Source organism: Polaromonas sp. (assembly GCF_013817205.1).
In the GTDB taxonomy this organism is placed as follows: Bacteria; Pseudomonadota; Gammaproteobacteria; order Burkholderiales; family Burkholderiaceae_C; genus Polaromonas.
Genome location: NZ_JACDDD010000013.1, coordinates 1 through 54,469 on the forward strand (window position 1 = coordinate 1; position 54,469 = coordinate 54,469).

The 54,469-nt window shown below is 61.5% G+C and carries 53 protein-coding genes, 2 tRNA genes and 1 pseudogene; 19 read left to right on the plus strand and 37 right to left on the minus strand.

What is annotated here, in order from left to right; genetic code table 11:
- Positions 1-61: 61 nt before the first annotated feature.
- From H0W47_RS04810 to H0W47_RS04825, 4 genes are all read right to left on the minus strand, one after another.
- Positions 62-202, minus strand: a complete 141-nt coding sequence (locus H0W47_RS04810; RefSeq protein ID WP_296921404.1) for a hypothetical protein — start codon at positions 200-202, stop codon at positions 62-64.
- Between the two features lie 147 nt (positions 203-349).
- Positions 350-646, minus strand: a complete 297-nt coding sequence (locus H0W47_RS04815; protein WP_296921406.1) for a hypothetical protein — start codon at positions 644-646, stop codon at positions 350-352.
- A 154-nt stretch (positions 647-800) separates the two neighbouring features.
- Complete coding sequence (locus tag H0W47_RS04820; protein WP_296921408.1) at positions 801-1,034, minus strand: hypothetical protein; 234 nt, start codon at positions 1,032-1,034, stop codon at positions 801-803.
- A 124-nt stretch (positions 1,035-1,158) separates the two neighbouring features.
- On the minus strand, positions 1,159-2,064 hold the full coding sequence (locus tag H0W47_RS04825) for a CoA transferase (protein WP_296921410.1): 906 nt from the start codon (positions 2,062-2,064) through the stop codon (positions 1,159-1,161).
- 202 nt (positions 2,065-2,266) lie between these two features.
- On the opposite strand from H0W47_RS04825, the gene H0W47_RS04830 reads away from it, so the two are divergent.
- The gene (locus H0W47_RS04830; protein WP_296921412.1) at positions 2,267-2,836 is read left to right on the plus strand and encodes a DUF2975 domain-containing protein; all 570 of its coding nucleotides are present in this window, start codon (positions 2,267-2,269) and stop codon (positions 2,834-2,836) included.
- A gap of 19 nt (positions 2,837-2,855) precedes the next feature.
- Positions 2,856-3,077 (plus strand): helix-turn-helix transcriptional regulator, encoded by a 222-nt coding sequence (locus tag H0W47_RS04835; RefSeq protein ID WP_296921414.1) that lies wholly within the window; start codon positions 2,856-2,858, stop codon positions 3,075-3,077.
- A 13-nt stretch (positions 3,078-3,090) separates the two neighbouring features.
- Here the strand turns inward: H0W47_RS04835 and pobA are convergent, their stop codons facing one another.
- Positions 3,091-4,275, minus strand: coding sequence for a 4-hydroxybenzoate 3-monooxygenase (gene pobA / locus H0W47_RS04840; RefSeq protein WP_296921415.1), 1,185 nt, complete (start codon positions 4,273-4,275; stop codon positions 3,091-3,093).
- A 123-nt stretch (positions 4,276-4,398) separates the two neighbouring features.
- Here pobA and H0W47_RS04845 point away from each other — a divergent pair, with 123 nt between their 5' ends.
- Complete coding sequence (locus H0W47_RS04845) at positions 4,399-5,238, plus strand: IclR family transcriptional regulator C-terminal domain-containing protein (protein ID WP_296921417.1); 840 nt, start codon at positions 4,399-4,401, stop codon at positions 5,236-5,238.
- Positions 5,239-5,243: 5 nt separating this feature from the next.
- Here H0W47_RS04845 and H0W47_RS04850 read toward each other — a convergent pair whose 3' ends face one another.
- The 13 genes from H0W47_RS04850 to H0W47_RS04910 form a co-directional block, all read right to left on the minus strand.
- Positions 5,244-5,987 carry an amino acid ABC transporter ATP-binding protein gene (locus H0W47_RS04850; protein WP_296921419.1) on the minus strand — a complete coding sequence of 248 codons (744 nt, stop codon included), beginning with the start codon at positions 5,985-5,987 and terminating at the stop codon, positions 5,244-5,246.
- A gap of 38 nt (positions 5,988-6,025) precedes the next feature.
- Positions 6,026-7,132 (minus strand): amino acid ABC transporter permease, encoded by a 1,107-nt coding sequence (locus tag H0W47_RS04855; RefSeq protein WP_296921422.1) that lies wholly within the window; start codon positions 7,130-7,132, stop codon positions 6,026-6,028.
- 16 nt (positions 7,133-7,148) lie between these two features.
- Positions 7,149-8,324, minus strand: coding sequence for an ABC transporter permease subunit (locus H0W47_RS04860; protein ID WP_296921424.1), 1,176 nt, complete (start codon positions 8,322-8,324; stop codon positions 7,149-7,151).
- Positions 8,325-8,493: 169 nt separating this feature from the next.
- Positions 8,494-9,528 carry an amino acid ABC transporter substrate-binding protein gene (locus H0W47_RS04865; protein ID WP_296921426.1) on the minus strand — a complete coding sequence of 345 codons (1,035 nt, stop codon included), beginning with the start codon at positions 9,526-9,528 and terminating at the stop codon, positions 8,494-8,496.
- A gap of 277 nt (positions 9,529-9,805) precedes the next feature.
- Positions 9,806-13,192 carry a PAS domain-containing protein gene (locus H0W47_RS04870; protein ID WP_296921429.1) on the minus strand — a complete coding sequence of 1,129 codons (3,387 nt, stop codon included), beginning with the start codon at positions 13,190-13,192 and terminating at the stop codon, positions 9,806-9,808.
- A gap of 145 nt (positions 13,193-13,337) precedes the next feature.
- The gene (locus H0W47_RS04875; RefSeq protein ID WP_296921431.1) at positions 13,338-14,051 is read right to left on the minus strand and encodes an ABC transporter ATP-binding protein; all 714 of its coding nucleotides are present in this window, start codon (positions 14,049-14,051) and stop codon (positions 13,338-13,340) included.
- Positions 14,051-14,800 carry an ABC transporter ATP-binding protein gene (locus tag H0W47_RS04880; RefSeq protein ID WP_296921434.1) on the minus strand — a complete coding sequence of 250 codons (750 nt, stop codon included), beginning with the start codon at positions 14,798-14,800 and terminating at the stop codon, positions 14,051-14,053. The genes H0W47_RS04875 and H0W47_RS04880 overlap by 1 nt, the downstream gene beginning before the upstream one ends.
- On the minus strand, positions 14,793-15,809 hold the full coding sequence (locus H0W47_RS04885) for a branched-chain amino acid ABC transporter permease (protein WP_296921436.1): 1,017 nt from the start codon (positions 15,807-15,809) through the stop codon (positions 14,793-14,795). The genes H0W47_RS04880 and H0W47_RS04885 overlap by 8 nt, the downstream gene beginning before the upstream one ends.
- A 142-nt stretch (positions 15,810-15,951) precedes the next feature.
- A complete protein-coding gene (locus tag H0W47_RS04890) occupies positions 15,952-16,815 on the minus strand; it encodes a branched-chain amino acid ABC transporter permease (RefSeq protein WP_296921439.1) in 864 nt (287 codons plus the stop codon).
- 4 nt (positions 16,816-16,819) lie between these two features.
- A complete protein-coding gene (locus H0W47_RS04895) occupies positions 16,820-17,446 on the minus strand; it encodes a LysE family translocator (RefSeq protein ID WP_296921441.1) in 627 nt (208 codons plus the stop codon).
- Positions 17,447-17,613: 167 nt separating this feature from the next.
- A complete protein-coding gene (locus tag H0W47_RS04900) occupies positions 17,614-18,810 on the minus strand; it encodes an ABC transporter substrate-binding protein (RefSeq protein WP_296921443.1) in 1,197 nt (398 codons plus the stop codon).
- 166 nt (positions 18,811-18,976) lie between these two features.
- The gene (locus tag H0W47_RS04905) at positions 18,977-20,554 is read right to left on the minus strand and encodes a benzoate-CoA ligase family protein (RefSeq protein WP_296921446.1); all 1,578 of its coding nucleotides are present in this window, start codon (positions 20,552-20,554) and stop codon (positions 18,977-18,979) included.
- Between the two features lie 80 nt (positions 20,555-20,634).
- Positions 20,635-21,126, minus strand: coding sequence for a flavodoxin domain-containing protein (locus H0W47_RS04910; protein WP_296921448.1), 492 nt, complete (start codon positions 21,124-21,126; stop codon positions 20,635-20,637).
- A 115-nt stretch (positions 21,127-21,241) separates the two neighbouring features.
- Between H0W47_RS04910 and H0W47_RS04915 the strand changes: the two genes are divergently transcribed.
- The 3 genes from H0W47_RS04915 (at position 21,242) to boxB (ending at position 25,412) form a co-directional block, all read left to right on the plus strand.
- A complete protein-coding gene (locus H0W47_RS04915; protein ID WP_296921450.1) occupies positions 21,242-22,126 on the plus strand; it encodes a helix-turn-helix transcriptional regulator in 885 nt (294 codons plus the stop codon).
- A 132-nt stretch (positions 22,127-22,258) separates the two neighbouring features.
- Positions 22,259-23,971 carry a 2,3-epoxybenzoyl-CoA dihydrolase gene (gene boxC / locus H0W47_RS04920; RefSeq protein ID WP_296921452.1) on the plus strand — a complete coding sequence of 571 codons (1,713 nt, stop codon included), beginning with the start codon at positions 22,259-22,261 and terminating at the stop codon, positions 23,969-23,971.
- A gap of 4 nt (positions 23,972-23,975) precedes the next feature.
- Positions 23,976-25,412, plus strand: a complete 1,437-nt coding sequence (boxB, locus tag H0W47_RS04925; RefSeq protein ID WP_296921454.1) for a benzoyl-CoA 2,3-epoxidase subunit BoxB — start codon at positions 23,976-23,978, stop codon at positions 25,410-25,412.
- 59 nt (positions 25,413-25,471) lie between these two features.
- On the opposite strand, the gene H0W47_RS04930 is transcribed toward boxB, so the two are convergent.
- From H0W47_RS04930 to H0W47_RS04940, 3 genes are all read right to left on the minus strand, one after another.
- Positions 25,472-25,548: transfer RNA gene (locus H0W47_RS04930), tRNA-Arg, on the minus strand.
- Between the two features lie 72 nt (positions 25,549-25,620).
- Positions 25,621-25,697: transfer RNA gene (locus tag H0W47_RS04935), tRNA-Pro, on the minus strand.
- Between the two features lie 102 nt (positions 25,698-25,799).
- Positions 25,800-26,924: a HAMP domain-containing sensor histidine kinase gene (locus H0W47_RS04940; RefSeq protein WP_296921457.1), complete on the minus strand. Its 1,125-nt coding sequence runs from the start codon at positions 26,922-26,924 to the stop codon at positions 25,800-25,802.
- A 170-nt stretch (positions 26,925-27,094) separates the two neighbouring features.
- Here H0W47_RS04940 and H0W47_RS04945 point away from each other — a divergent pair, with 170 nt between their 5' ends.
- Positions 27,095-27,796 (plus strand): hypothetical protein, encoded by a 702-nt coding sequence (locus tag H0W47_RS04945; RefSeq protein WP_296921459.1) that lies wholly within the window; start codon positions 27,095-27,097, stop codon positions 27,794-27,796.
- Positions 27,797-27,886: 90 nt separating this feature from the next.
- On the opposite strand, the gene H0W47_RS04950 is transcribed toward H0W47_RS04945, so the two are convergent.
- The 5 genes from H0W47_RS04950 to H0W47_RS04970 all read right to left on the minus strand — a co-directional run bounded on the left by H0W47_RS04950 (position 27,887) and on the right by H0W47_RS04970 (position 33,424).
- A complete protein-coding gene (locus tag H0W47_RS04950) occupies positions 27,887-29,146 on the minus strand; it encodes an acyl-CoA dehydrogenase family protein (RefSeq protein WP_296921461.1) in 1,260 nt (419 codons plus the stop codon).
- Between the two features lie 28 nt (positions 29,147-29,174).
- Positions 29,175-30,281: a phosphotransferase gene (locus H0W47_RS04955; protein WP_296921463.1), complete on the minus strand. Its 1,107-nt coding sequence runs from the start codon at positions 30,279-30,281 to the stop codon at positions 29,175-29,177.
- A 2-nt stretch (positions 30,282-30,283) separates the two neighbouring features.
- Positions 30,284-31,009 carry a Crp/Fnr family transcriptional regulator gene (locus H0W47_RS04960; RefSeq protein WP_296921466.1) on the minus strand — a complete coding sequence of 242 codons (726 nt, stop codon included), beginning with the start codon at positions 31,007-31,009 and terminating at the stop codon, positions 30,284-30,286.
- Positions 31,010-31,122: 113 nt separating this feature from the next.
- A complete protein-coding gene (locus tag H0W47_RS04965; RefSeq protein ID WP_296921468.1) occupies positions 31,123-31,902 on the minus strand; it encodes an oxepin-CoA hydrolase, alternative type in 780 nt (259 codons plus the stop codon).
- Between the two features lies 1 nt (position 31,903).
- Positions 31,904-33,424 (minus strand): 3-hydroxyacyl-CoA dehydrogenase, encoded by a 1,521-nt coding sequence (locus tag H0W47_RS04970; protein ID WP_296921471.1) that lies wholly within the window; start codon positions 33,422-33,424, stop codon positions 31,904-31,906.
- A gap of 181 nt (positions 33,425-33,605) precedes the next feature.
- Between H0W47_RS04970 and H0W47_RS04975 the strand changes: the two genes are divergently transcribed.
- Both H0W47_RS04975 and H0W47_RS04980 read left to right on the plus strand, forming a co-directional pair.
- Positions 33,606-35,183 carry a hypothetical protein gene (locus H0W47_RS04975; protein ID WP_296921473.1) on the plus strand — a complete coding sequence of 526 codons (1,578 nt, stop codon included), beginning with the start codon at positions 33,606-33,608 and terminating at the stop codon, positions 35,181-35,183.
- A gap of 202 nt (positions 35,184-35,385) precedes the next feature.
- Complete coding sequence (locus H0W47_RS04980; RefSeq protein ID WP_296921475.1) at positions 35,386-35,793, plus strand: hypothetical protein; 408 nt, start codon at positions 35,386-35,388, stop codon at positions 35,791-35,793.
- Between the two features lie 90 nt (positions 35,794-35,883).
- Here H0W47_RS04980 and H0W47_RS04985 read toward each other — a convergent pair whose 3' ends face one another.
- From H0W47_RS04985 to lexA, 3 genes are all read right to left on the minus strand, one after another.
- On the minus strand, positions 35,884-36,891 hold the full coding sequence (locus H0W47_RS04985; RefSeq protein ID WP_296921477.1) for a D-2-hydroxyacid dehydrogenase family protein: 1,008 nt from the start codon (positions 36,889-36,891) through the stop codon (positions 35,884-35,886).
- 187 nt (positions 36,892-37,078) lie between these two features.
- On the minus strand, positions 37,079-37,471 hold the full coding sequence (locus H0W47_RS04990) for a hypothetical protein (protein ID WP_296921479.1): 393 nt from the start codon (positions 37,469-37,471) through the stop codon (positions 37,079-37,081).
- 156 nt (positions 37,472-37,627) lie between these two features.
- Entirely contained in the window at positions 37,628-38,317 is a 690-nt protein-coding gene (lexA, locus tag H0W47_RS04995) for a transcriptional repressor LexA (RefSeq protein ID WP_296921481.1), read from the minus strand.
- A gap of 110 nt (positions 38,318-38,427) precedes the next feature.
- Here lexA and H0W47_RS05000 point away from each other — a divergent pair, with 110 nt between their 5' ends.
- From H0W47_RS05000 to H0W47_RS05010, 3 genes and pseudogenes are all read left to right on the plus strand, one after another.
- Positions 38,428-39,387 (plus strand): asparaginase, encoded by a 960-nt coding sequence (locus H0W47_RS05000; RefSeq protein ID WP_296921518.1) that lies wholly within the window; start codon positions 38,428-38,430, stop codon positions 39,385-39,387.
- A 1-nt stretch (position 39,388) separates the two neighbouring features.
- A pseudogene (locus H0W47_RS05005) lies at positions 39,389-39,810 on the plus strand (hypothetical protein).
- 23 nt (positions 39,811-39,833) lie between these two features.
- Complete coding sequence (locus H0W47_RS05010; protein WP_296921484.1) at positions 39,834-40,313, plus strand: DUF6152 family protein; 480 nt, start codon at positions 39,834-39,836, stop codon at positions 40,311-40,313.
- Between the two features lie 62 nt (positions 40,314-40,375).
- On the opposite strand, the gene adk is transcribed toward H0W47_RS05010, so the two are convergent.
- From adk to H0W47_RS05040, 6 genes are all read right to left on the minus strand, one after another.
- Entirely contained in the window at positions 40,376-41,032 is a 657-nt protein-coding gene (gene adk, locus H0W47_RS05015) for an adenylate kinase (RefSeq protein ID WP_296921486.1), read from the minus strand.
- Between the two features lie 109 nt (positions 41,033-41,141).
- Positions 41,142-41,900 (minus strand): 3-deoxy-manno-octulosonate cytidylyltransferase, encoded by a 759-nt coding sequence (gene kdsB, locus H0W47_RS05020; RefSeq protein ID WP_296921488.1) that lies wholly within the window; start codon positions 41,898-41,900, stop codon positions 41,142-41,144.
- 10 nt (positions 41,901-41,910) lie between these two features.
- Positions 41,911-42,093, minus strand: coding sequence for a Trm112 family protein (locus H0W47_RS05025; RefSeq protein ID WP_296921490.1), 183 nt, complete (start codon positions 42,091-42,093; stop codon positions 41,911-41,913).
- The gene (lpxK, locus tag H0W47_RS05030) at positions 42,074-43,114 is read right to left on the minus strand and encodes a tetraacyldisaccharide 4'-kinase (protein WP_296921492.1); all 1,041 of its coding nucleotides are present in this window, start codon (positions 43,112-43,114) and stop codon (positions 42,074-42,076) included. The genes H0W47_RS05025 and lpxK overlap by 20 nt, the downstream gene beginning before the upstream one ends.
- A gap of 2 nt (positions 43,115-43,116) precedes the next feature.
- Entirely contained in the window at positions 43,117-43,545 is a 429-nt protein-coding gene (locus H0W47_RS05035; protein ID WP_296921494.1) for a biopolymer transporter ExbD, read from the minus strand.
- 106 nt (positions 43,546-43,651) lie between these two features.
- Positions 43,652-44,281 carry a MotA/TolQ/ExbB proton channel family protein gene (locus H0W47_RS05040; protein ID WP_296921496.1) on the minus strand — a complete coding sequence of 210 codons (630 nt, stop codon included), beginning with the start codon at positions 44,279-44,281 and terminating at the stop codon, positions 43,652-43,654.
- A 415-nt stretch (positions 44,282-44,696) separates the two neighbouring features.
- On the opposite strand from H0W47_RS05040, the gene xseA reads away from it, so the two are divergent.
- The 3 genes from xseA to H0W47_RS05055 all read left to right on the plus strand — a co-directional run bounded on the left by xseA (position 44,697) and on the right by H0W47_RS05055 (position 49,048).
- On the plus strand, positions 44,697-45,926 hold the full coding sequence (gene xseA, locus H0W47_RS05045; protein ID WP_296921498.1) for an exodeoxyribonuclease VII large subunit: 1,230 nt from the start codon (positions 44,697-44,699) through the stop codon (positions 45,924-45,926).
- Between the two features lie 70 nt (positions 45,927-45,996).
- Positions 45,997-46,578 (plus strand): Fe-Mn family superoxide dismutase, encoded by a 582-nt coding sequence (locus tag H0W47_RS05050; protein ID WP_296921500.1) that lies wholly within the window; start codon positions 45,997-45,999, stop codon positions 46,576-46,578.
- Positions 46,579-46,810: 232 nt separating this feature from the next.
- Positions 46,811-49,048 (plus strand): NADP-dependent isocitrate dehydrogenase, encoded by a 2,238-nt coding sequence (locus tag H0W47_RS05055; RefSeq protein WP_296921502.1) that lies wholly within the window; start codon positions 46,811-46,813, stop codon positions 49,046-49,048.
- A gap of 111 nt (positions 49,049-49,159) precedes the next feature.
- Here H0W47_RS05055 and H0W47_RS05060 read toward each other — a convergent pair whose 3' ends face one another.
- Positions 49,160-49,642 carry a DUF192 domain-containing protein gene (locus tag H0W47_RS05060; protein WP_296921504.1) on the minus strand — a complete coding sequence of 161 codons (483 nt, stop codon included), beginning with the start codon at positions 49,640-49,642 and terminating at the stop codon, positions 49,160-49,162.
- Positions 49,643-49,730: 88 nt separating this feature from the next.
- A complete protein-coding gene (locus H0W47_RS05065; protein ID WP_296921507.1) occupies positions 49,731-50,123 on the minus strand; it encodes a hypothetical protein in 393 nt (130 codons plus the stop codon).
- A 202-nt stretch (positions 50,124-50,325) separates the two neighbouring features.
- Between H0W47_RS05065 and icd the strand changes: the two genes are divergently transcribed.
- The 4 genes from icd (at position 50,326) to H0W47_RS05085 (ending at position 54,321) form a co-directional block, all read left to right on the plus strand.
- Positions 50,326-51,579, plus strand: coding sequence for an NADP-dependent isocitrate dehydrogenase (icd, locus tag H0W47_RS05070; RefSeq protein WP_296921509.1), 1,254 nt, complete (start codon positions 50,326-50,328; stop codon positions 51,577-51,579).
- Positions 51,580-51,750: 171 nt separating this feature from the next.
- Positions 51,751-53,019: a tyrosine-type recombinase/integrase gene (locus H0W47_RS05075; protein ID WP_296921511.1), complete on the plus strand. Its 1,269-nt coding sequence runs from the start codon at positions 51,751-51,753 to the stop codon at positions 53,017-53,019.
- A gap of 215 nt (positions 53,020-53,234) precedes the next feature.
- Positions 53,235-53,639, plus strand: a complete 405-nt coding sequence (locus H0W47_RS05080; RefSeq protein ID WP_296921513.1) for a hypothetical protein — start codon at positions 53,235-53,237, stop codon at positions 53,637-53,639.
- Between the two features lie 319 nt (positions 53,640-53,958).
- Positions 53,959-54,321, plus strand: coding sequence for a hypothetical protein (locus H0W47_RS05085; protein ID WP_296921516.1), 363 nt, complete (start codon positions 53,959-53,961; stop codon positions 54,319-54,321).
- Positions 54,322-54,469: the final 148 nt, after the last annotated feature.

Sequence of the window (54,469 nt, forward strand, 5' to 3'; positions counted from 1 at the left end):
GCCCTATCGGATATATACCTCCGGCAGAAGCTGAGGCAAACTACTACCGGCAACTCGCCAGTCAAGCCTCCACGGTGGAGGCATGACTTAAACCAAACAGCCTCCATGAAACCCGGGGCGATTCATCCGTTTCAAAGTTGAATGTAATCGTGCCACCGCTGTGCGCGATTTCAGAAAATTCCGGCATATTGGAGAGAGTCATTATTCAATGTTATGACAGTTGATTGCACAGCAATGAGGATGAGCCTCAGACTGCAAGGGAGCTGCTTGAGGCGAAAGATTGAAGCCAAATCGGCATCCAGTCCTTACAGGACGGGCACAGGCAGCTATTAAAAATATAGCAACCGATTCAAAGCTGCTGTTTGAGGCGCGTCAGTGCTTCCCGGTCGATACGGTCCTTGTCGCGGTAGTCGGTCTTGGTTTTGAGCAAGCCTTCAATATCCAGTGTCCGAATGGACACGCCATCGATCACCAGCGTTCGAACATGGTCCTGCAGGCTTTCATAGGTCTGCCCGTTGGCGGCGAAGAGCAGATCGATCAGCACCGCGTCGGCGACGCGGATATTTTCCGGCTCGTCTGCGGGGGGCGCAAACCACTGAACGTCAAGCTCTTTGCTGGATGGCAGGAAGGCGAGTGCCTTGATCACGCGCCTGCCATTCTCGAGTGAGGAGGGCAGGAGGATGTCGATATCTTCCGTGCTGCGGTTGAAGCCGTTGAGGCGAACCGCATGCCCGCCGACCAGAAGGTAGTCACGCCTTCGGCATGAAAGCGGCGCAACAGGTCGAGCAGGTCGTCGGGGTTCATGGCTGGACTGGGGGAGTGTTGACCAACGGGCTGTTCAAGAGCCGTGCCTGCGCCAACTGCCGTGCGTCATCGATTTCGTTGAACACACGGTGGGGCGCCCGCAGCACACCACGCGGCACAGGTATGCGCGCGGCGGCAAGCATCTGGTCCAGCGCCCGGCCGCGATGCCAGGCCTCCACGGGGTCCAGAATGAATTCGCTGCGGTTTTGTGTGCCTACGACTCGGGTCATGCCTGATATCTTAGTTCAGCATGCGCGGATTGAGGCGTCTGTTCGAACGGAGCGCTTCAAAGGATCCGCGCGAAAGTTTTGAAGCCAAATCGGCTTCTAGCCCTTATCCGACGGGCGCAAGCAGCTATTGATTCGATAGCGTGTGCAGCGGAATGTCTTTCTCTTGCGCCAGCTTGTCGAGTTGCTCACGGGTCTGAGTCAGCATGAAGGCGGCCACCGCTTGATGGGTCGCAGAAGCGAACATGGTGGTCATGTCCTTCATCTGCACGCCGGCGGCTTCGCACAGGGCTGCTGCAAAGTGTGGCTCCAGCGCAGCCACTGCCGCACGCCCGTCCTTGCAGGCGTAGACGCGGTAGCCGGCATGCGCGCCACCGACTGAACCGGTGGGCTGCGTCAGGCCCCATTGGCGCGGCAGACCGAGGTAACTCGCCGCTTCGGACAGCGCGACTTCCAGAAACACGCCCTGCGGATGCGGCTCGCCAGTGCCTGCATAGGGTTCACGCTGGCGCAACGCGGCCTGCAGCACTGCCTCGCTGGCCATCAGCGAGCCGCTCATGTCGGCATACAGCGTGGGTGGCAGGTCCATCCCGGTAAGCAGGTCGTTGTGGGCCATGTAGGTGAGATCGTGGCCGGGCTCTTCGCCCAGAGCGCCGGGCGCACCGACGATGGCGACATGCGAGAGCGCCGGGTAAAGCGAGTGGATTTTCTTCCAGCCGAGGTCGAGTTTCTCGATGGCCGAGGGGCGAAACGAGGTGAGCAGTACATCGGTCTTTTCAAGCTCGCGGTGCAGCATCTTCTGGCCGGCTTCGCTTTTCAGGTCGGCAGTCAGCACCTTCACGCCCTCATGCAGCTGCGCATAGGCCGGCTTGTTGTACAGGCCCATGGGATCGCCGGCGGGCGGCTCCAGCTTGACGCAGGTGGCGCCCATCTGCCGGCAACGCATCAGCGCGGCCGGGCCGGGCAGATTGAGCGCCAGGCTCAGGATACGCGTGCCCTGCAGCGGCTGGAAAGAGGGGGGAGTGGATGGCATGGGGGAAGTCTCCTGCGTTCGGCGGGCGGGGGCGCTACGCCGTTTCGAGGCTGACCTTACCAGACTCGCCGGCGCCGTTGTGCCGCCAGGTTTGGCACTGCGCTAAGGTGAAATCAGAAACTAATTTATGTTTTACAGTAACTAATTATTGTTTTGCAGAAATTATGCGGCATACTGGCCCCCTTAACTCAGGGGGTACCCCATGAAATCCACATTGACTGCCGCCACGCTGTCGGGGCCGGAAGTGCAGCGCCTGAACAGTGCTTTTGCCTTGGCCTGTGCCCTGCTGGCCGTGGCGTTGCCGCTGGCCGTGATGTACCAGCTGATGACCACGCCGACCGAGGGTTTGCTGCTGCGCGCCGGCGTCAGCCTGTCGGCGGTGCAGGTCGCGATGCTGAATGTAGAGATGTGGCAGCGCGTGCTGGCGGTGGGCTTGGGGCTGTTGCCGGTGTGCTGCGCGTCTTACGGCCTGGTCTGCGCCATGCGCTGCTTTTCGGGGTTTTCGCAGGGCGAATATTTGAGCCTGCGCACAGTGCGTTACCTGCGCGGTTTTGCCGCCGGTTTTTTTGCATCGGTGGTCGCGGGCTTTTTTGTGGCCATGGCCATCAGCTTGGTGCTGACCCTGGGTGCGCCTGCCGGGCAGCGCGCACTGGCCGTGGGCCTGGGCAGCAACGAGTTGATCACACTGCTGTTCGCCGGCATGGTCTGGCAGATTGCCGCCGTGATGTCGCGTGCCGTGGCGCTGGCCGAAGAAAACGCGCAGTTCGTTTAGCCAGTCAGTCAGCTCTCTCGTGTCCATCGTTGTCAAACTCGATGTGATGCTGTCGGAACGCAAGGCCAGGTCCAAGGATCTTGCGGCCTACGTCGGCATCACCGAAGCGAACCTGTCGCTGCTCAAGCAGGGCAAGGTCAAGGGCGTGCGTTTCGACACCCTGATGAAGATCTGCGAGTTTCTCGACTGCCAGCCAGGGGATTTGCTGGTCTATCAGGGCGAGGGCGATATCCAGCGTTGAGCCCGCGCCCTCCTCAATCGCCGAAATCGAGAGGCAGGCCGACGTAGTTTTCGGCGACGGAGCGCGCCCCGGCTTCCGAATTGACGATGTAGTCAAGCTCGGCATCCTGCAGCTTCTGGCCGATGGGGCCGTTTTCGGGGAAGTGATGCATCAGGCTGGTGAACCACCACGAAAAACGCTCAGCCCGCCAGATGCGGCGCAGGCAGCGCCCGGAGTAGCTGTCGATGCCTGCTTCGCTCTTGTCGGCGTAGAACTCGATCAATGCGCCAGACAGGTATTTCACGTCGCTGGCGGCGAGGTTCAGTCCTTTGGCGCCGGTGGGCGGAACGATGTGCGCGGCATCCCCGGCCAGGAACATGCGGCCAAAACGCATGGGCTCGGCAACAAAACTGCGCAGCGGGGCGATGCTTTTCTCGATGGACGGGCCGGTGACCAATTTCTCGCGGCCACCCGCGTCCAGCCGCAGGCGCAGCTCGTTCCAGAAGGCATCGTCCGACCAGGCTTCGACCTTGTCGGTCAGGGGCACTTGCAGGTAATAACGGCTGCGCGTGCTGCTGCGCTGCGAGCACAGCGCAAAGCCGCGTGTGCTGTTGACGTAAATGAGTTCATGGTGCACCGGCGGGGTTTCAGCGAGCACGCCCAGCCAGCCGAAGGGGTAGACCTTTTCGTACTCGGTGATGGCGCCCTCAGGTACGCTGGCGCGGCACACCCCATGAAAACCGTCGCAGCCGGCGATGAATTCGCATTCGATCTCATGCGTCTGGCCGTCTTTTTCGTAAGTCACACGCGGCCTCTTCGTGTTGAAGTCGTGCACGGACACGTTGCCGGCTTCGTAGATGGTGACCAGGCCTGCCGCCTGACGCGCATCCATCAGGTCGCGGGTAACTTCGGTCTGGCCGTAGACCATGACGTTTTTGCCGCCGGTCAGGCGATTCATGTCAATGCGGTGGCGCTCGCCCTTGAACAACATGTCGAAGCCGCCGTGCACCATGCCCTCCTTGTGCATGCGCTGGCCGACACCCACCTCGTCCAGCAGGTCTGTGGTGACCTGTTCCAGCACGCCGGCGCGAATCCGGCCGAGCACGTAGTCGCCGCTCTGGCGTTCAATGATTACGGCGTCTATACCGGCCTTGTGCAGCAACTGGCCGAGCAGCAGGCCGGAGGGGCCTGCACCGATGATGGCTACCTGGGTACGCATGTTTGTCTCCACTTGTCGGTCAATCCGCTAGCGTAGATGGAGCGCACTGCCCTGACCATACGCTGCGACGGGCCGGATGGCCCCTTTGCACGATCAACGGGAAGCTTGTGCGATGATCGCGCAATGAGCACTGTTTCCACCCCGCCCAGCCGGACCGCAGGCGAACTGCTGGGCAAGCGGCCGATTGCGAAGGCCGACCTGATAGAAGGCATGGCCAAAGGCATGGCCGTGCTGGAGAGTTTTGACTTTCAGCGCCAGCGACTCAATGCAACGCTGGCAGCAGAGCGTGCCGGCATCACGCGGGCTGCGGCGCGGCGCCATTTGCTCACCTTGGCGCACCTGGGTTATCTGGAAACCGATGGGGGGTACTTCTGGCTCGCAGCGAAGGTGTTGCGGTTTTCGGGCAGCTACCTGGCCTCGGCCCGCTTGCCGCGCGCCGTCCAGCCGACCTTGAACCGGCTCGCTGCCCAGACTCAGGAGTCGTTTTCAGCGGCGGTCCTCGATGGGGATGAAATCGTGATTGTCGGGCGCAGTGGCTACGAATGGAAAAGTGGGGCAGACAACGCAGCGCGGGTGTTGGCTTACGGTTTGCATCTGGGTGCAAGGCTGCCTGCTCACGCCACCTCTACCGGGCGCGTTTTGCTGGCGGGGAAAACAAAAACGGAATTAACGCAGTGGCTCAAGGGCCGGGCGCTGGCGCGACTGACCACACACACCACGACTGACCTTAAACAATTTCGCGCGTTGGTCGATCAGGTTCGCGCAGATGATTGTTGTCTGGCCGGTGAAGAACATGAGTTGGGTGTGCATGCCCTGGCGGTGCCTCTGCGCAACATGCAAGGGGAAACAGTCGCCTCGCTCAACGTCGTGGCTTCACCGCAGCGCGTGTCGGTGCAGACGATGCAGAGAGATTTTCTGCCTTTGCTGCTAGATGCAGCGCGGGAACTGCGTCAGCTACTGTAAGCGGGTCAGTGCCCCAGGATTTTGGAGAGGAAGTCCCGGCTGCGCTCATTTTGCGGGTTGTTGAAAAAGTCGTGCGGATTGTTTCGCTCGACGATCTGGCCCTGGTCCATGAAGATCACGCAATTGGCAACCGCTTTGGCAAAACCCATTTCGTGTGTCACGCACACCATGGTGATGCCCTGTTCGGCCAATTCGATCATCACATCGAGCACCTCTTTGATCATCTCGGGGTCAAGAGCCGAGGTGGGCTCGTCAAACAACATGATCTTGGGCGTCAGGCACAGCGCGCGCGCAATCGCCACGCGCTGCTGCTGCCCCCCCGAAAGCTGCAGCGGGTACTTGCCGGCCTGCTCGGCAATGCGCACGCGCTCCAGCTGCTGCATGGCCTTTTCTTCGGCTTCTTTTTTGGGCAGCTTGCCCACCCACATCGGCGAGAGCGTGAGATTTTCCAGCACGGTCAGGTGTGGAAACAGGTTGAATTGCTGGAACACCATGCCCACTTTCTTGCGCACTTCGTCAATCGCCTTGACGTCGTCCGCCAGTTCAACGCCGTCCACCACCAGACGGCCTTGCTGATGCTCTTCGAGTCGGTTGATGCAGCGTATGAGCGTGGATTTGCCGGAGCCCGACGGACCGCAAATCACGATGCGCTCGCCGCGCGCCACTTGCAGGTCGATATCGCGCAACACATGGAAGTTGTTGCCGTACCACTTGTTGACTTTGTCAAAGGTAATGATGGGTTCAGACATGGGAAGGGCGGTTGGGGTTGGCAGACGTTTGAAGACGGCTAGCGCAGCTTGCTGACAGTGACCTGTTTCTCGACCCATTGGCTGTAACGCGACATCGAGAAGCAGAAGACAAAATAAATCAGCGCAATGAAGAGGTAGCCTTGCAGCTTGTACGGTTTCCAGTCAGCGTCCGCGTTGATAGCCATGTCCAGCGCGCCGGTGAGGTCGTACAAGCTCACGATGCTTACTAGCGACGTGTCTTTGAAGATGGAGATAAAACTGTTGACGATGCTGGGCACCACCATGGCCAGGGCCTGCGGCAGCACGATCTTGCGCTGGGTTTGCCAGTACGACAGGCCCAATGTGGCCGCTGCCTCCATCTGGCCCTTGGGAATGGCCTGCAGGCCGCCGCGTATGACTTCTGCGAGGTAGGCGGCGGCAAACAAAGTGATGCCCACCAGCACACGAATCAGCACGTCGATGGTCAAGCCCTGTGGCATGAACAGCGGGAACATGAACGAGGCCATGAACAACACCGAGATCAGCGGCACGCCGCGAATCAGCTCCACATAAATGGTGCAAAAAACCCGGATCGCCGGCAGATTGGAGCGCCGACCAAGAGCTACCACCAACGCAATCGGAAACGCCATGACGATCGACAGGGTTGACAACAGGATGGTCAGCGGCAGGCCGCCCCATCGGTCGGTCTCCACTTTGGCCAGGCCCAGCGTGTCGCCATACATCAGGACAAAAAACACCACCAGCACTACCGCCCACAGTCCGGCCAGCCAAGGCTTCCAGAACGGGCGCATGCAGCTGGCTACCAGCATGACCAGCATCAGCAGCGTGGCCACCAACGGGCGCCACTGCTGCTCGAACGGGTAGCGGCCAAAAATAATGAGCCGGTATTTTTCCGCCACTACGCCCCAACAAGCACCGAAGCCTTCGGCAGCGCGGCAAGCCTTGAGGTCAGGCGCCCAGACCGCGCTGAACAGGGCCCAGTTGAGAAACTGCGGCACAAACCACAGCAAGAGGCCGCCCAGGATGATGGTTGAACTGGCGGTTTTCCAATCAGCAAACAGGTTGCTGCGCAGCCAGGCCAGCAAGCCCTCTGTATTCACGGGGGGCGGACGCGGGGGAATCGGTTGAAAGGTGGGGGCGCTCATGAGATAAATTTCCTGATCAGCGTTCCTTGATGGCCACGCGCGCGTTGTACCAATTCATCAGCACCGAGGTGAGCAGCGAAATGCTCAGGTAGACAGCCATCAGAATGGCAATACATTCCACGGCGCGCCCGGTCTGGTTCATCGCGGTGTTGGCAATCGAGACAATATCGGGGTAGCCAATCGCCACCGCCAGGGAAGAGTTTTTGGTCAGGTTCAAATACTGGTTGGTCAACGGCGGAATGATCACACGCAAGGCCTGGGGCAGCATCACCAGCCGGATCTCCAGATTGCGGTCCAGTCCCAGCGCGGCGGCGGCTTCGCCTTGGCCCGCGGGAACCGAGGCAATGCCCGAACGCACGACCTCGGCAACGAAAGCAGCGGTGTAAACCGTCAGACCCAGCAAAATCGCCAGAAATTCCGGGGTGAGGGCGCCACCCTCTTCAACGGAGAATTCGCCTTTGACCGGCATGTTCATCACGGTCGGCGCGCCACCCAGCAACCAGCCCAGCAGGCCTGTCGCCACGACGAGGCCCACAGGAACCCAGAACATGCTTTTGGCAATGCCGGTGGCTTCAAATCGCTTGAGAGCCCACAGGCGATAAGTCCAGGCGAACACGACACCAGCGATCAGACCGACGGCAGCCCAGGCTTGGCCGGCCTCCCAAACCGGAATCGGAAAATTCACCCCGCCTTTGCTTAAAAAGAAGGGGCCGACTTTCCAGGCATCCTGGATCGGCGGCAACACCTCGGTCATCACCAGGTACCACATCAGCAACTGGAGCAGCACCGGGATATTGCGAAAGCACTCGACGTAAGCCGAGCACAGGCCGCGCACCAGGGCGTTGCGGGAGAAACGGCCGACGCCCAGCAGTGTGCCCAGAATGGTCGAGAAAATAATGCCCGCAACAGCGACCCGCAGGGTGTTGCTCAAACCGACCCCAAAGGCGCGCCAGTAAGACTCGGCCGAATCAAAGGGAAAAAGACTCTCGCCTATCGAAAAACCGGCCGGCTGGCTTAAAAAATCGAAGCCGCTCTGAATGCCGCGCACCCGCATGTTGTAAAGGGTATTGGAGGCTAAAAACCAGACCATCAGGCCAATCACGGCAGCGGCGATGACCTGGTAAACCAAGCCCCTGAAAGCCTTACTTCGCCAGGACCAGTTGCTCTTTTTTGGGGGGCTCTTCAGTGACATCGCAACGTGGATAGGCGTGTTGGGTAAATCAGATGGATGACACGGTCGGCGGCGTGCCTTGGAAGACTGGTTAGCGGTAATCAAGACTTGGAAAAAAGCGTCGCCGGTCCTGCAAAGCTGCAGGCGACCGGCAACGCCATCAAGAAAACCGCCTCATGGCATCAGCGTATCAGCGCAGCGGATAGGCGTACATCAAGCCGCCCTTGTTCCATTGGTTGTTGATGCCGCGCGGCAGGCCCAGTGCCGACTTCGGTCCGACGTTGCGCTCGAAAATCTCGCCGTAGTTGCCCGTAGCCTTGATCGCCCGACCCATCCAGTCCTTGTCCAGGCCCAGCAGCTTGCCGGTGTCTTCGCCGGTGCCCAGGATGCGCTTGACTACCGGGTCCTGGCTGGTGTTTTTGAGCTGGTCAACGTTGGCCTGGGTGATGTCGTACTCTTCGGCCTCGATCAGCCCATAGATCACCCATTTGACGATGGCGAACCATTCGTCATCACCGCGGCGCACCATGGGCCCCAGTGGCTCTTTGGAGACCAGCTCGGAGAGAATGACATGGTCGTCGGGCTTGGTGGCGACCTTGTTGCGGATGGAGGCCAGGCCGGACGCATCGGTGGTGTAGGAGATGCAGCGACCTGCAAAGTAGGCAGCGGTTGCCGCTTCTTCTTTCTCGAACACCACGGGCTTGATGTTCAGGTTGTTCGTCTTGGAGTAATCGGTCAGGTTCTTCTCGGTGGTGGTGCCCGACTGCACACACACGGTCTGGTTCTTGAACTGCTTGGGGTTCTTGATGTTGCTCTTTTTGGGAACGATGAAACCCTGGCCGTCGTAATAGGTCACCACGGTGCTGTGCAGGCCCAGCGAGGCATCGCGGGTGAGGGTCAAGGTGGTGTTGCGGGAGAGCACGTCGATCTCGCCGGACTGCAGCGCGGTAAAACGCTGCTGCGCCGTCAACGGCACGTATTTCACTTTTTCGGGGTCCGAGAGCACGGCAGCGGCCACGGCACGACAGACATCAACGTCCAGTCCGGTCCATTTGCCACTGGAGTCGGCGGCTGAAAACCCCGCCAAACCGGTGTGCACACCACACACCACTTGCCCGCGTGACTTGATGCCATCCAGTGTTTTACCAGCCATGGCGGGGGCTGCGGACAGCAAGCCAGCAGCCGCAAGCGCCAGGGCGAGCCATGATTTGCTAGATTTATTCATGAGGGTGGGTCTCCTGTTTGAGTGTTCAATGAAACATGTCTGGGAATGGCGTGTACTTATTTCCGCAGAGCACCGGGCGATGGTGCGCGCAAAAAACACACGGAGCTATCCGGGCTGACCCTGACGGCAAGACAAACCTTGAAGTCAGACACCCAGATACCGCTACAGCAGTTCAGGATTGGCATGCAGCGCGTCAGAGCTACCCTCGAACACCAGCACACCCTTGACCAGCATCACATTGCAGTCGGCGATCCGCAGCCCTTGCTCTGAGTAAGACCTAGCTAGCCGAGCCGGGCAGAGTAAAGAAAAAAGTTGCACCCTGGTCGGGAGCGGCTTCCGCCCAGATGCGCCCGCCATGGCGCGCGATCACCCGGGCAACAGTGGCCAGACCGATGCCGGTGCCGGCGAACTCGCTGACACCGTGCAAGCGCTGGAAGGTGCCAAACAGCTTGTCCGCATAAGCCATGTCGAAGCCGGCGCCGTTGTCGCGCACAAAAAAGGCCTGTTGTTCAGCGGACCATCCGACCTCGATGACGGCCCGTTCGCGCCGCTCGCTGAACTTCCAGGCATTGCCAAGCAGGTTCTCCATGACCGAGCGCAACAGACGCGTGTCGCCCTGCACCCGCAGACCCGGGGCGACGCTGACATCGGCCTGGCGGGCGGGGGAATTCGCACGCAAACTGTCCAGCACCTCCCGGGCGATCAGGCTCAGGTCAACGGGCGCAAGATTCAGCGCCTGTCGCGCCACATGCGCCAGTGACAACAGGCCTTCAATCAGCTGGCCCATCTGCGTCACGCCTGCCTGTATGCGCGACAGGTAATGGGTGACCCGGGTGCTTTGAGCGCTGCCCAGCTCTTTGGCCAGCAGACGGCTGAATCCGTCCACCGTGTTCAGTGGTGAACGCAGGTCATGCGATACCGAATACGAGAAAGCCTCGAGCTCGGAGTTGGAGATGCGCAAGGCTGATTCAATGGCATTGATTTCCGTCATGTCAACGTCGATGCCGACCCAGAACAGAACCTCGTTGGCGTCATTGAGCACGGGCGATACGCGGAAGGACATGCCGCGGTAGCTGCCGTCTTTGGCGCGCAGGCGCCGGGTCCCGCTGTAAGGCGCGCAGCTCTGGCGTGCGGCGCGCCAGAGTTTATTCATACTAATCAAGTCCTCCGGGTGCACAAGGTCCAGCCAGGCCATGTCGTGCCAGTCGGGCGGCGCGCCGCCAAAAAGCTCGTACCATGCACGGCTGATGAAGGTGGCGTTTCCATGCGTATCGATGGTCCAAATCGGATGCGGTGCCTGCTCCGCCAGCGCGCGAAACAGAGCCTCCTGGCGAGACAGCGCGCGGGTGCGCTGCTGGATTTTTTCCTCGAGCCCGCTGTTGAGTTCCTGTACCTGCCCCAGCAAACGGACGTTGTCGACGGCGATCTGTGCCAGCTCCGCCAACTCGGTGGCAATGTATTCGTCCCGCTGCGTGAACTCGCCCTCGAGTTTGTCTGACAGTTGCAGCACCCCGATGTTGGTACCGTCGCGGCCGGTGGGCGGCACCGCAAGCCAGCCGCGCATGGCCGGGCGCTTGTCGGCATAGGCCCCAAAACCGCGCCAGCGCGGATGGGCTTCCAGTTCCGCCTGGGTCAGGCGCAATGGCCGGTTGGTCTCGCAGACCACGGCATAAATGCCGCTGCCGTCGGACTGCTCCACCAGGTGGCGCCAGGCCGCATATTTGTCAGACAGCGACAGCGCTCTGATGGACTGCGTCCAGTCGCGGCCTTGCGTCAAACTGAGGATCGCCTGATGCGCGCCCACGATCATGCGCGCTTGCTCAACCACCTCCTGCATCAGCGCCTCCAGGCTGTGGTGCCGGGTGATGGCCTGGGTGGCTTCGGCGACGCGCTGCAGGGTTTCGAGCTGGGCCTGTGCCTCCTGCTCTGCCACCACCCGTGCGGTGACGTCCTGCAGTGCGCCCTGCATGCGCACAATTTTCCCCTTGGCATACACGGCCTGGCCCATGGAGCGCACCCAGATATGCCGGCCTGTGCCCGTCACCATTTCGATCTCTACGTCGAAGGGCGTGCCCTCTTCAATGCACGCCTGGGTCACGCGGATGGCCAGCGCCTGCGACTGCGGCGCGCACAGCGCAATCGCGGTGTCCAGTGTGGGCGCGCTTCCTGGTGGCAACTCCAGCACAAACGAAGCTTCGTCAGACCACAGAAAGCGGTTGCCAGGCAGCTCCAGCGCCCAGCCGCCCATGTGGGACAGCTGGCCGGCCATGCTCAGCAGATTGCCCTGGACTTTCATGCCGGCCTCAGCCTGCTTGAGGTCGTCGATGTCGGTGGAAGTGCCGTACCAGGACACCAGAAGGCCCCGCGCATCGCGGTTGGGAATCACCCGCGCCAGTTGCCAGCGGTAGCTGCCGTCCCCGTACAGCAGGCGGTGCTCGTTGTGCATGGGTTGACCGGATTCAATGGCAAAGCGGTAGTCGTCAGCGGTTCTTTCGAGGTCATCGGGATGCAGGCGCGTGAACCAGCCGCTGTCCCTTGCCGCCTGCACCGGCTGCCCGGTGACGTGGGTCCACTGGTCGTTGATAAAGGCCATGTGGCCGGCGGCGTCGGTGATGAAAACGATATGCGGCATGGCCTGGGCCAGCTCAGCAAAGCGCAGTTCGGTCTGTTCTCTCTTGCGGGATTGCCGGTACAGCAAGGTGCCCATGACCCCCACGCCGGCTGCTCCCACCAGCCAGAGCACGCCGACCAGGGTGGCGAAGCGGGTCCAGCCTGCCATGACACTGCTGGGCTGCGCACCGACGGTGATCGTCATCTCCGGGTAGTTGCTGAGGCGGCGATAAGCGACCATACGTACCTGACCATCGAAGGCGCTCGTGGTTTCGTAGCTGCCGTGGGGCGACTTTCTGAGTTCGGCAAACAGCGGGATATTGGGGAAGGTCTTGCCCATGGCTGCATCGTCCATCGGACTGCGCATCATCAAGGTGCCATCATCACGAAGCAGTGCGATCGCGCTGCCGGGCCCCAGGTCTATGGCACGCCAGAGCCGTTCAAAGTAGGGTGGCTCGATGGCGGCGACGATCACGCCGGCCAGCGCCCCGTCCGCGCCGCGCAGCGGACGCGAGGCGCTGATCAGCCAGGTGCCGGTGGTGCGGCTGCGCACCGGTGCGCTGATTTGGAAGCCGGCGGTGGGGCGTTGCTGATAGATCTGGAAGTATTCGCGGTCGTCCAGCTTGACGCCGATGTTGCCAGTGTCGGAATCGAAAACAATGCGCCCCTCGGTGTCAAGCACCCAGATCGCGCGGACAAAGGGCAACTCGCTGAGCTGCTCCTGCAACATGGTCCGCACCACGTCGGGATCGGGCTTGCCCTGGCGCTGCATGACCTGCAGGCTGGCGCGCACCAGTTGCAGCCGCTGATCCACGGTCTGGAAGGTGCGGCTGGTTTGTTCTTCGATGACCTGTGCCAGCGATCCGACGAGTTTTTCACCGGATCGCAGGGCTTCGCCCCGGAGATAGAAAAGGGCGATGGCAACGGCAATCGCGGAGGCGAGAACCAGAAGGCCCGCCATCCAGGCCACCTGCCGGCGTGCCGAGGCTGGTCGGGAACCCGGGATCCGGATGGTCGGCGGGATGGATGCATCCACTTGCCAGGGCCAACGCATGCATCCGACCTTTCAATTCAACACGGTTGCCGAGCGGGCCGGCACCGGGAAGGATGGGCAGGGATGCCCAGGATGAAGCCATGATGCCACGCGGGCGACTGCTTGTCGTCAGGTCATTCCCGGGGGACTTGGGCCGGGAAAAGACTCAAACACCCAGGTATTGCGTCAGTAGTTCGGGCCGGGAGTGCAGTTCTGCGGAGCTGCCCTGGAAAACCACCTCACCTTTGACGAGGATGATGTTGCGGTCGGTGATCTGCGTGACGTGCTTCCAGTTCTTGTCGACGATCACGCTGCTGATGCCGGTCTCCCGGATCACGCCGCAGATTCGCCAGATCTCGCGCGCGATCAGCGGCGCCAGACCTTCGGTCGCCTCGTCGAGGATCAGCACGTCGGGGCTGGTCATCAGCGCGCGGCCTATGGTGAGCATTTGCTGCTCGCCGCCGCTGAGCTGCTGGCCGCCATGGCCCAGGCGCTCTTTCAGTCGGGGGAAGGTTTCCAGCACGCGTTCGAAAGTCCAGTCGCGTTGCCCACGGGTGCCGGCCCGGGCCGCCATCTTGAGGTTTTCGGCCACGCTGAGGTTGCCGAAGATGCCGCGCCCCTCGGGCACATAGGCGATGCCGAGCTGGGATATTTCATAAGGCGCGCGGCCCATCATCGGCTTGCCCATGATGTCGATGCTGCCCGAGCGCGGCTTGACCAGGCCCATGATGCTTTTGAGCAGCGTGCTTTTGCCCATGCCGTTGCGACCCATCAGACCAATGGTTTCGCCGCGCGCGACCGAGAGGTCGATGCCGCGCAGGATGTGGCTGGCACCGTAGTAGGTGTGGATGCCCTTGGCATCGAGGAGAAGATCAGCCATCAGTGTTCCTCACCTAAATAGGCCGACTGCACGCCGGCGTCGGTGCGAATGTCGGCAGGTGTGCCCGAGGCAATGACCTTGCCATCGACCATCACGGTCAGGCGGTCAGCCAGTGTGAAAACGGCGTCCATGTCGTGCTCGACCAGAAGGATGCCGTGCTCCTTTTTCAGGCTCAGCAGCAGGGCGACCATGCGCTCGGCTTCAGCCACCCCCATGCCCGCCAGGGGTTCATCGAGCAACAACACCTGCGGTTCGGTCGCCAGCGTCATCGCGATTTCAAGCTGGCGCTGCTCGCCGTGGCTGATGGTGCCGGCGATGGCGGATTTTCGATTTTCAAGGCCGGAAAGCTCGATAGCCCTTGTCGTACGGTCATTAAGTGCTACAAAACTGGTAGCACGCGTGAGCCAGCGCGCGGCATGCGCTTGGCGCGACTGGGCAGCAAGGCGCACGTTTTCCCACACCGTAAAGGGCAGGAAGATGTTGGTCTTCTGGTAGCTGCGGCCCAGGCCCTGGCGCGAAATTTTTTCGGGGGTCCACCCGGTCACATTCTGGCCACCCAGTTGCACCGAACCCGAGGTCGGCGGCAAGTCACCGGACAGCAGGTTGGTCAGCGTGGACTTGCCGGCGCCGTTGGGGCCGATCACCGCATGGATGTGGTTGCGCAGCAGGTCCAAAGAGACATCATTAACCGCCGCCAGGCCGCCGAAACGCTTGGTGAGCTTGCTGGCCGAGAGCAGGATTTCACTCATCGCCGGCTTTCCGTGATTTGCCGAAGCGCTCGACCAGACCCAGGATGCCACGCGGCGCGAAGGTTACCAGCAACACGATGAACAGGCCCATCCAGAGCTGCCAGTGTTTGCCAAGGTTGACGCTGCCGATGCGCGGCAGGTCCTTGAACACATGCAGCAGGTACTCAAACGCAAAAGCGCCGACGATGGCGCCGGCAAAGTTGCCCATGCCACCCAGGATGACCATCATGATCGCGTGTGCGCTCATGTGAAAACCCATGAGCTCCGGGTTGATGTAGCCTGTCTGGGTGCCCCACAGGTAGCCCGCCAGGCCCGCCAGCGCGCCAGCCAGCGTGAATGCGGTGAGTTTGTATCGGAAGGTGCCAAAACCCATGGCACGCATGCGATGTTCGTTGACACGGATGCCGGCCAGCGTTCGGCCGAAAGGGCTCCACAGCAGGCGACGCAAAAAGGCGTAGACCGCCAGCAGCACGGCCAGCGTGAAGTAGTAGAGCGTGCGCTTGTTCTCCAGGTCCCACCAGACGGCCGGCACCCAGCCGAACAGCGCCACATCGGGCTTGAAGTTGATATACAGGCCGTCCGAACCGCCCAGCGCCTTGTTGTCGAAGAACAGGAAGAAGATCATCTGCGCAAACGCCATGGTCACCATGATGAAGTAGATGCCATGCGTGCGGACCACGAAAAAACCGATGACCAAAGCGCCCAGTCCTGACGCCAGCACTGCCAGCGGCAGCGTCCACCACAGGCTGACCGCCTCGCCCTGCGGCATCAAGAAGGCCAGCGCATACCCTGCCAGGCCGAAGTAGGCCGCGTGGCCCAGCGACACCAGGCCGGTGACGCCCTGTAGCAAATCGAGGCTCATGGCAAAAATCGCCATGATCATCATGCGGGTGACCATCTGCAGGTAGAAGTCGGTGCCGGTAAAAGGGAAGGCGACGAGGGCGATCAGGCCCAGTGCCAGTGCCACCTGCACGCCGCGCGGCAGCAATTCAAGATTTGACTTCGTCACGCAACCACCCGGAAAAGCGAACAGGCCAAAGACAGGTCCCTTCCAGCCGGGGCCGCGGATCTGGCTTTGCCAGTCCGCAGGCGCAGCGGCCCCCTCGGGGGGCAGCGAAGTACACGAAGTGACGAGCGTGGGGGCCAGGTAGTCATTGCTTGAACAAGCCTTCAGGCTTCCAGAGAAGTACTGCCGCCATCAGCATGTAAACCAGCATGCCGGCCACCGAGGGCAGCAGCACCTTGCCGAAGGTGTCGACCAGGCCGACCAGCAGCGCAGCAATCATGGCGCCGCGCACCGAGCCGATGCCGCCGATCACCACGACCACAAAACACATGATCAGCACCTGCGAGCCCATGTTGGGATAAACGCTGGCGACCGGTGCGGCAATCATGCCGGCCACCGCAGCCAGCGTCACACCGAGCGCAAACACAACGGCGTGGATGAGCTTGATGTTGATGCCCAGCGCGCCCGCCATGTCGCGATTGAAGGCGCCGGCACGTATCTTCATGCCCAAGCGGGTCTTCGAGATCAACAGGTAGAGCGCCGCCGCCAGCGCAATACAGACAGCTGACATGAACAGGCGATACACCGGGTAGGACAGGTTGTCGGTCAGCGGAATCGATGCGCTCAGTAGCTCCGGAATCGGAACGCCATGCACGTCGTCGCCCCAGAGGATGGAGCGCACTTCCTCAAAGATGTAGATCAGCCCAAAGGTCAGCAGCACCTGATCGAGATGGTCGCGGTGATAAAAGTGGCGAAACAGCAGCCATTCAAGGGCGAGGCCGAAGACGGCAGACAACACCGCGCCGCCAAAAATCGCCAGCGTCAGGCTGCCGAACTGCGCACTGAGGGACCAGGCGAGGTAGGCGCCCAGCATGTAGAAGCTGCCGTGCGCAAGGTTAACCACACCCATGATGCCGAAGATCAGGGTCAGACCGGCAGCCAGCATGAATAGCAGCAAGCCGTACTGCACGCTGTTGAGCAGCTGGATGAGAAAGTTGGCTAAATCCATAAGCTCATGTGTGGCGACGTGTCAGAAGGAGCAGGCTGCCCATCAGCGTGAACAGCCCGCCCGAGACGCGGTTGAACCAGCGCACGGCCCGGTTGGAGCGCAACATGGGCGCAATGCGCGAGACCCCCAGCGCGCAGGCGCTCAGCACCGCGAACTCGAACGCCATGAAGGTGAGGGCGAGTATGGCGAACTGCGGCACAAAGGGCGCAGCAGGATTCAGGAACTGCGGGAAAAAGGCGGCAAAAAACAGCACAGCCTTGGGATTGCTGGCACCGACCAGGAAGCCGCGCAGGAAAAACGAGCGGCGCTGCGAGGGCGCCTCTTTCGCATGGGTATCAAACACGGCCGCTTCACTGCGAAAGGTCCGAATGCCCAGCCAGATCAAGTACGCCGCGCCAATAACCTTTGCCGTTGTAAAGGCGGTTTCAGAGGCCGCCAGCAGCGCGCCAAGGCCCAGGGCCGAAAGCAGCATGACACACAACACCGCGCCCACGCTTCCCGCCACGGAGGTCATGGCCTTGCGCGGTCCATGGTTGAGCGCATTGGTCATGCACATCAGCATGGTAGGGCCCGGCGTAAGGATGAGCAGGGCGACCGCTGCGAGGTAGAGAAAATAGGTGGTGAGCGTCATGAGGATGAAGATAGCATTACAGCAGGACAGCAAGCTCGCGCCGCGCGCAACCCCTGGACTCTTGAACCAAACCGGGGGCGCGGAACCGGCTTGGCCGGTCCGCTGGCTCAGCGGCTCCTTTGGGGGCGCGGGGCGCTACACGCAGTGAGCAATCGTGGGGGCCATATTCAACCCATCTTGCAGCCGGCGCCCGAGTCGGCCAGCGCTTTGGCGGCCACGCCGATCACCTTGTTTTCCTTGTTTTCGACCTGGCGCAGGTAGATGTCCTGAATCGGGTTGTGCGATGGGCTCATGGTCCACTTGCCGCGCGGGCTGTCGATCACGGCGGATTCCATCGCCTTGTACAGCGCCGGTTTGCTGTTCAGGTCGCCCTTGACCGCGTTGGCGCCCTGGACCAGCAGCAGGCCGGTGTCGTAACCCTGCACCGCGTACACGTCGGGCTGCATCTTGAAGCGGCTGGCATAAGCAGTGCGGAAAGCCTTGTTGCGCGGCGTGTCCAGCGAATCGCTGTAGTGCATGGTGGTGATGATGCCATCGGCCGCAGGGCCAGCCGCGTCGAGCACGCCTTCGGTCAGAAAGCCCGAACCGTACAGAGGGATCTTGCCCTTGAGGCCGGCCGCAGCGTAGTCGCGGATGAACTTGGCGGCGCCGCCGCCGGCAAAGAAGCAGGCCACGGCATCGGGCTTGAGCGCGGCAATTTCGGTCAGCAGCGCCTGGAACTCGACATTGGGGAAGGGTAGGCCCAGCTCCTTGATGATGGTGCCGCCGGCGGCGGTGTAGCTTTCCTTGAAGCCCTCGAAGGCCTCGTCACCGGCTGCGTACTTCCAGGTGATCCAGACGGCTTTCTTGTGGCCCTTGGCTACCATGGCCTGGCCCAGTGCGCGAGTGGGCTGGGAGTTGCTGAAGGAGGTGCGGAAGACATTGGGCGCGCACAGGCTGCGGGTTGCGGCGTGCACGCCAGCGTTCGGGATCAGGCTCAGCACGCCGGAATCGCGTGCAACTTTCTGGATGCCCATCTGCACGCCGGAGTGGACGGTGCCTACCAGCACATCGACCTTGTCGCGCTGCACCAGCTTGCTGGCGTTTTCAATGCCCTTGGACGGCTCGGACTCGTCGTCCACCTTGAAGTACTCGATCTCGCGGCCACCGAGCTTGCCGCCTTGCTGGTCGATGGCCAAGCGAAAACCATTTTCAATCGCCACGCCGAGTTGCGCAAATGTGCCGGTGTAGGGCAGCATGAAGCCCACACGCACCTTGCCGGACTGCGCCCGCACTACCTGGGGGAGCAACAGGCCGGTCGATGCCGCGCCGATGACGGCAGCACTCTGGCTCAGGATCAAGCGGCGTGAAGAAAGACGTGTCATGGAAAACTCCTGGTTGGAACGGGACGTGGCTGCAGAGGAAAGGCTGGACTGTTTTCAATGGTAACGGCGCAGCTTGTGAAGCACCCTAGTGAAAAACCCGAGATTGAGGATTAAATTGTTTATGTATAAAGCAATTTCTTTGCCAACCCTCCATCCCACTGGCAATTCAGGGTTGCGCCTGGCGCAGCTTGAAGCGCTGGATCTTGCCGGTCGCTGTTTTGGGCAGTTCCGCCACAAACTCAATCCAGCGCGGGTACTTGTAAGGGGCCAGTTGTTGCTTGACATGGGCCTTGAGTTCATCGGCACTGGCCGATTGCCCGTTTTTGAGCACCACGCAGGCCTTGGGTTTGATGAGTCCGTCGCTGTCGGCGACGCCGATCACCGCTACTTCCAGCACCGCCGTGTGCGTCATGAGGCTGGCCTCGACCTCGAAAGGCGAGACATAAATGCCGCCGACCTTGAGCATGTCGTCGCTGCGGCCGCTATAGGTGTAGTAACCGTCGGCATCCACGGTGTATTTATCGCCGCTGCGGGTCCACTCACCGGCAAAGGTGGCCTTGGTCTTGGCGCGGTTGTTCCAGTACATCAGGGCCGAACTCGGGCCGCTGATCTGCAACTCGCCGATTTCGCCAACGGCGCAGTCGCGCCCGTCGTCGCCAACGATGCGCAGCGCATAACCCGGCACGGCCTTTCCAGTACTGCCATAACGCACTTCGCCAGGGCGGTTGCTCAGAAAGATATGCAGCATCTCGGTCGATCCAATGCCATCGAGGATGTCGCAGCCGTACTGGGCCGTCCACTTTTTGCCGATCTCGGCGGGCAGGGCTTCGCCGGCGCTGGTGCAGACACGCAGCTTTAATTCAGACTGCTGCGGACGTGCCGGATCGGCCAGCAGGGCCGCGTAGAGGGTGGGCACGCCGTAGAAGATGGTGGGCTGGTGTTTTTTGAGGATGGCGAAGACCTCGGCCGGTGTCGGGCGCGCCGGCAGCAGCACGGCGGTGGCGCCCACGCTCATCGGGAAGGTCAGGCCGTTGCCCAGGCCGTAGGCAAAAAACAGCTTGGCGGCGGAATAAACCACATCCGACTCCTGGATGCCCAGCACGCCGCGGCCATACAGCTCGGCCGTCTGGATCAGATGACTGTGCAGATGCACCGTGCCCTTGGGCGCGCCGGTCGAGCCGCTCGAATACAGCCAGAAACAAGCATCGTCGGCGCAGGTCGATGCTATGGTTTTGGTAGCTTCCTGCCCACGGACCATATGGGCTAGAGCCGTATTTGATGCTGAATCGTCGCCGGCGGTGATGACCGTGCGCAATGTGGGGATCTGGCCGATCAGCGGCTCGAACGCCGGCAGCAGGGCTTTGGAGACGATCAGGCCCTGGGCGCGCGCGTCGCGCAGCATGAAGTCGAAGTCTTTGGTTGTCAGCAATGTGTTCGCAGCCACCGGCACCACCCCGGCCAGGATGCAGCCGAGGAAGGCCACTGGCCACTCGAGCGTGTCCAACATGGCCAGCAGGACGCGGCTTTCGGGCGCAAAACCCTGGGCGCGCAGGGCGTTGGCAAAGCGGTGGGCCTGATCATCGAGCTCGCCATAAGTGAGGCTGGCGCCGCTGGCCGCGTCGATGAAGGCGACCTTCCCGGAGCGGCTGGCATTGCGTGCCAGCAGGTCATGGGCAGCGTTGTAGTCGCGGGGAATGTCCACCCGGGGCGGGGTGGTGCTGTGGTCGGCGCGGCTCAGGTTCATCTTGGTCGGTCTCCGGTGCTCTCATTTTTATAGCTGCTGGCGCCCGTTAGACAAGGGCTGGAGCCTTGTTTGACTTGAAGTCAGGTGGTTGTTTCAGTGCTGTCGGTACTGGCCAGTACCTGCGCCAGCCACTGCCGGCACCACTCGGCACCTTCGGTTTCCGGCAGGGTGCCGGCACTGGCGTCGTGGCACCAGACCTCGCCGATGCGCTGCGCACCCAAGCCCTGCAGGCGTTCGTCGAATTTTTTTCCGCCAAAGCAAAAGGTTTGCAGGTAGGTGCGGTCGCCAAGCGCGATCACGCCGTAACGCACGTGGCCGAGGAACTTCGGCTGGCTGTCCAGCGAGTCGTACAGCAAGCGGGCATTGTCGGGAACGTCGCCTTGGCCGTAAGTGGAACTGCAAATGAGATATACCGCATCTTCTTCGGCGGCAGTGTCAAACACCGTGATTTCCAGGCCGTCCATCAGCTGCACCTCGATATCCGCGACCAGGTCGGCGCAATCCATCTCGATCGCCTGCGCCACATAGTCAGCTGTGCTGGTCATGGTGCCCACCAGAATTTTGAGTTTCATTCAGGGTCTCCGGAAAAAATGCAATAAACTGCTTGACGACGAATTCATGTGAAGTATACTGCAATCTTGATCCAGCGCAAATACTTTTCACAAAAAGTGGTGTTCCATGCAAGTCATGTCTGAAACCGAATCCAAAGCCACCCTCGCCGAACTGGGCGCGCGGGTTCGCGCCTGGCGCGCCCGCCGCGGCATGACACGCAAGGCGCTGGCCACTGATTCCGGGCTTAGCGAGCGTTTCCTGGCCGACGTCGAAAGTGGCAAGGGCAATGTCTCCATCAACTCGCTGGAAGCCGCCGCGCGTGCGCTGAACATTTCCATTCTTGACCTGATGCAGGATGCACCACGCCCGGCGCTGGCCCGCGTTCAGGGACTGCTGGGCCGGCTGGACGACACGCAACTGGACCAGGCGTATGCCTTGCTGGGCAGCACCTTTGGCTTGAATGACGCCGCCGGACGCGAGCAGCGGATTGCGCTGATCGGCCTGCGCGGCGCAGGGAAGTCCACGCTGGGCCAGAGCCTGGCAGCCGAGCGCGGCGTGCCCTTTATCGAGCTCGACCGCGAGATCGAGCGTGAAGCCGGCACCAGCATGAACGAAATCCTGCTGCTGCACGGGCAGGCCGGTTACCGCCGCTACGAGCGCCGCGCGCTGTTTCGGATTGCGGAGGACCATGCCGATGGCGTGGTTATGACCACGGGCGGCAGCATTGTCAGCGAGCGCGAAACCTTTGACCTGCTGCAAAGCCGCTTTTATTGCGTCTGGCTCAAGGCCAGCCCCGAAGAACACATGAGCCGCGTGGTGGCACAGGGCGACATGCGGCCTTTCGACAGCACACGCGGCGCGACCAGTGAAGCCATGGACGACATCCGCCGCATTCTTGCGAGCCGCGAGGCCATGTATGCCCGTGCCGATGCGGTGGTCGACACAGCAGCAAGAACCCTCAAGCAAAGCCTGAAAGACCTGGAACGCGCCGTTCCCGTTCCCCAGGCTGCCAGTAACTAAAGATACCCCCAGGAGAAAAGTTATGGAGCGCATGGCGAGGGGCCCCAGCTTGCTGGGGATCGACACGCGGAATGACTTTGGGTGGTCGACACCCAAGCCGTACCGAAACCAACTGAAACACAGGAGACCACGATGAATGCCATGACAGAACCGCTGTTGTTCAAGCAGGTGATTGAAGGCCAGGAGCGCGAGCTCGTGAGCTTTGCCACCCACCCGACCAAATACCAGCACTGGACCTTGAGCGTCGATGTCGCTGAGCCGGACGTTGCGCGTCTCAAGCTCGACATCAATGAAGACGGCGGCATCAAGCCTGGCTACAAGCTCAAGCTCAACAGCTACGACCTAGGCGTGGACATTGAGCTGCACGATGCGATCAACCGCATCCGCTTCGAACATCCGTCCGTCAAGGTGGTGGTGTTCGAGTCGGGCAGGGAAAAAATCTGGTGCTCGGGCGCCAACATCTACATGCTGGGCCTGTCCACCCACGGCTGGAAGGTCAATTTCTGCAAGTTCACCAATGAAACCCGCAACGGCCTGGAAGACTCTTCGCGCCATGACGGGCTGAAGGCGATTGCCGCCGTCACCGGCGCGTGCGCCGGCGGCGGTTACGAGCTGGCCCTGGCCTGCGACCGCATCGTGATGGTGGACGACCGCTCCAGCACGGTCAGCCTGCCCGAGGTGCCGCTGCTGGGCGTGTTGCCCGGCACGGGCGGCCTGACCCGCGTGACCGACAAGCGCAAGGTGCGCCGCGACCTGGCCGACATCTTCTGCACCACCAGCGAAGGTGTGCGCGCCGACCGCGCCAAGGACTGGAAACTGATCGACGCCCATGCCAAGCCGCAGCAGTTCGGTACCTTGCTTGCTACAGAAATAGAAGCGCTCCGCGCACAGTCCACGAGGGCTGCAGCCTCAAAAGGCATTGAACTCACGGCGCTGAAGGTACTGATTGACGACAAGGGTTATCACTACAGCGTGGTCGATGCGCAGGTTGATCGCGCCACCCGCATCGCCACCATCACCATCAAGTCGCCGGCGGCCGCCATCGAGTCCACGCCGGAAACCATTGAAGCCGCAGGCGCCAACTGGTACCCGCTCAGGTTGCAGCGCGAACTTGACGACGCCATCCTGAACCTGCGCACCAACGAACTCGAAGTCGGCACCTGGGTCATCAAGACGACGGGCGACGCCGGCCAGGTGATCCGCATGGACGAGGTGCTGGCCAAATTGAAGGACCACTGGCTGGTGAAGGAAACCACGGGCGCGCTGCGCCGCACCCTGGCGCGCATCGACGTGACCAGCCGCTCGCTGATCGCGCTGGTTGATGCCGGTTCATGCTTTGCAGGGACCTTCTATGAACTGGCACTGGCCTGTGACCGCATCTACATGCTGGACCTGCCCGATTCGCCCGATGCCGCGCCCGCGCTGCAACTGAGCCCGGCCAACTTCGGCTGGTTCCCGGCCGTCAATGGCCTGACGCGCCTGCAGACCCGTTTTTACGAAGACGCAACCACCATCAGCCAGCTTGAAAAACTGGGTGACAGCAAGCTGCGCGCGGACCAGGCGCTGGAACTCGGCCTGGTGACATTGACGCCAGACGACATCGACTGGGACGACGAGATCCGCATCACGCTGGAAGAGCGGGCCTCGATGTCGCCCGACGCCATGACCGGCATGGAAGCCTCGCTGCGTTTCCCCGGCAAGGAGACCATGGAGACACGCGTGTTCGGCCGCCTCAGCGCCTGGCAGAACTGGATATTCATTCGCCCGAATGCGGTGGGTGAGGACGGTGCCCTCAAATTATTTGGAACCGGCAAAAAAGCGAAATTCGACTGGAAGAGGATTTAACACCATGAGCACCATTGACCTGCAAGCCCTGATCCCCAACAACGTCAACCTCGGAGAAAACCGCCAGTTGCAGCGTGCGCTCGAGCACTGGCAGCCAGCCTTCATGAGCTGGTGGGACGAAATGGGCCCGAGTGACTTCAACGCCAAAGAGGTCTACCTGCGCACCGCCGTCGGTGTGGACGCCTCCGGCTGGGCCAGCTACGGCTACACCCCCATGCCCGACTACCGCTGGGGCATCTTCCTGGCGGACAAGGAAGAAAACCGCAAGATTGGTTTTGGTGACCACATGGGCCAGGACGTCTGGCAGGAAGTGCCGGGCGAGTACCGCAGCGCCTTCCGTCGCCTGATCGTCACCCAGGGCGACACCGAGCCGGCCTCGGTCGAGCAGCAGCGCCTGCTGGGCCACACCGCGCCCAGCCTGTACGACCTGCGCAACCTGTTCCAGGTCAATGTGGAAGAGGGCCGCCACCTGTGGGCCATGGTTTACCTGCTGCACGCGCATTTTGGCCGTGACGGCCGCGAGGAAGCCGAAGAACTGCTGACCCGCCACAGCGGCGACGCCGACAAGCCGCGCATTTTGGGCACCTTCAACGAGCCCATGGACAACTGGCTCAGTTTCTTCATGTTCACCTACTTCACTGACCGCGACGGCAAGTTCCAGCTCAAGAGTTTTGCCGAAAGCGCTTTCGACCCGTTGGCGCGTACCACGCGTTTTATGCTGACTGAAGAAGCCCACCATATGTTTGTCGGTGAGACCGGCATTGGCCGGGTGATCAAGCGCACGCTCGAAGTGATGAAGGAACTGGACACCGACAACGTCGATACCCTGCGCAAGGCCGGCGTGATCGACCTTCCGACCATCCAGAAATTCATGAACTTCTGGTTCACCTCCTCGCTGGACCTGTTTGGCTCGGAAGCCTCGTCCAACGCCGCCAATTACTTCAGCAACGGCATCAAGGGCAGGCCCGATGAAGCTAAATTTGCCGACCACGTGGAGCTCGAAAGCGAGATGATTATCCAGGTGCCGGACGCTAGCCCTGGAAATAGAGGCGGCTTGAAAAACGAAACGATCTCAACGCGCAACGGCATGAACGAGATCACGCGCCTCGAGTATGTGAAAGACTGCAATGTTGGCGTGACACGCTGGAACATGGCGATCAAACGCGCCGGCGTGGACTTCGAGTTGAGCCTGCCCAACACCCGTTTCCGCCGCAGCGTCGGTGCCTGGGCCGGCGTGCAGACCGACCCGCAGGGGAAGCCGATCAGCGACGCGGAGTTCGACGCCCAAAAAGACGACTGGCTGCCGACTGACGAAGACAAGACCTTCATCCACAGCCTGATGCAGCGCGTGACCGAGCCCGGCAAGATGGCCGGCTGGATCGCTCCGCCGGACCGCGGCATCAATGCCAACGCGGTCGAGTACGAGTACGTCAAGTTGTAAGCCCCAAGCTTGCCCATCGCGGAAAGCTGATGGCCGTGACGGCTGATGACGTGTGGGAGTGGCCTGCCCGGAGGGGATCGAACCCCCGACCCTCAGCTTAGAAGGCTGATGCTCTATCCAACTGAGCTACGGGCAGAAAAGCGGATACGCGAATGTAAACGCAGATGCGAAAAAAGCCCACACAGGTGAGCTTTTTTGGATCATTCAGTGGTCGGAGTACAAGGATTCGAACCTTGGACCCCCTGGTCCCAAACCAGGTGCGCTACCAGACTGCGCCACACTCCGACAAGTCCGAGATTATAGCCCGAAGCGCGACCCGCTTGGCCGCGAGGCCTCATTTATTTGAGCGACAGGGCAGGGGCGCAGGGGAAAACGCCCGCCCTTGATCTAGCGCATGGGCAAATCGATGGAGAAAACGCAACCCGTGCCCGGCAGATCACGAACGCTGAGTACGCCCTTGTTGGCCTCGACGCTGCGCCTGCATATGGACAGGCCCAGACCGACACCGGATTTGTCTGCGCTGCCTTGTTTGAAGGGCAGAAACAAGTCTTCGGGGTTGCCAGGTGGCAGGCCCCCGCATTGATCCTGCACGTCAATGCGGATGCGGTCCCCAACGACGTGAACGGTCAAGGATACGCGCGTGCCTTTTTGGGTGAACTTGAAGGCGTTTTGAAGCAGGTTGCCGAGTGCCGAAGCCAGCGATTCTTCGTCCACATCAACGAAGATTGCGGGGTCGACGTCCGTCACCGAAAGCTCGCAGCCGCGGGACTGGGCTTCCAGCGACGCGGTGGATGCCATGGTGGCAATGAAATCGGCCAGGTTGACGCGCCCGGAGTGCGGCGGCAAACTTGCCTTCATCCGCACATCGGCAAGCGAGTGATCGACGATGTTCTTGAGGGTCAGCAGGCTGCGGTCCAACACGCCGCCAGTCGCTCCGGAAAATCCCACTGCGCCAGCCTTGATATAGCTGACGGCAAGCATGGCGGTATTGATGTGATTGCGCAGTTCATGGGCAACAAAGCCCAAGCGTTGATTCAGCGCCTGACTTTCCCTGTCGTCGCTGATCATCTTTCTGCGGTTTGAGAACTCTGTCACTGCGTCGGCAATGCCGTTGTCCAGGCAGCGGTTCAGGGTGCGAAATTCCTCGGTCTCGATGGGGGTGCCGAGTTCGGAGGCGAGGTCGGTGATGGCCTGGCACAAATCGCCATAGTCGTGAACCACCTGCTCGACCGTGAAACCGTTCAGTGACAGTTCCCGGCCATGGCGCGTGGCCGCTGCGCCCAGCTCCGAAAACTGTGAGGGACCGCCAGGCAGGCCCGAGACCGCCATGCTCTGCTGGACTGGGGCTGCTGATTGCTCCATTTCCAGGGTCTTGATGACCTGATCCAGGAAAAGTGGTATGCCGAACTCCAAGTCTTTGTTGTTGGCGCTGGACGCGGACCTTTTGGCTGTTTTGGCGATGCAGCGATCAATCAGTGCGTCACGGTGGAGGGAAAGAAATTCGTGGAGCATCCCCAACCGTACCCTAATGTGCTCCGGTGTTACTGTGCGCCAGCGCACCAAGCGCCCGTTCTTTTTTGTATCAACACGCGAGCTTCGGGCATTGGCTGTAAGCAAAACCTGGTCGTCGGCGCAGCGTTTCAACCTATGATGTTTGCTCGATGTCAACGAGAGCTGCAACCATGTTTGATCGACTGAAAAAGGTCCTCGCGCGCAGTAAGTCCGACCCGCAGGGCGACCTGCCGCCCGAAAGCACGCCCGCCCTCTCGACTGTTTCTGTGTGGGCGGGCACCCAGGGTTTCAGCTATTTCCACCAGGACAAGGAGCAGGGCTTTCTGCTGACCGGGCAGGTGCGCGGCAAGCCCTGGAAGCTGGAATGCGGCCCTTCGTCGCGTGACTACATTCTGGGCGAAGAATTGCGCGCCCGGGCGGAACTGGGGGTCAATGGCGATGCTGCGGTGCTTATCATGAACCGCCCGCTCAAGGAATCCCTTGAAAAGCGCGCCTACGCGATCTACACGGATTCGCTGCAAACCACCGCCGACCCCAGCCTGCTTGAAGAGATGCGCTGGCTGGCCATGTACGAGGAGTTCGGATGGAGCGACCTGGTGCCGGAGTTCTGGGAGCGTTACACCGTGCTGGCCGACCAGCGTGAACATGCGCTGGCCTGGATAGACGGCAATCTGGCCGAATTGCTGTTGTCCTGGCCGGTGCCCGGCCCGGATGCAGAGACGCCTTTCATCCTCATGCTGCTGCGCGGCAAGGCCTATTTGCGCATGCAGTACGTGTCTGGCGACATCGCCACTTTGCAACATGCCGCAGTGATCTACACCAGTGCATGCGATGCGGCGCTGGGTGGTCTAGGCACCGACATTGTGCTGTAGCAAGCTTTTGTGAGCAGAAAGTGCCACCAGCCCATAGCAGACGGGCGGCGCCAGCTCACATTTTGATAGCGTTTTCAAGCAGCCATCAGATCAGCTCCCGCGCGTGACGGGCATCTCCACCTCGCCCGGCATGGCCAGGTGTTTGGCCAGTTCCAGCTTGGCCAGCGAGGCGCGGTGCACTTCGTCCGGGCCGTCGGCCAGGCGCAGGGTGCGTTGATGGGCGTAGGCATAGGCCAGCGGAAAGTCATCGGACACGCCGCCGCCGCCGTGAGCCTGGATCGCCCAGTCGATGATCTGGCAGGCCATGTTGGGCGCGACCACCTTGATCATGGCAATTTCTGCCTTGGCAACCTTGTTGCCGACGGTGTCCATCATGTAGGCGGCTTTCAGCGTCAGCAGCCGGGCCTGATCGATCATGCAACGGGCGTCGGCGATGCGTTCGTGCCAAACCGACTGGCGCGCTACGGGCTTGCCGAAAGCGATGCGGGTGTTCAGGCGCTTGCACATCAATTCGAGTGCGCGTTCGGCAATGCCGATGCTGCGCATGCAGTGGTGGATGCGTCCGGGGCCAAGGCGGCCTTGCGCAATTTCAAAACCACGGCCTTCGCCAAGCAGCAGGTTGCCCACCGGCACACGCACATTGGTCAGCCGCACTTCCATGTGGCCGTGCGGCGCGTCGTCGTAACCGAACACGCTCAACGGGCGAATCACTTCGATGCCGGGCGCATCAGCCGGCACCAGGATCATGGACTGCTGCTCGTGACGCCCGGCGTCGGGATTGGTTTTGCCCATCACGATGTAGATGGCGCACCGCGGGTCCCCGGCGCCCGACGACCACCACTTCAGGCCGTTGATCACGTAGTCGTCGCCATCACGCTCGATGCGGCACTGGATGTTGGTCGCGTCGGACGAAGCCACTTCGGGTTCGGTCATCAGGAAGGCGGAGCGGATCTCGCCCTTGAGCAGCGGTTCCAGCCAGCGGTCCTTGTTGGCTTCGGAGCCATAACGCGCAATAGTTTCCATGTTGCCGGTGTCGGGCGCCGAGCAGTTGAAGATTTCCGGCGCAAAGGGCACGCGGCCCATGATTTCACACAGTGGCGCGTATTCAAGGTTGGACAAGCCTTCGGGTGCACGCGGCGAATGCGGCAAAAACAGATTCCACAGGCCGGCGGCGCGCGCCTTGGGCTTGAGTTCCTCGATCAGCGTGGTCGGGATCCAGGCATTGCCTTTGGCGCGGTTCTCGGCAATTTCGCGGAAGAAACGCGCCTCGTTAGGGTACACATGCTGGTCCATGAAGGCCAGCAGACGGGCCTGCATGTCCTGGACCTTGGGGGTGAAGTTGAATTCCATGTAGCTATCTCCTGGGTAAAGGGGTTCTTTAGTCGGGCTTGTGGCCAGACTGGCTTTTTTGCGCAAAGTCCCAAGCCATGCGGGCGAGGGCCGGCGCGCCCTTGGCCGAAGCCACGGCCTGGGCGCTGGCAGCGGTGCCGGTTTCGACGCGTTTGGCAATGCCCTGCAAAATCGCCGCAAGGCGGAACAGGTTGTAGGCGAGGTAAAAATTCCAGTCGGCCTTGATCAGCTCGGGGCTGGCAAAACCGGTGCGTTCGCAGTACAGACGGATGTATTCGGCTTCGCTCGGGATGCCCAGGCTGACTACATCCAGGCCGCCGATGCCGCGGAAAGCGCCGGGCGGAATGTGCCAGGCCATGCAGTGGTAGCTGAAGTCGGCCAGCGGGTGGCCCAGGGTGGACAGTTCCCAGTCCAGCACCGCCAGCACACGCGGCTCGGTCGGGTGAAACATCAGGTTGTCGAGCCGGAAGTCGCCGTGCACGATCGAGACCATGGCTTCGTCACGGGCGCTGGCCGGGATATTGGCCGGCAGCCAGGCCATCAATTGATCCATTTCGGGAATGGGTTCAGTGATGGATGCGGTGTATTGCTTGCTCCAGCGGCCGATCTGACGCTCGAAGTAGTTGCCGGGTTTGCCGTAGTCGGCCAGCCCGCGCTCGGCGAACTTGACCTTGTGCAAGGCCGCGATCACGCGGTTCATCTCGGTATAGATCTCGGTGCGCTGGGTGGTCGTCATGCCGGGCAGTGCCTGGTCCCAGAGCACGCGACCTTCGACAAACTCCATCACATAGAAGGCGCGGCCGATCACGGCTTCGTCTTCGCAAAGGCAGTACATCTTCGCCACCGGCACATCCGTGCCTTGCAGGCCGCTCATGACCTTGAATTCGCGCTCGACCGCATGGGCCGAGGGCAGCAGCTTGGCCACAGGCCCTGGCTTGGCGCGCATCACGTAAGCGCGGGCCGGCGTGATCAGCTTGTAGGTCGGGTTGGACTGGCCGCCCTTGAACATCTCGACGCTCAGCGGTCCCTGGAAACCCGGCAGGTTGTTCTCGAGGTAGCTGCTTAATGCGGCAATATCGAAGGCGTGCTGACTCGAGACTTCACGCGTGCCCAGGAAGTGGTCAAAGTTGCCCATACTTATTTTTCCAGGTCGGATTCAGAGATGCGCAGCAGGGCTTCGCGGTTGCGCACCACCAAGCCGCCCGGCTCGATGCGGATGGTGTCCTCACGCTCCATGGCCTTGAGTTCCTGGTTCACACGCTGGCGCGAGGCGCCCAGCAATTGCGCCAGTTCTTCCTGCGCAAGCTGCAGGCCGATGCGCACTTCGCGGCCGTCGCTGAGGCTGCTGACGCCGTAGCTGCGCACCAGGTGCAGCAACTGCTTGGCGAGCCGTGCGCGCAAGGGCAGGGTGTTGAGGTCTTCCACCAGGCCGTACAACTGGCGGATGCGGCGCGCGTGCAGGCGCAGCATGGCTTCGTAGAGCTCCACATGCATGGCCAGTATCTTCTTGAAGTCGGCCTTGGCCACACACAGGATGGTGGTTTCGCCATGGGCATAAGCGTCGTGCGTGCGCCGGTCGCCGTCGAAAATCGCCACGTCGCCGAACCAGATACCGGGCTCCACATAGGTCAGCGTGATCTGTTTGCCCGAGATCGAGGTTGAACTCACACGCACTGCGCCCTTGGCGCACGCAATCCATTGCTCTGGCGGGTCGCCCCGGGCGCAAATCAGCTGGCCATCCTTGAAACGTTGGACGAAAGCGCATCGAAGTATGTCGTGCCTGAGTGAAGGGGATAGGGAAGAAAACCATCGGCCACCATTGATGGCCTCTCTTTCGTCTATCGTAAGAATGGGATCGTCCATGGCCTGTCTTTCGGGTGACTCGGAATCGGCCTATTGTCGCGCCAGAGACGGCGCTGCCGGCGCTCAGCTGTCGCCTCGGTGTCCCTGCGCGGTGCAGTTTGTCTGCCGCGAGTTCAGTCGTAGCGAGGCGTGCGCTTTTCCAGGAAGGCCGAGATGCCTTCGCCGCCGTTGGGATGGTGCAGGTTGCGCACGAAGTGCGCGCGTTCGGCGTCCATCTGCTGGCCCAAGGTGTTGCCTGCGGCTTCGTTGACCAGTTCCTTGATGCTGGCGAGTGCATTGGGCGCGCGGGTGTTGAGGGTGTCGGCCAGCTTCAGCGCTTCGCTCAGCGCATCGCCCGCCGTGACGCAGCGGTTGACCAGCCCGAGCGCCTGTAGCCGTGCGGAACCGATGCGCTCGCCGCACATCAGCAACTCGGCGACCAGGGCGCGCGGGAGGGCGCGGCTCAAGGTCCAACTGCCGCCGCCGTCGGGCGACAGCGCCACGCTGCTGTAGGCCATCACAAACACCGCGTTCTCGGCCGCAACCACCAGGTCACAGGCCAGTGCAAGGGAAAACCCGGCACCTGCCGCGGCGCCTTCAACCGCTGCAATCACCGGCTTGGGAAAGGTGCGTATCGAATCGATCCAGCTGTGCAGGCAGTTGATGCTTTGGGCCTGCACCTCCTGGGGCTGCGCGCGGTTGGCTAGCAGCCGCTGCAGGTTGCCGCCCGCGCAGAAGGTGCTGCCTTCACCAGTGATGACCACACTGCGAATCTCCGGGTTGTTTTCGGCAGCGTTGAGCGCTTCCACACCGGCGGCGTAAATTTCCGGGCTCAGGGCGTTCCTGAAATCCGGGTTACTCAAGGTCAGCACCAAGGTGGCGCCGTCGCTGGTGCTTTTGAGTGCGCCCGCCATGTCAGGACTCCTGATGAGTGAGGCTCAAACCGATGGCGCCGCGCCGGCGCAGCCATGGGGAAGGGCGGTAACGCGGATCGCCGTAGACCGTCTGCATGTTGAAGAGGACTTCCAGGATGTTAGTGGGGCCGTAGCGGTCGCCCATGGCTAGCGGCCCCAGGGGATAGCCTAGCCCGAGCGTCACCGCCGTTTCGAGGTCTTTCGGAGTGCAGATGCCCTGCTGGCAGATGTCACTGGCGATGTTGACGATGGTGGCGATCACGCGCTGCGTGACGAAACCGCCGCTGTCGCGGACCACGCTCACGGCCTTGCCGTCGCGCGCGAACAGGGCATGCGCGGCGTCACGCATGTCGCTGCGGGTGGCCGGGTTGGTGGCCAGCACGCGCCGCTTCGTTGCCGCATCGTCAATCAGCATGTCGATGCCGATGGTGCGGGCCGGGTCCAACCGCTCGACCACTGCCACGGTGGTGATGTCAAAACCCAGCGGCGCCACCAGCACCAGCGCAGTCATTGAGGGCGAGGCGCCGGTTTCTATGTTGGCGCCCAGGTTCTTGAGCAGTTGCAACAACTCCGAGCGCCGCGCGGCACGAGGCGAAACCCAGACTGGCGGTATATCAGTGACAGCCGGCACGGGGGGCTCCGGCGAGGTCTGCGCGGCGCCGTCCTCATAGCGGTAAAAACCTTCACCCGTCTTGCGGCCCAGCAGGCCCCCCGCCAGGCGCTGCGCGGTGATGACGCTGGGTCGGTAGCGCGGCTCGTCGTAGTACTGCTGGTAGACCGATTCCATGACCGGGTGCGACACATCCAGCGCCGTCAGGTCCATCAGCTCAAAGGGCCCCAGCTTGAAGCCAGCCTGGTCCCTGAGGATGCGGTCTATGGTGGCAAAGTCGGCAATGCCTTCACTGACGATGCGCAAGGCTTCTGTGCCGTAGCCGCGCCCTGCATGGTTGACGATAAAGCCGGGGGTGTCCTGGGCCTGCACCGGCGTGTGACCCATTTGGCGCGCGTAGGCGGCCAGTGCCTCGCAGGTCGCAGCGTCTGTCTTGAGACCGGCAATCACCTCGACCACCTTCATCAGCGGGACGGGGTTGAAGAAGTGGTAGCCCGCAAAGCGTTGAGGGCGTTTCAGGCCAGCCGCAATCGCCGTGACCGACAGGGAGGAAGTGTTGGTTGCCAGCACCGACTGCGGGGAAACCACCTCTTCCAGCGACAGAAACAGTGACTTCTTGACGTCCAGGCGTTCGACCACCGCCTCCACCACCAGGTCGCAGTCGTGCAGTGCCTCCAGGGCGTCCACAGGCAACAGGCGTGCCTTGTAGCTCGCGGCGAGTGTTTCGTCCAGGCGCCCCTTGCCTACCAGTTTGTCCCATTGCATCGAGAGGGCCTCACCTGCCTTGGTCGCCGCATCGGCCTGCGTGTCGTAAAGTTTGACCAGGCTGCCAGCCTGGGCGGCGAGTTGGGCAATGCCCCGGCCCATGGCGCCTGTGCCGACGATGCCGACGGTTTTATAGAGTGCATTCATGGAAAAGTATTATCACGCAGCCCCGATCAGGGGGAAGTTCTCCTCGGGCCGGGTGAATAGTGCCAGTGCCGCGCGCGGAATGTTGCGCGGCACTGGTACGGGGGTAAACTTGTCCGACAGGTTCATGCGTTTGCGGTGAACGATGAGATTTTTTTGTATCGGTCATGCCAGAATCAGCTCAGTGAAAAACTTTTTCCATTCGCTCAACCCACGCACGCTACTTGCTGGTGTTTTGGGCCTGTGCGCGGTTTTTGGCGCCATGGCCATCTCGCTGGGGCCCAACACCCGTTCGGCGGTGCTGGGGCAGCCGCTGGATCTTTCAGTCAAGATGATGCTGGACAAGGGCGATGATGCCAATGCCCTGTGCCTGGATGCCAGTGTTTTTTATGCGGATCGGCAACTGGACAAAGCACAGGTTCGCGTGACGGCAGAGAAGTCCGCCAATTCGCAGGAATCGGTGATCCGTATCCGCGCCGATGCGCCTGTGGAGGGGACGGTGGTCACGGTTCACCTTCGCGCCGGATGTGCCCAACAGGCGGTGCGGCGTTATGTGGTGCTGGCGGCGGCCAAGGCGCAGCCCGCGGGCGGGGAAAGCCCGGCGATCCAGCTCCTCACGACCCCTCCGGCGCCGGCCATCGCCGCCAGAAACCAGGACCAGTTGCGCGAACTCAGTCAGTTGCGCGAGGAACTTGCCAAGGCGCAGACAGCGCTCGCCGACACCAGGGAGCAGCTCCGGACCGTGCAGACTCAGGGTTTCCGTAAGGAACTGGTGTTTGGCGTGGTCGGGTTGCTGTGCCTCACGTTTGCGGGGCTGCTTTTTCTCTTGCGGCAGCGACCGCGCGATCCGGCGTTGACCGAAGGTGGCTCCGGTCTGATGCCCGAAGCAGGCGTGACCAGCGCTTCTGGCGCGGAGCTCGGCATCAACGAATCGTTGTTCGATGAACTCAGGCGCCCGCCCGCCCGTACTACCCGAGCCGTGCCTGATTCGATTCCGCCCCTGGCCAAGCAGGATCGGGCCAAATTTTCGGTCAGTATCCCCTTTGTTCCGCGCACTGTGCGGGTCCCGGAGATTTTCGACTTGCAACAGCAAGTGGAGTTTTTCAGTTCGCTGGGGCAGCAGGCCAAAGCCATTGCGTTGCTTCGCAGGCATCTGGTGGACAACGTGAAGACCAGCGCGCTGGTTTATCTGGACCTGCTTGACCTCTACCACCAGACGGAAGACCGGGAGGCGTACGAAGATCTGCGGGCAGACTTCAACAGCGTGTTCAAGACCGGAATTGCGTCGTTTGATGACTACACGGCGGTGGGGAGCAACGTGGCGGCTTACGAAGATGTGTTGGCGCGTATCGAGGCCGTCTGGCCGAAGCGTCGCGTGTTTGACATCATCGATAACGCGCTGTTCCGTGAGCCGGGTAATCCTGCCGAAGTACTGGACCTGGAGGCCTATCGGGAATTGCTGCTGCTGCATGCGGTGGCCAGGGAGATCATCGATCTGCAGGCCGATCCGACTGACAGCGGAAACACGCAGTGGCCCGACCTGGCCATGCAGCCGAGGTCCTCGCCGCGGCTGGGCCTGGACATCGACTTGAGCGAGTTCGCGGCCAGCGACAATCCGGTTGCTGCCCCCGGTAGGCGGTCCCGAGCGCCGCTTGCTGCCGCTGCAACGCGCTCGGGCATGGAGCCCACGGTGTTCGACTCCCTCGTCGATTTCGATGACTACGACACGGGATTTCGTCCGGACGGCTTGGACAAATCCTGAACGGCCCCGACCTGGCAGTAAGCCATGCCGCCGCGCAACACACGGCTGCGCAAGACTTCACGCTCCCACCTTGTGTTAACCCTTGGCTGCAGCATCCGCAGCAGGCGTGTCAGAATGTAAAATTGTCATTTACCCTGCGATTGCGTGTGAAAACCGGCCTTTGATTGTTGCTTCGATGCTGTTGGGTACCCTATCCGGCAGCATGGCCGTCTCCCTTGGACGCAGCACCGGTGCGACCCTGCTGGGCCGGCCACTCGACGTCAGTGTGCAGGTTGATCTGGATTCGGCGGACGCCGGCGCGCCATCATGTGTCGAAGCCGATGTTTTTTATGCCGACGATCGCATCGCCCCCTCGCGCGTACAGGTCAGCCTCCAAAGAACGGCGGCGTCGCAGGATGCGCGGATTCGCATCCGTGTGGCTGCAGCGGGCATGGGCCTGGCGACAGTGGCGGGGGATGCGCTGCCGGTGATCGAGGATCCGCTGGCAACGCCCGGCGGGTCGGCCCAGGCGCTCGACATCGACTTGGGTGCGCTCGACGGGGAAAATGGGGCAGCCAGGGTAGAACCCACCCCGCTCCCCGGGGTAACCTCATCGACTTCGAGGCGTTGACGCTGGCTTTGCCAGCGCGTTTGCCCAGTTCCAAGACTGACCGCACGACAGGTCACTGACCCCGGCGGCGGGGCGTCCGGTGCCGGCCGGCTAGCGCCTCACCTGCAGTGCGCCCGGGTTGACGATGTTGGTAGGCGTGCCCTTGATGAAGTTGACGACGTTGTCAAACGCTGCGCTGAAATACATTTCGTAGCTGTCCTGCTCCACGTAGCCAATGTGCGGCGTGCAGATGCAGTTTTCGAGGCGCAGCAAAGCGTGCCCCTGCAGGATGGGCTCGGACTCGAACACGTCCACCGCCGCCAGCCCGGGCCGCCCGCGGTTCAGTCCGGCGATCAGTGCTTCCGGCTCGATCAGTTCGGCGCGCGAGGTGTTGACCAGCACGGACGAGGGCTTCATGCGCGCCAGGTCTTCGAGCGTGATAGCGCCACGCGTGTCGTCCGCCAGGCGCAGGTGCAGGGTCAGCACGTCGCTGTCCTGAAAAAACTCACCCTTGGACGAGGCAACTTCAAATCCGTCTGCTTGCGCGCGGGCACGCGACGCCTGGCTGCCCCAGACCAGCACACGCATGCCAAAGGCGCGTCCATAGCCGGCAACGATCTGGCCTACCTTGCCATAGCTCCAGATGCCCAGTACCTTGCCCTTGAGCACCGAACCGATGCCGAAGTTGGGCGGCATGGACGCATTTTTCAGGCCGGCATGTTGCCAGGCGCCGTGTTTGAGGTGAGACACATAGTGTGGGATGCGCCGCATCGCCATCATGATCAGCGCCCAAGTTAGTTCGGCAGGTGCCGTGGGCGAACCGACGCCCTCGGTGACCACGATGCCGCGTTCGGTGCAGGCGCCGACGTCGACATGGCTGCCGACGCGGCCAGTCTGCGCGATCATCTTGAGTTTGGGAAGTTTTTCGATCAGCTGGCGGTGCAGATGGGTGCGCTCGCGGATCAGCACGACCACATCAGCGTCCTTGAGCCGCACGGAAAGCTGGCCTATGCCCTTGACGGTGTTGGTGTAGACCTTGGCCTGGTAGGCATCGAGTTTTGCGGCGCAGGCCAGTTTGCGCACCGCATCCTGGTAGTCGTCAAGGATCACAATATTCATGCCGATATTGTGCCTGCAAGTTCTGCCGCGACGGGGCGCGCGCCTCGCCAGATGTAGCAGATTGCAATGACCGCGACAGGGGGCGCAGGCATTCCTGCACCGCTGTCATAGCACGAATCTGGCGCACCCGAAGCGCGGGACAGTTCGTGCTGTGTTGTCGCCATCGCGGCGACAACACAGCTTCGGTTCAGGCAGCCCGCGCCAGCGCGGCTTCCCGCTGGGTCATGCGGTCCAGCTCGGCGCACACGTCGGCCATACGGCCTGAGATCACCATGCGGCCGGCGCAAGAGGGGCTGATACCGGCTTCAAATTCCCGCACGACTTTGAGTCGGCGCGGCGCCGCAGTCCTGGCCATATTCTGGCAATGTTTTCTGCCTGTAGCCCCCGCCGGTCGGCCGTTTGTAGCTATGTTTTTTGTAGTGATTGAGTCATTGGCGGCAGGGCGCTGGAAGGGCGGCATCGGGCTGGAAGACGGTGCGTTGACCCCGGACCGGGCTGGCACCCATAAGGCGGCCAGTGACTGCAGCGGCGCGAGCAGGACAGACAACAGCGGTGAACGTGAAAAACCGGCGATTCCCATGAGAACTCCTGAGTTAGAGCTAAACACAGGCAGGATTCAAAAAACACATCCACTGCAGCAGGGTGTTGGCCAATGATCGGCCAAACGCCCGCCACCTGCTGCGCGGACAAAAGCTGCGGACTGCCACCAGGCAGTGCCATCCGCATGCTGATGCACCTACATCAGCATGGTGTTGCGGATCAAACCGACCGCCAAGCCTTCGAGCTCGAAAGGCTCACCGGGCTCGACCACAATGGTCTTGAAGTCAGGGTTTTCGGGCAGCAGCTCGATCAGGTGCTTGTTGCGACGGAAACGCTTGACTGTGACCTCGTCGCCAAGGCGGGCCACAATAATCTGGCCGTTTTTGGCCTCTTTGGTTTGCTGCACTGCCAGCAGGTCACCGTCCATGATGCCGGCATCACGCATGCTCATGCCACGCACCTTGAGCAGGTAGTCGGGCTTGCGCTGGAACAGGCTGCTTTCGAAATAGTAGGTGTGGTCCACGTGCTCCTGCGCGAGAATGGGGCTACCAGCAGCAACCCGCCCCACCAGAGGCAGGGCGAGTTGGGCCAGGCTTTGCAACGGCAGGGAAAACTGTTTGATACGAGATTCGTTGATGGAGCGCAGGGTGTCGCTACGCAGACGGATGCCGCGCGAGGTGCCACTGACCAGTTCGATCACACCTTTGCGCGCCAGGGCCTGCAAATGTTCTTCGGCGGCGTTGGCAGACTTGAAGCCCAGCTCGTTGGCGATTTCTGCGCGGGTTGGCGGCGCACCGGTGCGCGCAATGGCGCTCTGGATCAGTTCCAGGATCTGTTGCTGGCGTGCAGTGAGTTTGGGCATTTCCGAAAAATCAGTGAGGCTCATGGCGTAGGCTCCTAGGTAAACAGTCGCCAGCTTGATTGTCAGTAGGCTGTTTTAATATCCAGTAGCTGTATTTTCATCCAGTTTTTTAAGGATTGCAAGTGTCTGGCGAAATGAAGAGCAAAAAGATTGTGATTCTGGGCACCGGCGGCACGATTGCCGGCACCGCAGCCGACGCCGGCGACAGCCTCGGCTATACCGCCGCACAGGTCGGCATTGAACAGCTTGTCGCTGCATTGCCAGCGCTGGCAGCCACTGGCTGTGAACTCCTGAGTGAGCAGGTGGCCCAGATCGACAGCAAAGACATGGACGTCGCCATCTGGCACGCGCTGGCGCGGCGCGTGGCGCACTGGCTGGCGCAGGACGAGGTGCAGGGCGTCGTCATCACACACGGTACCGACACGCTGGAAGAAACCGCTTTTTTTCTGCAGGCGGTGCTCGATCCGGCCAAACCGGTGGTGCTGACCTGTGCCATGCGACCGGCGACGGCGCTGGCGCCCGACGGGCCGCAGAACGTGCTGGACGCCGTGGCCGTCGCGTCGCAGGCCGGGGCACGGGGTGTGGCAGCGGTCTGCGCCGGCGTGATTCACGGGGCCATGGACGTGCAGAAAGTTCACACCTATCGCCTTGATGCCTTCAGCTCCGGCGATGCGGGCCCACTCGGGTATGTCGAGGCTGGCCGCCTGCGTTTATTAAGAAATTGGCCCTCAGCCCCCGTGTTGAATGGGGTATTAGCTATCAAAAATATAGCGTTTGACGCAATCCACAGGCCTTGGCCACGTGTCGAGATTGTCATGAATCACGCTGGCGCTGACGGCCGCGCCGTTCGCGCGCTGGCCGCCGACGGGGTGCAGGGTCTGGTGGTGGCGGGCACGGGTAACGGCACCTTGCACCATGCGCTGGAGGCGGCCCTGCTGCAAGCGCAGACGCAAGGCGTGCGGGTGGTGCGGGCGACGCGTTGCCTCGAAGGCCGGGTGTTGCCCCACGCCGGCGATGTTTTTGCCGACTCGCAGGGTCTGAGCCCGGTCAAGGCGCGAGTGGCGCTGATGCTGGCGCTGATGGACCCCGCCTGAGATGTTCGAGTCGCTGCGTTCCCACGTCTGGGCCTACCCCGCGCTGGAGGTGGTGCACATCATCGGCATCGCGCTGCTGCTGGGCAACCAGGTACTGCTGGAACTGCGCGTGTTCGGCTTGGGCGCGGCGCTGCCGGTCAAGGCCTTGTCGCGGCTAAGCCTGGGGCTTGCGCTGGCGGGTTTTTCGGTGGTGGCCGCCTCCGGCCTGCTGATGTTCGCCTCGCAGCCGGCCGAGCTGCTGGCGAATCGGGCGTTCACACCCTGAAGATGCTGCTGTTATTGACGGCGGGTTGTAATGCAGCCTGGTTTCATGGCCGCGGTTCGCTGGCCAAGCTTGACGGCCTGGCCCGGGCGCAGATGGCGGTGTCCACGCTGATCTGGGTGGCTGTCGTGGCCTGTGGCCGATGGATTGCCTATGTGTAAGTTGGACTGACACGGAGAGAAAAATGAAGCGACGTGATCTGCTGAAAGTCTCCCTGGCCCTGCCTGTGGCAGGTGTTGCCCCCTGGGCCCTGGCCCATCACGGCTGGAGCAGTTTTGACCAGGACCGCCCGATTTACCTGGAGGGCAAGGTGACCAAGGCCATGTGGCGCAACCCGCATGCGGAACTCGAACTCGAGGTTTCTCCCAACCTGAAACTGCCGGATGATCTGGCGCAGCGGGCCCTGCCGCCGCAGAGCGCGCCTATCGACGGCAGGGCGCTGCTGGCCAAAGCCATGGTGCCCACGCGCAAGGACAAACGCTGGGAGATTGAGCTTGCGCCGCTGACACGCATGCAGGCCTGGAAAGTGCCCGAAATCAAGGCAGGTGATCAGGTGGCGCTGCTGGGTTTTACCTTTGCCGGTGAAAAGGGAGAGGCGATCCTGCGTGTCGAGTACCTGTTTGCGGGCGGCAAGGTTTACGGCCTGCGCTCCAGTCCGGCCTGAAGTCGCTGCAAGCCCAATGAAAAAGCCCGTCATGGACGGGCTTTTTGCTTTCCCACGAAGGCTCAGTCGGCCAGCGCCTTGAACGCGCGCACCGTGATCTCATCGACGCCCCCCATGCCGCTGATGGCGCGGTACTTCGGTGCAGCCGCAGGTTCGGCCTGGGCCCAGTTCGAGTAGTACTCAACCAGCGGACGCGTCTGCGCGCTGTAAACCTGGAGGCGCTTGCGCACGGTATCTTCCTTGTCATCCTCGCGCTGGATCAGCGGCTCGCCGGTGACGTCGTCCTTGCCCTCGGCCTTGGACGGGTTGAACTTGACATGGTAGGTGCGGCCGGACGCCGGGTGCGAGCGGCGACCGCTCATGCGTTCGATGATGGCCTCGAAAGGCACATCGATCTCCAGCACATAGTCGAGCTTGACGCCGGCAGCCTTCATGGAGTCGGCCTGAGGCAGGGTGCGCGGAAAGCCGTCGAACAGGAAACCCTTGCTGCAGTCAGGCTGGGCAATACGGTCTTTCACCAGGTTGATGATCAGGTCGTCGCTGACCAGTCCACCCGAGTCCATCACTTTTTTGGCTTCGACGCCCAGCGGTGTGCCGGCCTTGACGGCAGCGCGCAACATGTCGCCGGTGGAAATCTGGGGGATGCCGTATTTCTGGCAGATAAAGGTCGCTTGCGTTCCCTTGCCCGCGCCAGGCGCGCCCAACAAAATCAGTCTCATGGATGTCCTCGAATCTTTATGAATCTGCAGGTGAGCGCAAGCCCTTCGGAGGGCGCTGGCGTCACTTTTTTCTCGTTCTCAAGGATAGCATGCGCCCCCTGATGCGGGCTTACACGAACAGCCGGCGCACGCGCTCCAGATCCTCGGGGGTGTCCACACCCGGTCCCGGCGCATCGGCGCTGATGTGCACGGCAATGTGGTGGCCGTGCCAGAGCGCGCGCAGCTGCTCCAGCGCCTCGAGTTGCTCCAGTGGCGCCTGCGGTAATTTGGGGAACTGGCGCAGGAAACCGGTGCGATACGCGTAGATGCCGACATGGCGCAGTGGTGGCGGCAGCGTGCCGCCTTCACCCCACCAGGCCAGACCGGCGGCATCGCGCGCCGCGGGAATCGGCGAGCGGCTGAAATAGAGCGCGGTGTTGCGTGAATCGAGCACCACCTTGACCACGTTCGGATTGAGCAGATCGTCCAGCGAGCTTATGGCATGGGCGGCAGTACTCATGGCGCAGTCGGGCCGGCTGGCCAGCAGGTCCGCCACCGCGTCGATCAGGGCCGGATCAATCAGCGGCTCGTCGCCCTGCACATTGACCACCACCTCGTCATCGCCCAGTTGCAGCAGGTTGCAGGCCTCGGCCAGGCGGTCGCTGCCGCTGGGGTGATCGGCATGGGTCATGACCGATGTGACCTGGAAGGCCGCGCAGCTTTCGGCAATTCGAAGGCTGTCAGTGGCCACCACGACGCGTCCGGCGCCGCTGCGCAGGGCGCGTTGCGCCACACGCACGACCATGGGGATGCCCGCAATGTCGGCCAGCGGTTTGTCGGGAAGTCGGGTGGACGCGAGGCGGGCGGGGATCAGGACGGTGAAACTCATGGCGCGAAGCTCAGAGCCCTAGTTCCTCGTCGGTCAGCACGCGCGCTTCCTCCTCCAACATCACCGGCAAGCCGTCACGTATCGGGTAGGCCAGGCGCGCGCTGCGCGAGACCAGTTCCTGTTTTTCGGGGTCATAGTCCAGCGGGCCTTTGGTCACGGGGCAGACCAGCAGTTCAAGCAGTTTGGTGTCCATGGGACGATGGTAATGGAGAAAAGCGGCTGGCCAGCAGGGCATCGAAGGCCGCAAAAAACGCTGGCTCCGGTTCAAAGACCAGCGGCACCGCAAGGGCCTCAGCTTCTCGTAAAAACAGCTTGGTCGCGTCTTTTTCGGTGCAAATCAGGGTGTAGTCCTCGTCCGTCTTGCGTGGGTAGCTATCAAAACCATAGTGATCGGGAAGCGGTCGTGTTTCCGCCAGCACCAGACCGCGGGCCTGGAGCATGTCGAAAAAGGCCTGCGGTTTAGCGATCCCGGCAAGCGCTATCAGCGCTGTGCCCGCGAGGCTGCCCAGCGGCACGCGGCTACCATCGGCGCGCAGCGCATGGTCGGCCAGCCGCCGGGTGGACTGGAAGCCCTCAAAGGCGGGCGTCGCGCCGGTGTGCAGCACCAGATCAATGCCGCGGCCGTCAGGGCCGGCGCCACGCTGTAGCCTTTCAGGCCAAGGCTCGCGCAGCGGGCCGGCCGGCAACAGCCAGCCGTTGCCGGCGCCGCGCTCGTCAAACACGGCGATCTCGATGTCGCGCTGCAAAGCGTAGTGCTGCAGGCCGTCGTCGCAGACGATGAGCTGCGTGGTGGGATGGGCGAGGAGCAGGGCTCGCGCGGCATCAGCACGCCGCGCCGCGACAAACACCGGGGCCCCGGTGGCGCGCCGGATCAGTGCGGGTTCATCGCCGGATAGCGCAGGGGGCGTGTCCGGCAACACTTCAAGGCAGCCCTCGCTGCTGCGCCCGTAACCACGCGAGACCACACCGGCATGGATGCCTGCCGCCTGCAAATGCTGCACCAGCGCGATCACAGTGGGGGTCTTGCCGGCGCCGCCGGCCACCACATTGCCCACCACCACCACCGGCACCGGCATTTTTTCGGAGCGAAGAAGCCTGGCCCGGTACAGGCTGCGACGCAAGGCCCCCAGTGCGCCGAACAGCAGTGCCACCGGCCAGAGCAGGCAGGCCAGTGGCCCGCGCTGCGCCCAGGCCCGCTGCAGGCCTGCCTTCACGGCTATTTGGCGCCGGCTTGGGCCGCGCTCTGGGTGGCAAAGGTGATCTGGGTCAGGCCGCTGCGCCGGGCTGCCTCCATCACCGTGATCACTGACTGGTGGCTGGCACTGGCGTCGGCGCTGATGATGATGACGCTGTCCTTGCCGGCCTTGGCCGCGGCGGTCAGGGCCGCGCTGAGCGCCTCGATGCTGCGGCCGTCCACCGGCATCTTGCTGACCATGTAGCGGCCGTCGCTGCTGACGGCGACGATCACCTCTTTGGGGTAGTCGCGCTGCTGGTCGGCGTCAGCCACCGGCAGCTTGATTTGCAGTTCGGTGAACTTGCTGTAGGTGGTCGACAGCATCAGGAAGATCAGCACGACCAGCAGCACGTCGATGAAGGGGATCAGGTTGATCTCCGGTTCATCACGTGACGAACGGCGGAAATTCATGATGGTCTCCGCTTGGGGGCTGATGTTTTTTCGCCGGGCCGCCCCAAGAAAAAATGCGCCCCCTCGGGGGGCAGCGACGTACGCGAAGCGACGAGCGTGGGGGCCATTATTTGCGCAGCGTGTTCAGGTGCCGCACAAAACGCTCGGACGCAATTTCCATGGTCAGCAGGTAGCCGTCAACCCGGGCCCGGAAATAGCGCCAGAAGATCAGCGACGGAATGGCCACGATCAGGCCGAAGGCCGTGTTGTAAAGCGCGATCGAAATGCCTTGTGCGAGCTGCGCCGGGTTGCCGCCGGCGACACCGCCACTGCCGGCCTGTGAGCCAAAAATCTCGATCATGCCGATCACGGTGCCCAGCAGGCCCAGCAGCGGCGCCGCCGAGGCAATCGTGGCGAGCGCGGCGAGGTAACGCTCCAGTGTGTGGGCGGCGCGCCGGCCGGCTCCCTCCAGCGTCGAGCGCAAGTCATCTTCGCTGATGCGGGGGTTGGTGTTGAGCGCGCGAAAACCGCTGGACAGCACCTCACCGAGCAGGGAATTGTGTTCCAGGTGCGAGACCACGTCAGTGCCCGGCACTCCGCCGCGCGATACGGTGATGGCTTCGTCCAGGAGCTGGGGCGGGGCGATTCTGGCGGTTTTCAGGCTCGCAAAACGCTCAACGACGAGTGCCAACGCCAGAATCGAGCAGGCTATGAGGGGCCAGATCGGCCAGCCTGCGGCTTGTATGATCGAAAACAAGGGCAAATCTCCAAGCTGATGATTGCTGTGGATTATGGCCCAGCCCGGCCGACACCCCGAGTTCCGGTTGCCGTACTGTCTCCATCGCGCACCGGGCGGGTCTGTAGGACGTAGCCCACAGAACATGTGGATAACTTTGTGAGCAAGTACGGGCTGGTGCCTCCCCAAGCCGCGCCAAATGGCGGCTGTGACAAAACGATGAAAATTTGAGCACAATAAACTTATTTAAAATCAATGGCTTGCACGAACATTTGCGAACCTCCCCGGCAAACCACGGGTTTCACCCCGAATTCATCAGCATCTGTGGAGTATTACCCGCATGAAATCAGGGGGTTTTGGAGTGTCTGAGGCATTTTTCCCGCCTCCGTCTGCCACCAACGCCCGGTCGGGTGTGCGAATCTGGCCAGTTGGTTCATTGTTACGAGCGATCGCCGACAGCCTGGAAGCGCGTTTCAACCCGGTGGCCGTCAAGGGCGAACTCATCGGTTTCTCGCGTGCTGCCAGCGGGCACTGCTATTTTTCGCTGAAGGACGAGCAGGGCCAGATCCGCTGCGCCATGTTTCGCCGTGCGGCCAGCTTGCTCGATTTTCCGCCGCGCGACGGCCAACTGGTCGAGGTGCGCGGCCGGCTGGGGGTGTACGAGCCGCGCGGTGAACTGCAATTGATCGTTGAAGCCATGCAGCAGGCCGGGCAGGGCAATCTGTTCGAGCGATTTGTCCAGATCAAGAACAAGCTCGAAGCCGAAGGGCTGTTTGACGCAGGCCGCAAGCGCGCGCTGCCCCTGCTGCCCAAAGCCATTGGCGTGGTGACTTCGCTTGGCGCGGCCGCACTGCATGACGTGGTCACCGCCCTGCAGCGCCGCGCGCCGCACATCCCGGTGGTGATCTACTCTGCAAGCGTGCAGGGCGCGCAGGCGCCCGGGGAGTTGCGCCAGGCTTTGCAGCTCGCGTATGCGCGCGCCGAGGTCGATGTGCTGCTGTTGGTGCGCGGCGGTGGCGCGATGGAAGACCTTTGGGCTTTCAACGACGAGGAACTCGCGCGCCTCATCGTGGCTTCACCTGTCCCGGTGGTGTGCGGTGTCGGCCACGAGACCGATTTCACAATTGCCGAGTTTTGTGCCGACCTGCGCGCCCCCACACCGACGGCGGCAGCCGAGCTGTGTGCCCAACCGCAAAAAGTGTGGCTGGGTGAGCTGGTTGACCTGCAGGACAGGCTGCGTTGCGGCGTCGAACGGCAACTGCAGGCCAGCAACCAGCGGCTCGATTGGGCGGCGGCCCGCGTCACACGGCCATCGCATCTGGTCACCCGGCAGCATGCCCGGCTGGGGGGCCATACGCAGGGATTGCGTCATGCCTTGCAGTCCGCCATCCAGCGCGAAAAGAGCAACTTGCAGGCGATGAGTCTGGCCTTTCCGCAGGCCTTGGGCCAGAACCTGGCGCACCAGCAGCGCCGGCTGGAGCGGGCCCAACTTCGGCTTGCGCCACTGGACCCGAAGCTGGTGCTGCAGCGCGGCTACGCTTGGCTGGCCGACATGCAGGGCCAGGCGGTGACCGGTGTGGCCGATACCGCGCCCGGCCAGGCGCTGCGCGCTACCCTTGCCGACGGCGAGGTCGATTTGACCGTTTCAACACCCCGGCTGATTTAGTTTTTTACAATGGTCGTCACAAGCCGCCCTTATCATCGCAACATCACCACAACACCCCACAAGGAAAACAATGGAACACAAACTACCCCCGCTGCCTTACCCGATTGATGCCCTGGCACCTCACTACAGCCAGGAAGCCTTTGAATACCACCACGGCAAGCACCACAACGCTTATGTGGTGAACCTCAACAATCTGCAAAAAGGCACCGAGTTCGAGTCCATGACGCTCGAGGAGATCGTCAAGAAATCCAGCGGCGGCGTGTACAACAATGCGGCCCAGATCTGGAACCACACCTTCTTTTGGAGCTGCATGAAGCCCGCCGGCGGCGGCGAGCCTTCCGGTGCGCTGGCTGACGCGATCAATGCGAAGTTCGGCTCCTACGCCGCATTCAAGGAAGCTTTCGTCAAGTCGGCCGTCGGCAACTTCGGTTCGGGCTGGACTTGGCTGGTGAAAAAAGCCGATGGCAGCGTCGACATCGTCAACACCGGCCCGGCCGGCACACCGTTGACCACCGCTGACAAGGCCCTGCTGACGGTGGACGTGTGGGAGCACGCTTATTACATCGACTACCGCAACATGCGTCCGAAGTTTGTTGAGACCTTCCTCGACAAACTGGTGAACTGGGACTTTGCGGCGGCCAACTTCGCCTGACCAGTCCGGCGCGCCGTGACACAAAAAAGGCCCGAAGCTTTCGGGCCTTTTTTTCGTCTGGACAAAAAATAGTTGGCTTCAGGAAGGCGTAATTTCGCATCGTGGTAACGGGTTACATAAAATGCTGAGCAGGGCAGGTCCCGTTCCCTCAAGGAATCAGGCACCATCCGATCATGTCAGCCGGTCTGTGACCCAGCCGGTGGCGTTCCCATAACAGTTCTGGAGACAAGCGATGAGCACCGAGCAACCCACCATCATCTACACGCTGACCGACGAAGCCCCTCTGCTCGCAACCAGCGCTTTTCTGCCTATCGTCCGCACGTTTACTGCGCCAGCCGGCGTCAAGGTCGAGACCGCCGATATTTCGGTAGCCGGCCGGATTCTGGGGCAGTTCCCCGAATGCCTGACCGCAGACCAGCGGGTCGCCGACACTCTCACAGAACTGGGCAAGCTGACGCTCAAGCCGCAGGCCAACATCATCAAGCTGCCCAACATCAGTGCCTCGGTGGCCCAGCTGAAGGACGCGATCAAGGAACTGCAGGGCAAGGGGTACAAGATCCCCGACTACCCGGAAGCCCCCAAGACCGATGAGGACAAGGACATCCGGGCGCGTTACAACAAGTGCACCGGCAGCGCCGTGAACCCGGTGCTGCGCGAAGGCAATTCGGACCGTCGCGCACCCAAGGCCGTCAAGGAATACGCGCGCAAAAACCCGCACAGCATGGCCGACTGGAGCCAGGCCTCGCGCTCGCACGTCTCGCACATGCACGGCGGCGACTTCTACCATGGCGAAAAATCCATCACCCTGGACCGCGCGCGCGACGTGAAGATGGAACTGATCACAAAGACCGGCAAGACCATCGTGCTCAAGCCCAAGGTCGCGCTGCTGGACCGCGAGATCATCGACTCCATGTTCATGAGCAAGAAGGAGCTGGTAGCCTTCTATGAAAAGGAGATCGACGACGCCTTCAAGACCGGCGTGATGTTCTCGCTGCACGTGAAGGCAACCATGATGAAGGTGTCACACCCCATCGTGTTTGGACACTGCGTGAGGATTTTCTACAAACAGGCCTTCGAGAAACACGCCAAACTGTTCGAAGAACTAGGCGTCAACGTCAACAACGGTATGGTCGATCTTTACAACAAGATCGGCACGCTGCCGCAGAGCAAGCAGGACGAGATCAAGCGCGACCTGCACGCCTGCCATGAAGGCCGTCCCGAGCTGGCCATGGTCGATTCGGCCAAGGGCATCACCAACTTCCATTCGCCCAACGACATCATCGTGGACGCGTCCATGCCCGCAGCCATCCGCAACGGCGGCAAGATGTGGGGCGCCGACGGCCGGCTGAAAGACGTCAAAGCAGTCATGCCGGAGTCAACTTTTGCTCGCATTTATCAGGAGATCATCAACTTCTGCAAGTGGCATGGCGCGTTTGACCCCAAGACCATGGGCACGGTGCCCAACGTGGGCCTGATGGCCCAGCAGGCCGAGGAATACGGTTCGCACGACAAGACCTTCGAGATTGCCGAGGACGGCGTGGCGAACATCACCGACATGTCCACCGGCGAGGTGCTGCTGAGCCAGAATGTAGAAGCTGGCGACATCTGGCGCATGTGCCAGGTCAAGGACGCGGCCATCCGTGACTGGGTCAAGCTGGCCGTGACCCGCGCGCGCAACTCCGGCATGCCGGTCGTGTTTTGGCTCGACTCCTACCGCCCGCACGAGGCGCAAATGATCACCAAGGTCAAGATGTACCTGCACGAGCACGAAACCGCAGGTCTCGACATCCAGATCATGAGCCAGGTGCGTGCCATGCGCTACACGCTGGAGCGTGTGGTGCGCGGCCTGGACACCATCAGCGCCACCGGCAACATCCTGCGTGATTACCTGACCGACCTGTTTCCCATCATGGAGCTGGGCACCAGCGCAAAGATGTTGTCCATCGTCCCCTTGATGGCCGGCGGCGGCATGTACGAAACCGGTGCCGGCGGCTCGGCTCCAAAACACGTGCAGCAGCTGGTTGAGGAAAATCACCTGCGCTGGGACTCCCTGGGCGAATTCCTCGCGCTGGCGGTGTCACTGGAAGACCTCGGCATCAAGACCGGCAATGTCCAGGCGAAAATTCTGGCAAAGACACTGGATGCCGCCACTGGCAAGCTGCTCGACAATAACAAAAATCCGTCGCCGAAAACTGGTCAACTGGACAACCGCGGCAGCCAGTTTTACCTGGCAATGTACTGGGCACAGGAATTGGCCGCACAAACTGAAGACGCGGCGCTGGCGGGCAAGTTCGCTCCGCTGGCCAAGACACTGACGACCGGTGAGCAGGCCATCGTTGCCGAACTCCAGGCCGTGCAGGGCAAGGCGGTGGATATTGGCGGCTACTACCAGCCCGACCTGGCCAAGCTGGACACCGTGATGCGTCCGAGCAAGACCTTGAACGCGGCACTGGCGGCTTTCACGGCTTGAAGCAGCGCACTACCTGAAACGGTCTCCTGGCAAGGGGCAGAAAAGAAGGCGATCCGCAGCCGTGCGGATCGCCTTCTCTGTTTTGGGGCCGGCGTCCGTCCTGCGGGCTGCTTATTTGCCCGCCTGGAATACCTTGCCGCGCAAGCGGCTGCCCGCCTTGATGCCCTTCTTGGCAAACCAGCCGACGTTCATCTCCAGCACATAACGCACCGGCTTTGCCGAGCAGTGTGAATCCGTCGTCTGCGGCTTCATGTCGGCCAGGTTGACGATGGTGCCGTCGTCGGCGACAAAGGCGGCGGTGAGGGGAAGCAGGGTGTTTTTCATCCAGAAGCATTGTTGCGCAGCTTCCTCAAAAATGAACAGCATGCCTTCACCCTGCGGCATGTTCTTGCGGAACATCAGGCCGGTCTGCCGCTGCGCGGGCGTCGCAGCCAGTTGCACGTCGATCTGGTGCATGCCAGCGGACAGGGTGCTGCGCTGTAGGTTGATTTGTGGCGCGTCCTGGGCTGTCGCTGTGAGCGCGCAGGCGGCAATAAAAACTGCGCAGACTGTGCTGCGGAGTCTCGCTGCGCCGAAAGGTGTGTGATGGAGCATGAAATCACCGATGTTTGGTCAGACGGCCAGCATAAACGACCGCCATAAAAAATGCCCGCAATGCGGGCATTTCAGGTGTGCGCGAAAATTACTTCTTTGCAGCGGCAGCTTTGTCTTCCTTGGCTTTCTTTGCAGCGGCGGCTTTTTCTTCCTTGGCTTTCGTGGCAGCAGCGGCTTTTTCAGCTTTTGCGGCTTTGGCGGCAGCGGCTTTGTCTTCCTTGGCCTTTTTGGCGGCAGCAGCTTTTTCGGCTTTAGCGGCTTTGGCGTCTACCTTGGCTGCAGGCATGGCAGGCGTCGCAGCTGCGGCTGGTGTAGCAGGCTTAGCTGGTGTGGCAGGCGTAGCTGGTGTAGCCGGTGTAGCCGGTGTAGCAGGCATAGCAGGCATTGCTGGCTTGGCCGGCTGTGCTGGCTGCGCGGGGGTTTGCGCGAAAACACCAATGGCAAAAAAGCCAGCGATCAGGGCAGCGATGAGTTTGTTCATGGAAATTCCTCGTATGTAAGTTGTGATGGACCCCGGAAAATTACCGGGGTCCCACCGTAACGGTGGCCGTTTGCAAACGGTTGACAGGCCACCCTCAAAACAATGCCTGCTGTTCTTTTACAGATAGAATTTACGGGTAACCACCTAAGCTGTTTCAGGCATTTTTTATTGCTGACCCAGTATCTACCGGAGCCTGTCGCATATGTACCAGCACATCAAAGTGCCTGCCCAAGGGCAAAAAATCACCGTCAATCCCGACAATTCATTGAATGTCCCGGACGAGCCCGTCATACCGTTTATTGAAGGCGACGGCACGGGCGCGGACATCACGCCGGTCATGCTCAAGGTGGTGGATGCTGCTGTGGCCAAGGCCTACGGTGGCAAGAAGAAAATCCACTGGATGGAGGTTTATGCCGGTGAAAAGTCGACCCGGGTCTACGGTCCTGACGTCTGGTTGCCTGAGGAGACACTGGCTGCGGTCAGGGACTACGTGGTGTCCATCAAGGGCCCCTTGACCACCCCTGTCGGCGGAGGCATCCGATCGCTCAACGTGGCATTGCGCCAGGAACTGGATCTTTATGTCTGTTTGCGACCCATCCAGTACTTCGCAGGTGTGCCATCGCCGGTGAAAGAGCCACACAAGACCAACATGGTGATCTTCCGCGAGAACTCCGAAGACATTTATGCCGGCATCGAGTTCGAAGCCGAATCCGACAAGGCCAAAAAACTCATCAAGTTCCTGCAGGACGAGATGGGCGTCAAGAAGATCCGCTTTCCCAACACCTCGGGAATCGGCATCAAACCGGTATCCAGCGAAGGCACCGAGCGCCTGGTACGCAAGGCCATCCAGTACGCCATTGACAATGACAAGCCCAGCGTGACCATCGTGCACAAGGGCAACATCATGAAGTTCACCGAAGGCGGCTTTCGCGACTGGGCCTACGCGCTGGCGAAAAAGGAATTCGGCGCGGTGGAAGTCGACGGCGGCCCCTGGATGAAGTTCAAGAACCCCAATACGGGCAAGGACATCCTCATCAAGGACAGCATCGCCGACGCATTCCTGCAGCAGATCCTGCTGCGCCCTGCCGAATACAGCGTGATTGCCACGCTGAACCTCAATGGCGACTATGTCTCTGACGCACTCGCTGCGCAGGTCGGCGGCATTGGCATCGCCCCGGGCGCCAATCTGAGCGACACGGTAGCGATGTTCGAGGCCACGCACGGCACAGCTCCGAAATACGCCGGCAAGGACTACGTCAACCCGGGTTCCGAAATCCTGTCGGCCGAGATGATGCTGCGCCACATGGGTTGGACGGAGGCGGCTGACCTGATCATCAGCGCCATGGAGAAATCGATTGCGTCCAAGAAGGTTACCTATGACTTCGCCCGTCTGATGGATGGCGCGACCCAGGTCAGTTGTTCCGGTTTCGGCCAGGTGATGATCGAACATATGTAATAGCGTCTAAAGCCGGCCAAAGACGGCTAACAGGATGGCCCAGTTGATTGATTTCACTGGGCTTTTTTGTTTTCAACGTCCAAAGACATATAAAGCAAGCCGACAGATTTGGAGCCATAATCCGGATTCAATGGCTCCAATTTCGGTAAGCCATGGCTCTAAGGCTCCATCATGGCTCCAACTGCACGCGCATTGAATTACACCCTGTCGGATGCAAAGATCAAGGCCAAACATCCACGGGACAAGGCTTACCCGCTGGCAGACGGTGGGGGCCTGTACCTGGACATACTGCCCAGCGGGTCAAAAATTTGGCGCTACTCCTACCGGTTGTACAACAAGCGCACCAAGGTGACCATTGGGAGGTATCCGCTGATCGGCATCAAGGCGGCGCGAGACGCTCACGAAGTCCTTCGCACTCAGCTTGCCACCGGCATTGATCCAGCTCGCAAAAAGCAGCTCGAAAAGGTCGAGCGCATCGCCAAATCTGCGCAAGCCGACACGTTCGAAACATTTACCCGCGTCTGGATTGCCGAAAAGCTGGCGACCTTGACGGCCCGAAGCCAAAAGCAAACCCTTGCATGGCTGAAAAACGACGTTTACCCAGCTTTCGGCAAGTTGCCGCTGAGTGAGGTCCACGCCCGTGATGTACTGCGACTGTTGGAAGGTATGCGGAACACACCGACCAAAGCGAACAATATCCGGGCCATCATTGAGCGTATTTTCAACTACGCCGAACAAAAGCTACTGGTGACTTACAACCCGGCCACGCCCATGCGCGGGCTGGTGAATACACCACCGGCAGTGCATTACAGGCATCTGGTCAAAAGCGAAATACGTGAGTTTGTGGAGGCAGTACGGACGTGCGGAGCGCACCAAGGAACTCGGTTGGCCGTGGAGTTTCTGATGCTCGTCGTGACGCGCAAGGACAACGTGTGCAAAGCGCGCTGGGAGCACTTTGATCTGGACGCATGCACCTGGACAATTCCGGGCCGTACCGTGGGCGGCAACGGCTACATGAAGGCGCCCAGACCCCACACTGTGTATTTGTCCACGCAGGCCATGGCGCTGCTGGAAAAGGCTCGGTACTTGTCCGGTGCATCGCCATGGGTGTTCCCTTCAGTGCAAAAGTTGTCCGAGCCGATGACTGAGCAAGCCATCAACCACCTGTTTTCGCGTCTGCGCAGCTCAGGTGACATTCCCGGCGACTTCAAGCCGCACGGGCTACGCGGTACAGCGTCCACCGCCATGAATGAGCAGGGCATCGCGCCAGATGTGGTGGAGGCAATCCTTGCGCACAAAGAAAAGAACGCCACACGGGGCGCATACAACCACGCTCAATACGCGGCTGCTGTCGCCAGTGCATTGCAGTGGTACGCGGACTATATCGACAAGCTGATCGCCGGGGCCGACATCATCAAGCTGCCCCAGCGAGCCGCATAAATCGACCGGTTTTTACTGCAACGTCGGTGCCATGCGCTGACACAGCGGGTCAGCACACTGGAGAGACTCCGAACGCTCACACGAGTTGGTGCAGCCGCAGCCTGTCGTCGGCTGAGGTGGAACTGGGCAGGATGTGAGCTACGAGTGAAATTAAACCAAATAAACGCATACAAAAAGACTTGCACGCTCATAAATAAACGCATACATTAATCGGCATGACGACAAAGAAACCAAGCATCAAACGGAAGTCGGGGCGCCCTGCACTTGAGGAGGGTGTCGAAACGATCCCCGTGACCGTGCGGATGACCGCGCCCCAGAAGGAAAAGTTAACGCTACTTGGCGGCAGCAAGTGGGTGCGTGAAAGAATTAGTAAGGCAAAGGAGCCAAGGACGACGAGAGGAAATGAATTGTTGAAGGAAATGGCTCAAGCCAAGACCACTGGCGATTTGCGCCGTGTCCTGTTTGACGGCATGGATGCTCTGCGACTCAAGGAAATCAGTACTACCGATCTTGATTCGCTGAACAAGTCGGTGAACGCGGTAACCCGGCGGATGAATGCTGAACTAAAACGGATGAAAACTGCGCTGCTGCTGCAGAAGGCCATGAAGCCGAGGGACTGAGAAACCGCCACGCCCGGCGGCGGTTTTGGCTGGGCAGTAAGGCGGCGGGGATGGTGGTAGTGACACCTGCCCCGCCTGACCACCAAAGCAAAAGGAGTTGCAATCATGGCTGAAACGAAGTCTATCAATCCAGCGGATGTCCAACGGACACGAGTGACCGAAACCAAACCTGCGTCAGGGGATTCGCGCCCCGTTCCGCTGCCCCAACTGCAAGATAAAGCTGATCAAGATTTACACCGGGCAATGACATCCTTGCTGGTGTGCGAGTACGCAACGGGCGCCATGTGCGCCATCAGAGGCCTCGAAGAGCGGGCAAAGCATGACCCTCATGGGTGGCGCCAGCGCGGTCGCGAAGGGCGGCACCGGCCCAGCGGACGCCAACGGCACAACCCCGCGCAAATATTACGAGGACGTGGCCGGTGACAAGAATGGGTTTCTGAGCGCCTATTCAGGTAAGACGGCCACGGCAGGCGGGGTAATGGCTGTGGCGCCCGTGAGCGTGCCGCCATCGGTCCCTGCGCGCCTGCCCGCATCGCCCGAGGTGACGATCCCGCCACCATCAGGATCAGACAAGGAAAAATCTGTCACCACGGCGTCACGCGAGCCCATCGGCCAGAACATGGCGGACAGGCAGATCGCGCACATTGTCAGCGGCGGCATCGGCGCCACCGGGGGGTGGTAGACGCTATTTGCCGCTGGTGGCCCGTGCTTGCTCTAGGGAATCTCTGCAAAACTCAGCCAACCGGTGAGTTCTGAGAAGCGTTATATGTCGATGAAACAAATCAGCCTTGCTGCCAGCGGATACGAGCTTGTCACCAAGAGGACGCGCA

Coding starts and splice junctions, on each gene's coding strand:
- H0W47_RS04850 (WP_296921419.1), bottom strand. CDS start 5,987: ATGTCTGAACCCATCATTACCTTTGACAAAGTCAACAAGTGGTACGGC.
- H0W47_RS04900 (WP_296921443.1), bottom strand. CDS start 18,810: ATGACACGTCTTTCTTCACGCCGCTTGATCCTGAGCCAGAGTGCTGCC.
- H0W47_RS04875 (WP_296921431.1), bottom strand. CDS start 14,051: ATGGCTGATCTTCTCCTCGATGCCAAGGGCATCCACACCTACTACGGT.
- lexA (WP_296921481.1), bottom strand. CDS start 38,317: ATGAGCCTCACTGATTTTTCGGAAATGCCCAAACTCACTGCACGCCAG.
- boxC (WP_296921452.1), top strand. CDS start 22,259: ATGAATGCCATGACAGAACCGCTGTTGTTCAAGCAGGTGATTGAAGGC.
- H0W47_RS04970 (WP_296921471.1), bottom strand. CDS start 33,424: ATGAATGCACTCTATAAAACCGTCGGCATCGTCGGCACAGGCGCCATG.
- H0W47_RS04855 (WP_296921422.1), bottom strand. CDS start 7,132: ATGAGCGCCCCCACCTTTCAACCGATTCCCCCGCGTCCGCCCCCCGTG.
- H0W47_RS04945 (WP_296921459.1), top strand. CDS start 27,095: ATGTTTGATCGACTGAAAAAGGTCCTCGCGCGCAGTAAGTCCGACCCG.
- H0W47_RS05060 (WP_296921504.1), bottom strand. CDS start 49,642: ATGCTCCATCACACACCTTTCGGCGCAGCGAGACTCCGCAGCACAGTC.
- H0W47_RS04955 (WP_296921463.1), bottom strand. CDS start 30,281: ATGGGCAACTTTGACCACTTCCTGGGCACGCGTGAAGTCTCGAGTCAG.
- H0W47_RS04890 (WP_296921439.1), bottom strand. CDS start 16,815: ATGGATTTAGCCAACTTTCTCATCCAGCTGCTCAACAGCGTGCAGTAC.
- H0W47_RS04950 (WP_296921461.1), bottom strand. CDS start 29,146: ATGGAATTCAACTTCACCCCCAAGGTCCAGGACATGCAGGCCCGTCTG.
- adk (WP_296921486.1), bottom strand. CDS start 41,032: ATGAGACTGATTTTGTTGGGCGCGCCTGGCGCGGGCAAGGGAACGCAA.
- H0W47_RS04965 (WP_296921468.1), bottom strand. CDS start 31,902: ATGGCGGGCGCACTCAAAAGCACCAGCGACGGCGCCACCTTGGTGCTG.
- H0W47_RS04915 (WP_296921450.1), top strand. CDS start 21,242: ATGTCTGAAACCGAATCCAAAGCCACCCTCGCCGAACTGGGCGCGCGG.
- H0W47_RS05065 (WP_296921507.1), bottom strand. CDS start 50,123: ATGAACAAACTCATCGCTGCCCTGATCGCTGGCTTTTTTGCCATTGGT.
- H0W47_RS04865 (WP_296921426.1), bottom strand. CDS start 9,528: ATGAATAAATCTAGCAAATCATGGCTCGCCCTGGCGCTTGCGGCTGCT.
- H0W47_RS04860 (WP_296921424.1), bottom strand. CDS start 8,324: ATGTCACTGAAGAGCCCCCCAAAAAAGAGCAACTGGTCCTGGCGAAGT.
- kdsB (WP_296921488.1), bottom strand. CDS start 41,900: ATGAGTTTCACCGTCCTGATCCCCGCCCGCCTCGCGTCCACCCGACTT.
- H0W47_RS04985 (WP_296921477.1), bottom strand. CDS start 36,891: ATGAATATTGTGATCCTTGACGACTACCAGGATGCGGTGCGCAAACTG.
- H0W47_RS04870 (WP_296921429.1), bottom strand. CDS start 13,192: ATGCGTTGGCCCTGGCAAGTGGATGCATCCATCCCGCCGACCATCCGG.
- H0W47_RS05000 (WP_296921518.1), top strand. CDS start 38,428: ATGAAGAGCAAAAAGATTGTGATTCTGGGCACCGGCGGCACGATTGCC.
- H0W47_RS04980 (WP_296921475.1), top strand. CDS start 35,386: ATGGCCGTCTCCCTTGGACGCAGCACCGGTGCGACCCTGCTGGGCCGG.
- H0W47_RS04990 (WP_296921479.1), bottom strand. CDS start 37,471: ATGGGAATCGCCGGTTTTTCACGTTCACCGCTGTTGTCTGTCCTGCTC.
- H0W47_RS04895 (WP_296921441.1), bottom strand. CDS start 17,446: ATGACGCTCACCACCTATTTTCTCTACCTCGCAGCGGTCGCCCTGCTC.
- H0W47_RS05010 (WP_296921484.1), top strand. CDS start 39,834: ATGAAGCGACGTGATCTGCTGAAAGTCTCCCTGGCCCTGCCTGTGGCA.
- icd (WP_296921509.1), top strand. CDS start 50,326: ATGTACCAGCACATCAAAGTGCCTGCCCAAGGGCAAAAAATCACCGTC.
- H0W47_RS04825 (WP_296921410.1), bottom strand. CDS start 2,064: ATGCCATCCACTCCCCCCTCTTTCCAGCCGCTGCAGGGCACGCGTATC.
- H0W47_RS04845 (WP_296921417.1), top strand. CDS start 4,399: ATGAGCACTGTTTCCACCCCGCCCAGCCGGACCGCAGGCGAACTGCTG.
- H0W47_RS04940 (WP_296921457.1), bottom strand. CDS start 26,924: ATGCTCCACGAATTTCTTTCCCTCCACCGTGACGCACTGATTGATCGC.
- H0W47_RS04960 (WP_296921466.1), bottom strand. CDS start 31,009: ATGGACGATCCCATTCTTACGATAGACGAAAGAGAGGCCATCAATGGT.
- H0W47_RS04880 (WP_296921434.1), bottom strand. CDS start 14,800: ATGAGTGAAATCCTGCTCTCGGCCAGCAAGCTCACCAAGCGTTTCGGC.
- H0W47_RS05075 (WP_296921511.1), top strand. CDS start 51,751: ATGGCTCCAACTGCACGCGCATTGAATTACACCCTGTCGGATGCAAAG.
- H0W47_RS05050 (WP_296921500.1), top strand. CDS start 45,997: ATGGAACACAAACTACCCCCGCTGCCTTACCCGATTGATGCCCTGGCA.
- boxB (WP_296921454.1), top strand. CDS start 23,976: ATGAGCACCATTGACCTGCAAGCCCTGATCCCCAACAACGTCAACCTC.
- H0W47_RS05085 (WP_296921516.1), top strand. CDS start 53,959: ATGACCCTCATGGGTGGCGCCAGCGCGGTCGCGAAGGGCGGCACCGGC.
- H0W47_RS04910 (WP_296921448.1), bottom strand. CDS start 21,126: ATGAAACTCAAAATTCTGGTGGGCACCATGACCAGCACAGCTGACTAT.
- H0W47_RS05055 (WP_296921502.1), top strand. CDS start 46,811: ATGAGCACCGAGCAACCCACCATCATCTACACGCTGACCGACGAAGCC.
- H0W47_RS04905 (WP_296921446.1), bottom strand. CDS start 20,554: ATGAACCTGAGCCGCGCCGACCACAGCACCACCCCGCCCCGGGTGGAC.
- H0W47_RS04830 (WP_296921412.1), top strand. CDS start 2,267: ATGAAATCCACATTGACTGCCGCCACGCTGTCGGGGCCGGAAGTGCAG.
- H0W47_RS04820 (WP_296921408.1), bottom strand. CDS start 1,034: ATGACCCGAGTCGTAGGCACACAAAACCGCAGCGAATTCATTCTGGAC.
- H0W47_RS05035 (WP_296921494.1), bottom strand. CDS start 43,545: ATGAATTTCCGCCGTTCGTCACGTGATGAACCGGAGATCAACCTGATC.
- H0W47_RS05025 (WP_296921490.1), bottom strand. CDS start 42,093: ATGGACACCAAACTGCTTGAACTGCTGGTCTGCCCCGTGACCAAAGGC.
- pobA (WP_296921415.1), bottom strand. CDS start 4,275: ATGCGTACCCAGGTAGCCATCATCGGTGCAGGCCCCTCCGGCCTGCTG.
- H0W47_RS04810 (WP_296921404.1), bottom strand. CDS start 202: ATGACTCTCTCCAATATGCCGGAATTTTCTGAAATCGCGCACAGCGGT.
- H0W47_RS05080 (WP_296921513.1), top strand. CDS start 53,235: ATGACGACAAAGAAACCAAGCATCAAACGGAAGTCGGGGCGCCCTGCA.